Consider the following 57,671-nt stretch of genomic DNA (forward strand, 5'->3'; position numbering starts at 1 on the left):
CGGCCAACATCATGCTGATGCACCACGTAACGGCGGCGCTGCGCGCTCATGCGCTGTTTACCCGAGACGTCGACTACATCGTTAAAGATGGTGAAGTTATCATCGTTGACGAACACACCGGTCGTACCATGCAGGGACGTCGTTGGTCCGATGGCCTGCATCAGGCAGTGGAAGCGAAAGAAGGTGTACAGATCCAGAACGAAAACCAGACGCTGGCGTCGATCACCTTCCAGAACTACTTCCGTCTGTATGAAAAACTGGCGGGGATGACCGGTACTGCTGATACCGAAGCTTTCGAATTCAGCTCCATCTATAAGCTGGATACCGTCGTTGTTCCGACCAACCGTCCAATGATTCGTAAAGATCTGCCGGACCTGGTCTACATGACTGAAGCGGAAAAAATTCAGGCGATCATTGAAGATATCAAAGAACGTACTGCGAAAGGCCAGCCGGTGCTGGTGGGTACTATCTCCATCGAAAAATCTGAGCTGGTGTCAAACGAACTGACCAAAGCCGGTATCAAACACAACGTTCTGAACGCCAAATTCCACGCTAACGAAGCAGCGATTGTTGCACAAGCGGGTTATCCGGCGGCGGTGACTATCGCGACTAACATGGCGGGTCGTGGTACAGATATTGTGCTCGGTGGTAGCTGGCAGGCAGAAGTTGCCGCGCTGGAAAATCCGACCGCAGAGCAAATTGAAAAAATCAAAGCCGACTGGCAGGTGCGTCACGATGCGGTACTGGCTGCAGGTGGTCTGCATATCATCGGTACAGAACGTCACGAATCTCGTCGTATCGATAACCAGTTACGCGGTCGTTCTGGGCGCCAGGGGGATGCCGGTTCTTCCCGTTTCTACCTGTCGATGGAAGATGCGCTGATGCGTATTTTTGCTTCTGACCGTGTTTCCGGCATGATGCGTAAACTGGGTATGAAACCAGGCGAAGCCATCGAGCACCCGTGGGTGACAAAAGCGATTGCCAACGCTCAGCGTAAAGTTGAAAGCCGTAACTTCGATATTCGTAAGCAACTGCTGGAATATGATGACGTGGCTAACGATCAGCGTCGCGCTATTTATTCCCAGCGTAATGAACTGCTGGATGTCAGCGATGTGAGCGATACCATCAACAGCATTCGTGAAGATGTGTTCAAAGCGACCATCGATGCCTACATTCCGCCGCAGTCGCTGGAAGAAATGTGGGATATTCCGGGGCTGCAGGAACGTCTGAAGAACGATTTCGACCTCGATTTGCCGATTGCCGAGTGGCTGGACAAAGAGCCAGAACTGCATGAAGAGACGCTGCGTGAGCGTATTCTGGCGCAGTCCATCGAAGTGTATCAGCGTAAAGAAGAAGTGGTTGGCGCTGAGATGATGCGTCACTTCGAGAAAGGCGTCATGCTGCAAACGCTTGACTCCCTGTGGAAAGAGCACCTGGCGGCGATGGATTATCTGCGTCAAGGTATCCACCTGCGTGGCTATGCACAGAAAGATCCGAAGCAGGAATACAAACGTGAATCGTTCTCCATGTTTGCAGCGATGCTGGAGTCGCTGAAATATGAAGTCATCAGCACGCTGAGCAAAGTCCAGGTACGTATGCCTGAAGAGGTTGAGGAGCTGGAACAACAGCGTCGTATGGAAGCCGAGCGTTTAGCGCAAATGCAGCAGCTTAGCCATCAGGATGACGACTCTGCAGCCGCAGCTGCACTGGCGGCACAAACCGGTGAACGCAAAGTTGGACGTAATGATCCTTGTCCGTGCGGTTCTGGTAAAAAATACAAGCAGTGCCACGGTCGCCTGCAATAAAAGCTAACAGTTGAAGTAAAAGGCGCAGGATTCTGCGCCTTTTTTATAGGTTTAAGACAATGAAAAAGCTGCAAATTGCGGTAGGTATTATTCGCAACGAGAACAATGAAATCTTTATAACCCGTCGCGCCGCAGATGCGCACATGGCGAATAAACTGGAGTTTCCTGGCGGTAAAATTGAAATGGGCGAAACGCCGGAACAGGCGGTGGTGCGTGAACTTCAGGAAGAAGTCGGGATTACCCCACAACATTATTCGCTATTTGAAAAACTGGAATATGAATTCCCGGACAGGCATATAACACTGTGGTTCTGGCTGGTCGAAAGCTGGGAAGGGGAGCCGTGGGGTAAAGAAGGGCAACCCGGTGAGTGGATGTCGCTGGTCGGTCTGAATGCCGATGATTTTCCGCCAGCCAATGAACCGGTACTTGCGAAGCTTAAGCGTGTGTATGTCGGATAGGCGTTTATGCCGCATCCAACATTTGCACAAGATGCCCGATGCGACGCTGGCGCGTCTTATCAGCATCTACAATTTTAACACGTTGATATGTAAGGTCTTGTAGGTCGGATAAGGCGTTCCCGCCGCATCCGACATTTGCACACGATGCCTGATGCGACGCTGCCCGCGTCTTATCAGGCCAGCGTCGCATCAGATAAAATGTCACTGCTTTGGCTCTTCGCTCCAGTCATCGCTTTCGGAAAGATCGCCACTGCTGGGGATTCGCTTTTCTTCAGCAGCCCATTCTCCGAGGTCGATCAGCTGGCAACGTTTGGAACAAAATGGCCGAAACGGGCTGATTTCACCCCACACCACCGTTTTCCCGCAGGTTGGGCAATTCACCGTAATAGTTTCTGACATTTTTACTCCTTAGCAACAGGCCAGTTCGAAATCCAGACGTTCCGGTACCTGTCCGTTTTCACTATCCAGCGGCATAAAACGAATGGCAAAACGGCTCTTATGACCGGAAATTTGCGGATAAAGCTGTGAATCGAGCGACAGATTCAGGCGCAGCAAGTCGGCATCGCCACCGTTATCCTGATAAAAACCATTCAGGCTGGTTTGTTTACGGAAGGGGGCCGACTGGCGAATTAAATCCAGCACCATGGTAAGTGCCTGGGTGAGCGGGTTCAGGCTGGCAATCCAGGTTTCTACCTGGCTGTCGCGCTGCGCCTGGGGTAGATGCAGCCAAATGTGCAATGTAGGTAAATCAAAGCTACAACAGCCGCCTGGGATGCTCAGTCGCTGACGCACCAGAGCAATCAAACGATCTTCACGCAGAAATTGCCCGATACGCGGCGCGGAAATTAATACGCTCCCCGCCGCTTTTAACTGCTGAATTAATGCTTCAATGCGGCTCTGGTCAACGCCAGGCACGCCAATCCAGGTCTGGAGTTTGCGCTGCTGGCGGTCAAGTTCTTTCAACAGCTCAGTACGGACTTCGCCGCGCTCGAAAACATCCAGTAATTCACTGACATTGCGGAAGAAATGCAGAGCGCCAGCGTAGTCAACGACGGGTAGATTAACGGTGAGTTGCTGAATCAAAAACTCAATGCGCAGCCATGTACGCATTTTTTCATTTAGTGGATGTTCAAAAAGGACCTGGGTCTGCATTACGGTTTTTCCTGTGAGACAAACTGCGACGCAAGCTGCAAATAGTGTGCGTGCAGGCGGGCAACATCCGATGCGATAGCATCCGGTGCGCCGTTATTATCAATGACGTCATCTGCCACGGCAAGGCGAGCTTCGCGCGGTGCCTGAGCAGCAAGGATTTGTTCGACATGCTCGCGAGTGACATCATCGCGCTGCATGGTGCGCTTAAGTTGCGTTTCTGGGCTGACATCCACCACCAGCACTCGATTCGCTTTTTTATACAATGAGTTTTCTACCAGCAATGGCACAACCCACAGTACATAGGGGGAAGTTGCTTGCTGGATCTGGTGTTGCGTCTCTTGCTGAATCAGCGGATGCAGCAGGGCGTTAAGCCAGTTTTTCTCTTCCGGGTTGGCGAAAATCCGCTCGCGCAAGGCCCGGCGCTGCAATGTTCCATCAGCAGCAATCATGTTAGCGCCAAAGTGATCAGCAATGGCATGTAGCGCAGGTGCACCTGGTTCAACCACCTGACGCGCAATAATATCGGCATCAATGACGTTAATTCCGAGATCAGCAAACGCATTGGCAACGGTACTCTTGCCACTGCCAATGCCTCCCGTTAAGGCAACTATATACCTCATAATTTATATTCCCGGGAATTCATCATGATTATCAAAACGTTAAAAATGAGCGCACGAAAGCGAAATTGATGAAACGTTCGCTCACTATTTACCAGGTAAATTTATGGGATTGTAGCGTAAAAAAAGACAATTTCGCAGTCTTGCGCCGCATTGATTAGTGCGTATGATAGCGTCACTGGAGTTGCGCTCTTACCCTTATAGCCATTAACCCCAGGAATCCGCACATGCGTATTGAAGAAGATCTGAAGTTAGGTTTTAAAGACGTTCTCATCCGCCCTAAACGCTCCACTCTTAAAAGCCGTTCCGATGTTGAACTGGAACGTCAATTCACCTTTAAACATTCAGGTCAGAGCTGGTCCGGCGTGCCGATTATTGCCGCAAATATGGACACCGTAGGCACATTTTCTATGGCCTCTGCGCTGGCTTCTTTTGATATTCTGACTGCTGTGCATAAACACTATTCTGTCGAAGAGTGGCAAGCGTTTATCAACAATTCTTCCGCTGATGTGCTGAAACATGTGATGGTTTCTACCGGTACGTCTGATGCGGATTTCGAAAAAACTAAACAGATTCTCGACCTGAACCCGGCATTAAACTTCGTTTGTATTGATGTGGCGAATGGTTATTCTGAACACTTCGTGCAGTTCGTTGCGAAAGCGCGTGAAGCGTGGCCGACCAAAACCATTTGTGCTGGCAACGTCGTGACAGGTGAAATGTGTGAGGAGCTTATCCTCTCCGGTGCTGATATCGTTAAAGTTGGCATTGGCCCCGGTTCTGTTTGTACAACTCGCGTCAAAACAGGCGTCGGTTATCCGCAACTTTCTGCGGTGATCGAATGTGCCGATGCTGCGCATGGTCTGGGCGGAATGATCGTCAGCGACGGTGGCTGCACCACGCCGGGCGATGTCGCGAAAGCCTTTGGCGGCGGTGCCGATTTCGTCATGCTTGGCGGCATGCTGGCGGGCCACGAAGAGAGCGGCGGTCGCATCGTTGAGGAGAACGGCGAGAAATTTATGCTGTTCTACGGCATGAGCTCCGAGTCTGCGATGAAACGTCACGTTGGCGGCGTTGCGGAATATCGCGCAGCAGAAGGTAAAACCGTTAAGCTGCCGCTGCGAGGCCCGGTTGAAAATACCGCGCGTGATATTTTGGGCGGCCTGCGTTCAGCTTGTACATACGTTGGGGCTTCACGCCTGAAAGAGCTGACCAAGCGCACTACGTTTATCCGTGTACAGGAACAAGAAAACCGCATCTTCAACAATCTGTAATCTCCCAATGCTGGCGTGGAGTAACACGCCAGCGTTATCCCATCCCACTCATCGCATCGCCTAAATGGAAAATTGGCAAATACATTGCCACCACTAGCGTACCGATAATTCCTCCCGTTATGACCAGCAACACCGGTTCGAGCAAGGCTGCAAGGTTATCCGCCAGCGCCATGGTGTTATCCCGATGATGACGGGCGAGGTTGTCTAACATGAGATCCAGCGAACCGGATGCCTCTCCTGTTCTCACTAATTGCAAACAGAGCGGGCTAAACTCACCGGCATTTTTTAGCGCCAGCCAGATAGGATGACCGTTACTGATATCGTGCTGGATTTGTGTCAGAAGTTGCTCCCAGTACGGGCAGCGCATTGTTTCTCTGACGCTCTCTACGCCCTGTAAAAAAGTAATGCCTGCACTTTGAGTCAGCGCCAGAATCGTAAAGATCTGCGTGAGTTTTTGTCCCCGCATCAGTGAACCCATAATCGGGATGCGTAACAGCCATTTCTGCCGCGCGATAAGCCAGGTCGGGCGGCGCATCAGCAACTTATTGGCTATTGCCAGCAGTAAGCCGAACAACAGCAGCAGCCAGCCCCATTCGCCACTAAAGTCTGCCAGCGTCATGATCCCCTGCGTTAGCGCCGGTAATGGGGTGTTAAAGGTCTTGTAGATAGCAGCAAACTCCGGCAGTACAAAATGCAGCATTGCCACAACCACCATGATTGCCATCGCTAAAATGATGATGGGATAACGCAACGCTGATTTCACTTTATCGGCTAACTGACGTTGGGCTTTTTGCTGACGAGCAAGTTCAAAGCAACATTCATCTAACTTACCAGTCAATTCCCCCGTGCGGATCATTGCCTGATAGAGCGGCGGAAATACCTCTGACCAGGGTAATAAGGCATTGGAAAAAGCAATGCCCTGTTCGAGATCGTGCGCCAGCGATTGCAGCAACGCTTGCCATTGCTTACTGGGATGCTGTTCCGCCAGCAGTGCCAGCCCTTCAGAAAGCGTTAACCCGGCTTTGAGTAGCGTCGCCAGTTGATGAATGACTTCCGCGCTTTTATCTCCTCGCCACTGCGCAGAATTGATGGCGATTCGCTTCAGGCTAAGTGGGGTAACCATCTGTTGCTGTAGTGCTATGAGCAGCAAAGCACGGCTCTCTGCCCATAGCATCCCATCTTGCGCATTGCCGTCGCCGGTTATGCCACGCCAGCGCCAGAGTTGCTTACTCGCCATGCGGCATTCCCAATACGCGGATTAACTCTTCAAAGGTGGTTAAGCCTTGCTCCACGGCCAGGCAGCCGTTTTCAAAAAGCGTTCGCATACCCGCCTGTCGGGCGTGCGTTTCCAGCGATTCAACGTCGGTATTAGCGGAAATAAGCTGACGTATGAACGGTGTTATGGGCAGAACTTCAAATAAGGCCGTGCGACCATAAAAACCGTGGTAGCAATGTACACAACCGGGTGCTTGCCAGCGGGGCAGCGGCGACGGCCATACATTGTCTGGAATATGGATGGGCTCCCCTTGCTGCAGGCGACAATGTGGGCAAAGTTTACGTACCAGACGCTGGGCTATTACCAGCGTAAGCGCCGATGAGAGCATCCAGCGGGCGACTCCCATTTGCTGTAAACGTACCAGCGTTTCAGTGGTGGAATTGGTGTGTAGGGTAGACAACACCAGGTGACCGGTTTGCGCCGCTTTAATAGCGATCTCTGCTGTTTCGCCATCGCGGATCTCTCCGATCATGATGACGTCAGGGTCCTGGCGCAATAACGCACGCAAAACGCCCTGAAAGGTAAGACCGGCACGCGGATGGATTTGCGTCTGGTTTAGTCCGGCTATGGGGATCTCAACCGGATCTTCGACGCTACAAATATTAATGTCAGCGGTATTCAGCGTTTGCAGGGCACTATAAAGCGTGACCGTTTTGCCGCTGCCTGTAGGGCCAGTTACCAGCACCAGTCCCTGTGGTTGTTGCAAGGCATGAGCAAAGTCCGCCAGTTGTAACGGCTGCATCCCCAGCGTGTTGATATCCAGTGCCTGGCTCACCTGCTGTAACAACCTTAATACCACCTTTTCACCACCCTAGCATGGTAAGGTCGCAATACGAAATGAGACGGCGTTTCCTGCCAGTTCGACAGTGAATTGCCCGTCCTGCGGCAGGCGATGTTCCGCAATATCCAGGTTGCCCAGCACTTTTAATCTGGCGGTTAATGCGACTCCGGCATCCGGTAAAACATCCGGTAAAGGATGCAATACACCGTCGATACGCAAGCGGATGCGGTAGGCATTGTCCGCTGGTTCGATATGAATATCAGACGCGCGTTGTTCCAGCGCAGATTGTAACGTTCGAGTCAGCAACTCTGCTTTGGGCTGATGCTTCTCATGAATAGCTACGGGCAATGTCTGTTGGGTGCGACTGGCGTGACCTTCCATTTGTTGGCGCGTCCAGCAGGTGATCTCAATACGTTTGGTGGTAGCGAAATGCAATGCGTCCAGTAGCTCATGCGAAGGGGCATCGACCACCGCAACATGAACCACCTCTTCGCTGGCATCCAGCAAGACTCCCTGATAACGCAGACACAGGGCGGTGAGCTGTGGAATATTCATTGCCGCTCCTTAGTTGGCGTCATCAAAGCGAAAGACATCTTCGCAGGCTTGCTGCAATGCGCTGTCACTTTGAATATTGCAGTTGCGCGTCCAGCCGGTGACGCCGTTTGCGTTATCCCAACCCGGTGTCATGACGACGCTTAGCCCATTGAGACTTTCTTGCCCGGTCAGCGACACCACGCCCTTTGCCACACTCATGGCTGAAACATAGCGGGTGGTGGTAGGCGAGGGAATGCCATTGCTGCCACCGTCGCAGGTATCTAATCCACCATGTTCCAGCGCGCACAACTCTACGGCGGTACGGTAAGGCACAAAGGTTTGTAGCATGTCGGTGAGTGCGGCTTTGCGCAGGTAGTTTTGATAAGCGGGAATACCAATGGCGCTTAAAATGGCAATGATGCCAATAACCACCATCAGTTCGATAAGTGTAAAACCGCGTTGCTTGTCCATTTGTTTCGCTCCTTGATTTGGTTGGCGCTACTTTGGCAAACGCCATCAGCACAAGCGAGGGGCAAAAAACGAAACGGGAAAGCAGCTTCCGGAGTTTTTTATTACGTTGCAGCGAAAGACAAGAAATTTGCGAGGCGTTACGAAGAAAGTTGGGAAAGGGGAGATTATCCGCCCGCGATGGAGCGGATAAATCTGTCAGCAATCAGCGAAAACGCATTGAAAGGTCGAGTGCCTGTACGTGTTTAGTTAGCGCACCGACGGAGATAAAGTCCACGCCCGTTTCGGCAAATTCGCGCAGTGTTTTGTCAGTGACGTTGCCAGACACTTCCAGTAGCGCCTTGCCGTTGGTGCGTTTGACGGCTTCGCGCATCTGTTCTGTTTCGAAGTTATCCAGCATGATGATATCGGCACCTGCTTTCAGGGCTTCATCAAGTTCTTCCAGATTCTCTACTTCGACTTCTACTGGCGCATCTGGGTGCAGCCAGGACGCTTTTTCGACCGCCTGGCGCACTGAGCCGGAGGCAATAATATGGTTTTCTTTGATCAGGAAGGCATCAGAAAGCCCCAGGCGGTGATTCGCTCCGCCGCCGCAAAGTACCGCGTATTTCAGAGCTGAACGCAGGCCGGGTAAGGTTTTGCGCGTATCCAACAACTGCGTGTTGGTGCCCTCCAGTAATTCGACATAGTGGCGTACCTTACTGGCAACCCCTGAAAGGGTTTGCACAAAATTAAGTGCAGTGCGTTCGCCCGTTAACAGCACGCGGGATGGGCCTTCAAGTTCGAACAAGGGTTGTTTGGCGTTGATGACATCGCCGTCATCCACATGCCAGATTATGGTGACATCGTCGCCTGCCAGTTGAATAAACACCTCTTCAACCCAGCGTTTGCCGCAAAATACGCCATTCTCGCGTGTGATCACTGTGGCATGAGAGCGAGAGTTTTCCGGTAAAAGTTTTGCCGTAATGTCATTGTTGGCATCGACTGTTCCGCCTAAATCTTCCCGCAGCGCCTGGGCCACCGCGCCGGGGATATCGAGATTAATGCGTTCCAGCAGCTCGTCACGTCGGGTGTCAGGGTTATAGCGGCGAGGCGGCATGTTAAAACTCCAGATAGCTAACGAATCATAAGGTAGAAACATGCTACTCTGAACCGGGTATTAGCACCACATATAAGGAGATCCTGCATGTTGTTAGAACAGGGGTGGCTGGTTGGCGCGCGCCGCGTTCCCTCACCACATTACGATTGCCGCCCGGATGACGAAACACCCACCCTGCTGGTGGTGCACAATATTAGCCTGCCGCCAGGCGAGTTTGGCGGTCCGTGGATCGACGCATTATTCACTGGAACTATTGATCCGCAGGCACATCCTTTCTTTGCTGAGATCGCCCATTTGCGCGTCTCCGCTCACTGTTTGATTCGCCGCGATGGTGAAATAGTCCAGTATGTTCCTTTCGATAAACGTGCCTGGCATGCCGGAGTCTCTCAGTATCAGGGGCGCGAACGCTGCAATGATTTTTCTATTGGGATTGAGCTGGAAGGCACCGATACGCTGGCGTATACCGATGCGCAGTATCAACAGCTTGCGGCGGTTACGCGGGCACTGATTGATCGCTATCCAGATATCGCTAATAACATGACGGGCCATTGTGATATTGCGCCGGATCGGAAAACCGATCCCGGCCCCGCCTTTGATTGGGCACGGTTTCGCGCCCTGGTCAGCAAGGAGACAACATGACGCTGTTTACAACCCTATTGGTGTTAATTTTCGAGCGCCTGTTTAAGCTGGGCGAGCACTGGCAGCTTGATCATCGTCTTGAGGCGTTCTTCCGGCGGGTGAAACATTTTTCTCTCGGGCGCACATTAGGCATGACCATTATTGCGATGGGCGTGACTTTTTTACTGTTACGCGCATTGCAGGGAGTATTGTTCAACGTTCCCACGCTGCTGGTGTGGCTGCTGATTGGTTTGCTGTGTATTGGCGCAGGTAAAGTTCGTCTTCATTATCATGCTTATCTGACAGCTGCTTCACGTAATGATAGCCATGCCCGTGCCACGATGGCTGGCGAACTCACCATGATTCACGGCGTCCCGGCAGGCTGCGATGAACGTGAGTATTTGCGTGAGCTGCAAAATGCATTGCTGTGGATTAACTTTCGTTTTTATCTTGCTCCGTTGTTCTGGCTGATTGTGGGGGGAACCTGGGGACCCGTTACGCTGATGGGGTATGCGTTTTTGCGTGCATGGCAATACTGGCTGGCGCGTTACCAGACGCCGCATCATCGTTTACAGTCCGGCATTGATGCCGTGCTTCATGTACTGGATTGGGTGCCGGTTCGTCTTGCGGGTGTGGTATATGCCTTGATCGGTCATGGGGAGAAAGCGTTACCGGCCTGGTTTGCTTCGCTGGGTGATTTCCATACTTCGCAATATCAGGTATTAACACGTCTGGCACAGTTCTCTCTGGCGCGTGAACCGCATGTCGATAAGGTGGAGACGCCGAAGGCAGCGGTTTCCATGGCGAAGAAAACCTCGTTCGTGGTCGTGGTGGTAATTGCGCTACTGACGATTTACGGGGCGTTGGTGTAAAGATTGTCGCCCTCACCCAGCACGGGTGAGGGCGTAGAGAGATTAATGCGCTTTTACGGCTTTGGCGGTTTTCTCTTTAAACAGATAGCCGATACCTAACACGATCAGCCATACCGGGATCAGGTATACCGAAATCGCCATTCCTGGGGTCATCAGCATAATCACCAGTACCGCCGCCATAAACAGCAGGCAGATCCAGTTACCCAGCGGATAAAGCAGAGCAGGGAAGCGAGTTACCACACCTTGTTCCTGCTTGGCGCGACGGAATTTCATATGCGCCAGGCTGATCATCGCCCAGTTGATCACGAGTGCAGATACTACCAGTGCCATTAACAGTCCGAATGCGGATTCCGGTGCAAGGTAGTTAATCAGCACGCACAATGCTGTAACCAGCGCGGAAACCAGAATGGTGTTAACCGGTACGCCGCGTTTGTCGACAGACGCTAGCGCTTTTGGCGCGTTGCCCTGTTGTGCCAGCCCAAATAGCATACGGCTGTTGCAATATACGCAGCTGTTGTACACGGAGAGCGCAGCAGTCAGTACTACGATGTTTAGCGCATTCGCCACAAAGGTATCGCCCAATTCGTGGAAGATCAGTACAAACGGACTGGTATCAGCGGTAACGCGGGTCCATGGCATCAGCGAGAGCAGAACGGCTAACGAACCAATATAGAAAATCAGGATGCGGTAGATAACCTGGTTAGTCGCTTTTGGAATGCTTTGCTCCGGGTTATCAGCTTCTGCTGCGGTGATCCCCACCAGTTCCAGACCACCGAACGAGAACATGATAATCGCCATCATCATCACCAGCCCGGTGAAGCCGTGCGGCAGGAAACCGCCCTGATCCCACAGGTTGCTAACGCTCGCCTGCGGGCCGCCGTTGCCGCTGAATAGCAGCCAGCCGCCGAAGATGATCATCGCTACCACCGCGATAACTTTGATAATGGCAAACCAGAACTCCATCTCACCAAACACTTTTACGTTGGTCAGGTTGATGGCGTTGATCACCACAAAGAATACGGCGGCAGAAACCCAGGTGGGGATTTCTGGATACCAGAACTGAATGTATTTACCCACAGCAGTAAGCTCTGCCATGGCAACTAAAACGTACAGTACCCAGTAGTTCCAGCCAGAGGCGAAGCCAGCAAAGCTGCCCCAGTATTTATAAGCAAAGTGGCTAAAGGAGCCTGCGACAGGTTCTTCGACCACCATTTCACCCAGCTGACGCATGATCAGAAAGGCGATAAAACCAGCAATGGCGTAACCCAGGATAATCCCTGGCCCTGCGGACTGTATTACGGAGGCGCTACCCAGGAATAGCCCTGTCCCTATCGCGCCACCCAGCGCGATAAGCTGAATATGGCGGTTTTTAAGGCCGCGCTTTAGCTGCTCGCCGTGCTGTTGACCTTCCATCATGAAACCTCGTGCGGTGATTGTTTTTTTGATCTACGCAGTGATGCGTGTGTAAGTTTGCAATTCCGTTTGTTGTATTAATTTGTTTACATCAAAGGCGTTTGAATTGTTACAAAAGGACTTCCGTCAGATAAAGAATAATGGTATGCGGCAGCGAATGCACCCGCTTTATGCATGGTTGAAGATGAGTTGCTTAAAAAGGAACCGTTTGTAAAGGTCAGCCTCAAATCCCCTCAACATACAAAATGAATATAAATTCAATTTTATTGAATTAAAAACCGATAAATTGGTAAGTGAATCGGTTCAATTCGGATTTTTATAGTTTAATAATCGTTAAAAAATTCCTTTCCTACGTAAAGTCTACATTTGTGCATAGTTACAACTTTGAAACGTTATATATGTCAAGTTGTTAAAATGTGCACAGTTTCATGATTTCAATCAAAACCTGTATGGACATAAGGTGAATACTTTGTTACTTTAGCGTCACAGACATGAAATTGGTAAGACCAATTGACTTCGGCAAGTGGCTTAAGACAGGAACTCATGGCCTACAGCAAAATCCGCCAACCAAAACTCTCCGATGTGATTGAGCAGCAACTGGAGTTTTTGATCCTCGAAGGCACACTCCGCCCGGGCGAAAAACTCCCACCGGAACGCGAACTGGCGAAACAGTTCGACGTCTCCCGTCCCTCCTTGCGTGAGGCGATTCAACGTCTCGAAGCAAAGGGCTTGTTGCTTCGTCGCCAGGGTGGCGGCACTTTTGTTCAGAGCAGCCTCTGGCAAAGTTTCAGCGATCCGCTGGTGGAGCTGCTCTCCGACCATCCTGAATCACAGTATGACTTGCTCGAAACACGACACGCCCTGGAAGGTATCGCTGCCTATTACGCCGCGCTGCGTAGTACCGATGAAGACAAGGAACGCATCCGTGAACTCCACCACGCCATAGAGCTGGCGCAGCAGTCTGGCGATCTGGACGCGGAATCAAACGCCGTCCTCCAGTATCAGATTGCCGTCACCGAAGCAGCCCACAATGTAGTTCTGCTTCATCTGCTAAGGTGTATGGAGCCGATGTTGGCTCAGAATGTCCGTCAGAACTTCGAATTGCTCTATTCGCGTCGCGAGATGCTGCCGCTGGTGAGTAGTCACCGCACCCGCATATTCGAAGCGATTATGGCCGGTAAGCCGGAAGAAGCGCGCGAAGCATCGCATCGCCATCTGGCATTTATCGAAGAAATTTTGCTCGACAGAAGCCGTGAAGAGAGCCGCCGTGAGCGTTCTCTGCGTCGTCTGGAACAACGAAAGAATTAGTGATTTTTCTGGTAAAAATTATCCAGAAGATGTTGTAAATCAAGCGCATATAAAAGCGCGGCAACTAAACGTAGAACCTGTCTTATTGAGCTTTCCGGCGAGAGTTCAATGGGACAGGTTCCAGAAAACTCAACGTTATTAGATAGATAAGGAATAACCCATGTCAGAACGTTTCCCAAATGACGTGGATCCGATCGAAACTCGCGACTGGCTCCAGGCGATCGAATCGGTCATCCGTGAAGAAGGTGTTGAGCGTGCTCAGTATCTGATCGACCAACTGCTTGCTGAAGCCCGCAAAGGCGGTGTCAACGTAGCCGCAGGCACCGGTATCAGCAACTACATCAACACCATCCCCGTTGAAGAACAACCGGAGTATCCGGGTAATCTGGAACTGGAACGCCGTATTCGTTCAGCTATCCGCTGGAACGCCATCATGACGGTTCTGCGTGCGTCGAAAAAAGACCTCGAACTGGGCGGCCACATGGCGTCCTTCCAGTCGTCCGCAACCATTTATGATGTGTGCTTTAACCACTTCTTCCGTGCGCGCAACGAGCAGGATGGCGGCGACCTGGTTTACTTCCAGGGCCACATCTCCCCGGGCGTTTACGCACGTGCTTTCCTGGAAGGTCGTCTGACTCAAGAGCAGCTGGATAACTTCCGTCAGGAAGTTCACGGCAATGGCCTCTCTTCCTATCCGCACCCGAAACTGATGCCGGAATTCTGGCAGTTCCCGACCGTATCTATGGGTCTGGGTCCGATTGGTGCTATTTACCAGGCTAAATTCCTGAAATATCTGGAACACCGTGGCCTGAAAGATACCTCTAAACAGACCGTTTACGCGTTCCTCGGCGACGGTGAAATGGACGAACCGGAATCCAAAGGTGCGATCACCATCGCTACCCGTGAAAAACTGGATAACCTGGTCTTCGTTATCAACTGTAACCTGCAGCGTCTTGACGGCCCGGTCACCGGTAACGGCAAGATCATCAACGAACTGGAAGGCATCTTCGAAGGTGCTGGCTGGAACGTGATCAAAGTGATGTGGGGTAGCCGTTGGGATGAACTGCTGCGTAAAGATACCAGCGGTAAACTGATCCAGCTGATGAACGAAACCGTTGACGGCGACTACCAGACCTTCAAATCGAAAGATGGTGCGTACGTTCGTGAACACTTCTTCGGTAAATATCCGGAAACCGCAGCTCTGGTTGCAGACTGGACTGACGAGCAGATCTGGGCGCTGAACCGTGGTGGTCACGATCCGAAGAAAATCTACGCTGCATTCAAGAAAGCGCAGGAAACCAAAGGCAAAGCGACAGTAATCCTTGCTCATACCATTAAAGGTTACGGCATGGGCGACGCAGCTGAAGGTAAAAACATCGCGCACCAGGTTAAGAAAATGAACATGGACGGCGTGCGTCATATCCGCGACCGTTTCAATGTGCCGGTGTCTGATGCTGATATCGAAAAACTGCCGTACATCACCTTCCCGGAAGGTTCTGAAGAGCATACCTATCTGCACGCTCAGCGTCAGAAATTGCACGGTTATCTGCCAAGCCGCCAGCCGAACTTCACCGAGAAGCTGGAGCTGCCGAGCCTGCAAGACTTCGGCGCGCTGCTGGAAGAGCAGAGCAAAGAGATCTCTACCACTATCGCTTTCGTTCGTGCCCTGAACGTGATGCTGAAGAACAAGTCGATCAAAGATCGTCTGGTGCCGATCATCGCCGACGAAGCGCGTACTTTCGGTATGGAAGGTCTGTTCCGTCAGATTGGTATTTACAGCCCGAACGGTCAGCAGTACACCCCGCAGGACCGCGAGCAGGTTGCTTACTATAAAGAAGACGAGAAAGGTCAGATTCTGCAAGAAGGGATCAACGAGCTGGGCGCAGGTTGCTCCTGGCTGGCAGCGGCGACCTCTTACAGCACCAACAATCTGCCGATGATTCCGTTCTACATCTATTACTCGATGTTCGGCTTCCAGCGTATCGGCGATCTGTGCTGGGCTGCTGGCGACCAGCAGGCACGTGGCTTCCTGATCGGCGGTACTTCCGGTCGTACCACCCTGAACGGCGAAGGTCTGCAGCACGAAGATGGTCACAGCCACATTCAGTCGCTGACTATCCCGAACTGTATTTCTTACGACCCGGCTTACGCTTACGAAGTTGCTGTCATCATGCATGATGGTCTGGAGCGTATGTACGGTGAGAAACAAGAGAACGTTTACTACTACATCACTACGCTGAACGAAAACTACCACATGCCGGCAATGCCGGAAGGTGCTGAGGAAGGTATCCGTAAAGGTATCTACAAACTCGAAACCATTGAAGGTAGCAAAGGTAAAGTTCAGCTGCTGGGCTCCGGTTCTATCCTGCGTCACGTCCGTGAAGCGGCAGAGATCCTGGCGAAAGAGTACGGCGTAGGTTCTGACGTATATAGCGTGACCTCCTTCACCGAACTGGCGCGTGATGGTCAGGATTGTGAACGCTGGAATATGCTGCACCCGCTGGAAACTCCACGCGTTCCGTATATCGCTCAGGTGATGAACGACGCTCCGGCAGTGGCATCTACCGACTATATGAAACTGTTCGCTGAGCAGGTCCGTACTTACGTACCGGCTGACGACTACCGCGTACTGGGTACTGATGGCTTCGGTCGTTCCGACAGCCGTGAGAACCTGCGTCACCACTTCGAAGTTGATGCTTCTTATGTCGTGGTTGCGGCGCTGGGCGAACTGGCTAAACGTGGCGAAATCGATAAGAAAGTGGTTGCTGACGCAATCGCCAAATTCAACATCGATGCAGATAAAGTTAACCCGCGTCTGGCGTAAGAGGTAAAAGAATAATGGCTATCGAAATCAAAGTACCGGACATCGGGGCTGATGAAGTTGAAATCACCGAGATCCTGGTCAAAGTGGGCGACAAAGTTGAAGCCGAACAGTCGCTGATCACTGTAGAAGGCGACAAAGCCTCTATGGAAGTTCCGTCTCCGCAGGCGGGTATCGTTAAAGAGATCAAAGTCTCTGTTGGCGATAAAACCCAGACCGGCGCACTGATTATGATTTTCGATTCCGCCGACGGTGCAGCAGACGCTGCACCTGCTCAGGCAGAAGAGAAGAAAGAAGCAGCTCCGGCAGCAGCACCCGCTGCTGCGGCGGCAAAAGACGTAAATGTTCCGGATATCGGCAGCGACGAAGTCGAAGTGACCGAAATCCTGGTGAAAGTGGGCGACAAAGTTGAAGCTGAACAGTCGCTGATCACCGTAGAAGGCGACAAGGCTTCTATGGAAGTTCCGGCTCCGTTTGCAGGCACCGTGAAAGAGATCAAAGTGAACGTGGGTGACAAAGTGTCTACCGGCTCGCTGATTATGGTCTTCGAAGTCGCGGGTGAAGCAGGCGCGGCAGCTCCGGCGGCTAAACAGGAAGCGGCTCCGGCAGCGGCCCCTGCACCAGCAGCTGGCGTGAAAGAGGTTAACGTTCCGGATATCGGTGGTGACGAAGTTGAAGTGACCGAAGTGATGGTGAAAGTGGGCGACAAAGTTGCCGCTGAACAGTCACTGATCACCGTAGAAGGCGATAAAGCGTCTATGGAAGTTCCGGCTCCGTTTGCAGGCGTCGTGAAGGAACTGAAAGTCAACGTTGGCGATAAAGTGAAAACTGGCTCGCTGATTATGATCTTCGAAGTTGAAGGCGCAGCGCCTGCGGCAGCTCCTGCGAAACAGGAAGCGGCAGCGCCGGCTCCGGCAGCAAAAGCTGAAGCTCCGGCAGCAGCACCGGCTGCAAAAGCAGAAGGCAAATCTGAATTTGCTGAAAACGACGCTTACGTTCACGCGACTCCGCTGATCCGCCGTCTGGCACGCGAATTTGGCGTTAACCTGGCGAAAGTGAAGGGCACTGGCCGTAAAGGTCGTATCCTGCGCGAAGACGTTCAGGCTTACGTGAAAGAAGCGATCAAACGTGCAGAAGCGGCTCCGGCGGCAACTGGCGGCGGTATCCCTGGCATGCTGCCGTGGCCGAAGGTGGACTTCAGCAAGTTTGGTGAAATCGAAGAAGTGGAACTGGGCCGCATCCAGAAAATCTCTGGTGCGAACCTGAGCCGTAACTGGGTGATGATCCCGCATGTTACTCACTTCGACAAAACCGATATCACTGAGCTGGAAGCGTTCCGTAAACAGCAGAACGAAGAAGCAGCGAAACGTAAGCTGGATGTGAAGATAACCCCAGTTGTCTTCATCATGAAAGCCGTTGCTGCGGCACTTGAGCAGATGCCTCGCTTCAACAGTTCTCTGTCGGAAGACGGTCAGCGTCTGACCCTGAAGAAATACATCAACATCGGTGTGGCGGTGGATACCCCGAACGGTCTGGTTGTTCCGGTATTCAAAGACGTCAACAAGAAAGGCATCATCGAGCTGTCTCGCGAACTGATGACCATTTCTAAGAAAGCGCGTGACGGTAAGCTGACTGCGGGCGAAATGCAGGGCGGTTGCTTCACCATTTCCAGCATCGGCGGCCTGGGTACTACCCACTTCGCGCCGATTGTGAACGCGCCGGAAGTGGCTATCCTCGGTGTTTCCAAGTCCGCGATGGAACCGGTGTGGAATGGTAAAGAGTTCGTGCCGCGTCTGATGCTGCCGATTTCTCTCTCCTTCGACCACCGCGTGATCGACGGTGCTGATGGTGCCCGTTTCATTACCATCATTAACAACACGCTGTCTGACATTCGCCGTCTGGTGATGTAAGTAAAAGAGCCGGCCCAACGGCCGGCTTTTTTCTGGTAATCTCATGAATGTATTGAGGTTATTAGCGAATAGACAAATCGGTTGCCGTTTGTTGTTTAAAAATTGTTAACAATTTTGTAAAATACCGACGGATAGAACGACCCGGTGGTGGTTAGGGTATTACTTCACATACCCTATGGATTTCTGGGTGCAGCAAGGTAGCAAGCGCCAGAATCCTCAGGAGCTTACATAAGTAAGTGACTGGGGTGAGGGCGTGAAGCTAACGCCGCTGCGGCCTGAAAGACGACGGGTATGACCGCCGGAGATAAATATATAGAGGTCATGATGAGTACTGAAATCAAAACTCAGGTCGTGGTACTTGGGGCAGGCCCCGCAGGTTACTCCGCTGCCTTCCGTTGCGCTGATTTAGGTCTGGAAACCGTAATCGTAGAACGTTACAACACCCTTGGCGGTGTTTGCCTGAACGTCGGCTGTATCCCTTCTAAAGCACTGCTGCACGTAGCAAAAGTTATCGAAGAAGCCAAAGCGCTGGCTGAACACGGTATCGTCTTCGGCGAACCGAAAACCGATATCGACAAGATTCGTACCTGGAAAGAGAAAGTGATCAATCAGCTGACCGGTGGTCTGGCTGGTATGGCGAAAGGCCGCAAAGTCAAAGTGGTCAACGGTCTGGGTAAATTCACCGGGGCGAACACCCTGGAAGTTGAAGGTGAGAACGGCAAAACCGTGATCAACTTCGACAACGCGATCATTGCAGCGGGTTCTCGCCCGATTCAACTGCCGTTTATTCCGCATGAAGATCCGCGTATCTGGGACTCCACTGACGCGCTGGAACTGAAAGAAGTACCAGAACGCCTGCTGGTAATGGGTGGCGGTATCATCGGTCTGGAAATGGGGACCGTATACCACGCGCTGGGTTCACAGATTGATGTGGTTGAAATGTTCGACCAGGTTATCCCGGCAGCTGACAAAGACATCGTTAAAGTCTTCACCAAGCGTATCAGCAAGAAATTCAACCTGATGCTGGAAACCAAAGTTACCGCCGTTGAAGCGAAAGAAGACGGTATCTATGTGACGATGGAAGGCAAAAAAGCACCAGCTGAACCGCAGCGTTACGACGCCGTGCTGGTAGCGATTGGTCGTGTGCCGAACGGTAAAAACCTCGACGCAGGCAAAGCGGGCGTGGAAGTTGACGACCGTGGTTTCATCCGCGTTGACAAACAGCTGCGTACCAACGTACCGCACATCTTTGCTATCGGCGATATCGTCGGTCAGCCGATGCTGGCACACAAAGGTGTTCACGAAGGTCACGTTGCCGCTGAAGTTATTGCCGGTAAGAAACACTACTTCGATCCGAAAGTTATCCCGTCTATCGCCTATACCGAACCAGAAGTTGCATGGGTGGGTCTGACTGAGAAAGAAGCGAAAGAGAAAGGCATCAGCTATGAAACCGCCACCTTCCCGTGGGCTGCTTCTGGTCGTGCTATCGCTTCTGACTGCGCAGACGGTATGACCAAGCTGATTTTCGACAAAGAATCTCACCGTGTGATCGGTGGTGCGATTGTCGGTACTAACGGCGGCGAGCTGCTGGGTGAAATCGGTCTGGCAATCGAAATGGGTTGTGATGCTGAAGACATCGCACTGACCATCCACGCGCACCCGACTCTGCACGAGTCTGTGGGCCTGGCGGCAGAAGTGTTCGAAGGTAGCATCACCGACCTGCCGAACCCGAAAGCGAAGAAGAAGTAATTCTTCGTGTGCCGGGACATCCGGTAATTTAAAAAAGCGGCTAACTATGCCGCTTTTTTTACGTCTGTAATTTACCTTTCCAGTCGCCTTGCTCCGCGCTCAGAGAGACGTTCCCGTACTGCTGAGCGTTGCTCACTACTAAGTCTGGAGACGCGGCTGGTGTCATTCAAGCGATTCTCGCGAAAGACTTGACGTTGTTCAGGTGTTGCTGACTGAATTCGCTGGCGAGCGCTATCCCTTTGCTGTTGGCTCAGCGGTCGTTGCTGATTCTGAACTTTCTCCCGAAAAGCCTGACGCTGCTCAGGCGAGGCCGATTGAATACGCTGGCGGGCGCTATCCCTTTGCTGCTGACTCAACGGTCGTTGCTGGTTCTGAACTTTCTCACGAAACGCCTGGCGCTGCTCAGGTGTCGCAGAATCATAACGCTTACGGGCTTTCTCCCGCTGTTGTTGAGTTAACTGGCGTTGCGGTGGGCGAACATTCCCGTCTTCACGGTTGTGGTATTCGCCATCAAAACGTGAAGTGTTGCTGTTACGGCGGGGCAGAGCATAATCACGAAAATCATCCTGTTGCTCCCGCTGATGAAATTGCTGTGAAGCAGCCTGACGTTGTGTATCACGCATGGTCACTGGTGCAGAGTGCGTCCGCTGTTGAAATTGACTCGCTGCCTCCTGGCGCTGGATATCGCGAGACTGTGCTGGCAGCTGTGTGGTGCTCATACCACCATTGACGTTTGTTTGATGAAAACGTTTTGCCATATCCTGATCATGGTAAGGCACGCCGTCACGGTAATTTGGATTATGCTGCCACCTCATATTCTTGTCAGTAAGGTGCTCGCCCGTGATACGGTTGAAATTATTGACGTTGATATTGATATTATCGCCGTTATGCTGCCAGGCTTTCCCGTCCCGATAGTCGTCGTTGTGGTTATGGTGATCGTCGTCATCATGATGATGATGATCGTGATGATCATCATCCCAGTCGATATTGCTGAATAAGGCATACGTTGTGGCAACACCCATGCTGTAACCGAAGCCGCGCACGAAGCTATCAACAAACGGTTCGCCTGCTGGTGGTGGCAAATAAACGGGTGGATAAGCCGTATTTTCCCAGCTTCCGTAAACTACGGAGGGGTTATAGTTTGGAATATAAATTACGTCCGGTTTCGTTGGCTCAATGGTGATAATAGTCGGTTCGGGATCTGGCTGGGTAATAATGGTTGTTGTACTGGCGACAGACGTCGTGTCCTGGTTTTCCGATTCATGAGATTTTACCGGCGCAGCTTTCCGGGTTGTGGTCACAACTTTCTGTTCCACGGTTGATTTTAACGATCCGGTCTGCTGTGCCAGGCGACGTAATTTCTGTACTGAGTCCATGACGTCCTGCGGTTGTGCCAGGAATGCATCACCAAGATTTTTCACCCACTCCGGATTTTCGCCCATTAATGCCATCAGTTGCGGAAAAGCCACCAGCGATTTTACGCTGGCATCCCAGGGTTGGTCAGAAACGGCCTGAATAGCATTATCACCCTGTTTTGTCGGATTATCTCGTGACCACTGAACTGCCTGTGCCACATTGGTTGGATAAGTGGCTGCCATCAATACTTGTGATAGCAAAGCATCAGGATAAAGCGCAATTGGCGCGACCCACTGGTCAATTTGCGCAGTGGTAAAAGTCGATTTCACTTCAGCGGTACTGGCAGGCGTAAGTGGTAGGGTTGCCGTTACTTCTGGTGCAGGCGTTGCTGGAGGAACTGGTGTCGGTTGCTCCCCGATTTGTGGGGCTGTTGCCACGGTGGCAACAACGGGCACTGGTTGGACGGGGGTATCTGGCGTGCGGCTTTTTATATATAGCCCTGCTGAGGCGGCACAAAGCCCGGCACTGCAAATAAGCACCAGCACATTGGGTTTAAACGGCGAAGTTATTATCATGATCCTGATCTCAAGGAAATCGTAATGGTCGGCGAACTGCCACCCGCAGGTGCTGAATGGGAAAGTATAAAGAGGCTGTAGTTTAAATTTTGACGAATATTGGGATTTGTTGAGATGGGTGATTATAATCGTGCGAATTAACAGGTGGTTTCAGACTGGTAACATTCTCTAGACTATCCTTAACGATTCAGCCACTTTTTTGTGTTGCTTTTTTGTAAACGAATTAACACATCGCTAAAATCCTGCTATTCTGCCCGTTGCGGTACTGGGCATTTACCCTACAAACTGCTGTCTCACAGGAGCGTGAAGAGAATCGCCTGCCGCACTATGACAATGAGAGCGAGGAGAACCGTCGTGCTAGAAGAATACCGTAAGCACGTAGCTGAGCGTGCCGCTGAGGGGATTGCGCCCAAACCCCTGGATGCAAACCAAATGGCCGCACTTGTAGAGCTGCTGAAAAACCCGCCCGCGGGCGAAGAAGAATTCCTGTTAGATCTGTTAACCAACCGTGTTCCCCCTGGCGTCGATGAAGCCGCCTATGTCAAAGCAGGCTTCCTGGCTGCTGTCGCCAAAGGCGAAGCTAAATCCCCGCTGCTGACTCCGGAAAAAGCTATCGAACTGCTGGGCACTATGCAGGGTGGTTACAACATTCATCCGCTGATCGACGCGCTGGACGATGCCAAACTGGCACCGATTGCTGCCAAAGCACTGTCCCACACGCTGTTGATGTTCGATAACTTCTATGACGTAGAAGAGAAAGCCAAAGCAGGCAACGAATATGCGAAGCAGGTAATGCAGTCCTGGGCAGATGCCGAATGGTTCCTGAATCGCCCGGCGCTGGCTGAAAAACTGACCGTTACCGTCTTCAAAGTAACTGGCGAAACCAACACCGATGACCTTTCTCCGGCACCGGATGCGTGGTCACGCCCGGATATCCCACTGCACGCGTTGGCGATGCTGAAAAACGCGCGTGAAGGCATCGAGCCAGACCAGCCGGGTGTTGTTGGTCCGATCAAGCAAATCGAAGCTCTGCAACAGAAAGGTTTCCCGCTGGCCTATGTGGGTGACGTTGTGGGTACCGGTTCCTCGCGTAAATCTGCGACTAACTCCGTGCTGTGGTTTATGGGTGAAGATATTCCTCATGTACCGAACAAACGCGGCGGTGGTTTGTGTCTCGGCGGTAAAATTGCGCCAATCTTCTTTAACACAATGGAAGACGCCGGCGCACTGCCAATCGAAGTCGACGTCTCTAACCTGAACATGGGCGACGTGATTGACGTTTACCCGTACAAAGGTGAAGTGCGTAACCACGAAACCGGCGAACTGCTGGCGACCTTCGAACTGAAAACCGACGTGCTGATTGATGAAGTGCGTGCTGGCGGCCGTATTCCGCTGATTATCGGGCGTGGCCTGACCACCAAAGCGCGTGAAGCACTCGGCCTGCCGCACAGCGATGTGTTCCGTCAGGCGAAAGATGTCGCTGAGAGCGATCGCGGCTTCTCGCTGGCGCAGAAAATGGTCGGTCGTGCCTGCGGCGTGAAAGGCATTCGTCCGGGCGCGTACTGCGAACCGAAAATGACCTCAGTCGGTTCTCAGGACACCACCGGTCCAATGACCCGTGATGAACTGAAAGACCTGGCGTGCCTGGGCTTCTCGGCTGACCTGGTGATGCAGTCTTTCTGTCACACAGCGGCTTATCCGAAACCAGTTGACGTTAACACTCACCACACGCTGCCGGACTTCATCATGAACCGTGGCGGTGTGTCGCTGCGTCCGGGTGACGGCGTAATTCACTCCTGGCTGAACCGTATGCTGCTGCCGGATACCGTCGGTACTGGCGGTGACTCCCATACCCGTTTCCCGATCGGTATCTCTTTCCCGGCGGGCTCTGGTCTGGTGGCATTTGCAGCTGCAACAGGCGTAATGCCGCTGGATATGCCAGAATCCGTTCTGGTTCGCTTCAAAGGCAAAATGCAGCCGGGCATCACCCTGCGCGATCTGGTACACGCCATTCCGCTGTATGCGATCAAACAAGGTCTGCTGACCGTTGAGAAGAAAGGCAAGAAAAACATCTTCTCTGGTCGCATTCTGGAAATTGAAGGTCTGCCGGATCTGAAAGTTGAGCAGGCCTTTGAGCTGACCGATGCGTCCGCCGAGCGTTCTGCTGCCGGTTGTACCATCAAGCTGAACAAAGAACCGATCATCGAATACCTGAACTCTAACATCGTCCTGCTGAAGTGGATGATCGCGGAAGGTTATGGCGATCGTCGTACCCTGGAACGTCGTATTCAGGGTATGGAAAAATGGTTGGCGAATCCTGAGCTGCTGGAAGCCGATGCTGATGCAGAATACGCAGCAGTAATCGACATCGATCTGGCGGATATCAAAGAGCCAATCCTCTGTGCACCGAACGACCCGGACGACGCACGTCCGCTGTCTGCGGTACAGGGCGAGAAAATCGACGAAGTGTTTATCGGTTCTTGCATGACCAACATCGGTCACTTCCGTGCCGCCGGTAAACTGCTGGATGCGCATAAAGGTCAGCTACCGACCCGCCTGTGGGTGGCACCGCCAACCCGTATGGACGCCGCGCAGTTGACCGAAGAAGGCTACTACAGCGTCTTCGGTAAGAGCGGTGCGCGTATCGAGATACCTGGCTGTTCCCTGTGTATGGGTAACCAGGCGCGTGTAGCAGACGGTGCGACGGTGGTTTCCACCTCTACCCGTAACTTCCCGAACCGTCTGGGTACTGGCGCGAATGTCTTCCTGGCTTCTGCTGAACTGGCTGCTGTTGCGGCGCTGATTGGCAAACTGCCGACACCGGAAGAGTACCAGACCTACGTGGCGCAGGTAGATAAAACAGCCGTTGATACTTACCGTTATCTGAACTTCAACCAGCTTTCTCAGTACACCGAAAAAGCGGATGGGGTGATTTTCCAGACTGCGGTGTAACAGCCTGAAAATAGCTCAGGTGTTATCCTGAATACCTGACAAGCAACACTTCTTTAAACCCCCTTTTTGCTCAAGGAAAGGGGGTTTATTTTTATTCCTTATCCTTTTCCACCTTTTATTCTTGCATAGTACTGCGATAATTAAACCTAAGGTGCAATGCAGTATTGGCGCATTGCCAGGAGCAGAGGAACATACTATGGATTACGAATTTCTGCGTGATGTAACCGGAGTGGTAAAGGTGCGCATGTCCATGGGGCATGAAGTCATCGGGCACTGGTTTAATGAAGAGGTGAAAGAAAACCTGGCCTTGCTTGACGAAGTGGAAGACGCAGCGCGCACGCTCAAAGGCAGCGAACGTTCCTGGCAACGGGCAGGGCATGAATACACCCTGTGGATGGACGGCGAAGAGGTGATGGTTCGCGCCAATCAACTGGAATTCGCTGGCGATGAAATGGAAGAGGGGATGAACTACTACGACGAGGAAAGCCTGTCGCTGTGCGGCGTTGAGGACTTCTTGCAGGTAGTAGCGGCTTATCGCGATTTTGTGCAGCAGAAGTAGATTAATCAGGCGGAGCCTCTGTGCTCCGCCTGAGTCGTTAAACAGCTGGCATATTGCGCCCGTAATAAATCTCGCGCATTTCTTTCCACAGCGCAGCGGTAATTTCCTGGCGCTCGCTGTCGGTTAAATCTTCCGGTTTAGTGTGGAACATGTAGTGCTTAAGGTCGAACTCTTTAAGCAACATTTTTGTATGGAAGATATTTTCCTGATAGACGTTCACATCCACCATGTCATACAGCGCCTTCATATCCTCGGACATAAAGTTCTGAATCGAATTAATCTCATGGTCGATAAAGTGCTTCATACCGTTAATGTCGCGGGTAAAACCGCGCACGCGATAATCAATGGTCACGATATCGGATTCAAGCTGGTGGATCAGGTAATTCAGCGCCTTCAACGGAGAAATCACGCCGCAGGTTGAGACTTCAATATCAGCGCGGAAGGTACATAAACCGCCTTCAGGATGGCTTTCCGGATAGGTATGTACGCAAATATGACTTTTATCGAGATGGGCAACGACCGTTTCTGGCAATGGGCCGGGGTGTTCTGTTTTGTCGATAAGTTTCGGGTCGACCGGTTCTTCACTCACCAGAATAGTGACGCTGGCACCCTGTGGTTCGTAATCCTGGCGGGCGATGTTAAGAATATTGGCTCCGATAATGGAACAGGTTTCTGACAGAATTTCGGTCAGGCGGTTGGCATTATAGAGTTCATCGATATAAGCGATATAACCGTCGCGCTCTTCGGCAGTTTTGGCATAGCAGATATCGTAAATACAAAAACTCAGACTTTTGGTCAGATTATTAAAGCCATGCAGTTTCAGTTTTTTCAATTTCTTATCTTCTCCTTAGGACGGCTGTGAGGCCAGTGCGTCTTGCAGATACTGAGGTAAGGCAAAAGCTGCCGTATGGACTGCCGGATTGTAATAACGGCATTTCAGGCCAGAAGCGAGAAAACGCGCCTGAATAATTTCGCTTGAGAGATGGCGTAAGGCGTCGTTATCTGTCGCCCATGCAAAGGTCATGATGCCGCCGTAATAGGTCGGGATTGCCGCCTGATAAAAGCCGACATCGCTAAAATAATTGCTGAGTTTGCGGTGGCTGTCGATGGCTTCTTCCTGCTGTAAAAAGCAGACGCCGTTCTGTGCGACGAAGACACCGCCAGGATTCAGGCAGCGTTTACAACCTGCGTAAAATGCTGATGTGAAGAGACTTTCGCCGGGACCGATAGGATCGGTGCAGTCGGAGATAATGACATCAAAGGTCTGGCTGGTTTGATTAACGAAATTGATGCCATCGTCGATCACCAGTTTAAAGCGCGGATCGTCGTAGCTGCCTGCGTTATGGTTGGGCAGATACTGACGGCAGAACGACACGACACCCGCATCGATTTCCACCATCGTGATTGACTCAACGTTTTTATGTCGGGTCACTTCACGCAGCATGGCACCGTCGCCGCCGCCGATAATCAGCACATGTTTCGCGTGACCGTGGGCTAATAGCGGAACGTGGGTCATCATCTCATGATAGATAAACTCGTCGCGCTCGGTGGTTTGTACTACGCCATCCAGCGCCATTACGCGACCAAATGCAGTGTTCTCAAAAATGATCAGATCCTGGTGATCGGTCTTTTCATGATACAGAACGTTATCTACAGCAAAGTACTGCCCAAACTGGTCGTGTAGCGTTTCATGCCACTGTTTTTTTTCGGCCATGGGTTGATACCTCCTTTGTTAACACCCGTAAAAAAAGGGCGCAACATAATAGCTAACATTGACCGCGGATGCACGGTCAATATTTCTACAAAAAGGTATCAGGGATTATTTGACGTAGGCAAGCAGGCTTAAGGAATCGCGAGCCAGGGCTTTGCATTTTTTAGCGACGGGAATGCCGATGCCGCTGAGATCGCGGTAGCTGTCTTCACCGAGGGCTTTCATGTCGAAGGTATCGTAGTTGCTGAGATCCCACTGGTTTTGCTGGGCGAAAAAGACCAGTGCGCGACGAATCTGCCCGTTTGGTAAGTTCTGGTAACCACAATCGTTCTTCAGAAAGACAAAAACTGCCGTTAAATCGGCCATATCTTCGGCTTCAGACTCGCTGAGCGCGTAACTGTTTGCGCAGACGGCCATCAAGCTGCCGAATAACACTGTTCTGAAAAACGTCTTCATTGCTTCTACCAGGGGCTTAAAGAAGATAAACGTTAGCACACTGCGAGCGAGGCGACGACCATTATTGTTGATTAAATTGTGTCTGCGGCTTGACCTTCCCGTAAGGGGAAGGACTATGCTCAACGTTTGATTTTGTTTCGCCTGCTTAAGAATAAGGAAATAACTATGCAACGTCGTGATTTCTTGAAATATTCCATTGCGCTGGGCGTAGCTTCAGCCTTGCCGCTGTGGAGCCGCGCAGTATTTGCGGCGGAGCGTCCAACGTTACCGATCCCTGATTTGCTCACGACTGATGCCCGCAATCGTATTCAGTTAACTGTTGGCACAGGTCAGTCCACCTTTGGCGGGAAAACGGCAACTACCTGGGGCTATAACGGCAATCTGCTGGGGCCGGCGGTGAAATTACAGCGCGGCAAAGCGGTAACGGTTGATATCTATAACCAACTGACGGAAGAAACGACGTTGCACTGGCACGGGCTGGAAGTACCGGGTGAGGTCGACGGCGGCCCGCAGGGAATTATTCCGCCAGGTGGCAAGCGTACGGTGACGTTGAACGTTGATCAACCTGCCGCTACCTGCTGGTTCCATCCGCATCAACATGGCAAAACCGGGCGACAGGTGGCGATGGGGCTGGCGGGGCTGGTAGTGATTGAAGATGACGAGATTCTAAAATTAATGCTGCCAAAACAGTGGGGTATTGATGATGTCCCGGTGATTGTTCAGGATAAGAAATTTAACGCTGACGGCCAGATTGATTATCAACTGGATGTGATGACCGCTGCCGTGGGTTGGTTTGGCGATACGCTGCTGACCAATGGTGCTATCTACCCGCAACACGCCGCCCCGCGCGGCTGGCTGCGCCTGCGTTTGCTCAATGGCTGTAACGCCCGCTCGCTCAATTTCGCTACCAGTGACAATCGCCCGCTGTATGTGATTGCCAGCGACGGTGGTCTGCTACCTGAACCGGTGAAGGTGAGCGAGCTACCGGTGCTGATGGGTGAGCGTTTTGAAGTGCTGGTGGAGGTTAACGACAACAAACCCTTTGATCTGGTGACGCTACCGGTCAGCCAGATGGGAATGGCAATTGCACCGTTTGACAAGCCGCATCCGGTAATGCGGATCCAGCCGATTTCCATTAGTGCTTCAGGTGCCTTACCTGACGCGTTAAGTAGCCTGCCAGCATTACCTTCGCTGGAAGGGCTGACGGTACGCAAGCTGCAACTCTCTATGGACCCGATGCTCGATATGATGGGTATGCAGATGCTGATGGAGAAATATGGCGATCAGGCGATGGCCGGGATGGATCACAGCCAGATGATGGGCCATATGGGGCACGGCAATATGAATCATATGAACCACGGCGGGAAGTTCGATTTCCACCATGCCAATAAAATCAACGGTCAGGCGTTTGATATGAACAAGCCGATGTTTGCGGCGGCGAAAGGGCAGTACGAACGTTGGGTTATCTCTGGCGTGGGCGACATGATGCTGCATCCGTTCCATATCCACGGTACGCAGTTCCGTATCTTGTCAGAAAATGGCAAACCGCCAGCGACGCATCGCGCAGGCTGGAAAGATACTGTTAAGGTAGAAGGTAATGTCAGCGAAGTCCTGGTGAAGTTTAATCACGACGCACCGAAAGAACATGCATATATGGCGCACTGCCATCTGCTGGAGCATGAAGATACGGGGATGATGTTAGGGTTTACGGTATAAAAAGACCGTATTCGGAAATATGCCCGGATCTCTCCGGGCATTATTCTGCTGACAAACGCAAAACTGCCTGATGCGCTACGCTTATCAGGCCTACGCTGGCTGTGCAATACATTGATTTTGCACAATTTTGTAGGCTGGATAAGGCGTTCACGCCGCATCCGGCATGAACAACGCGCACGTTGTCAGCAATCTGAGCAAGTCTTAATTCACATCATCCGGCAACGCATAAGCCACAATATAGTCGCCCATCTTCGTACCAAATGAACCGTGACCGCCTGCGGAGATCACCACATACTGCTTGCCATTCACTTCATAGGTCATCGGTGTTGCCTGACCACCCGCCGGTAAACGGCCCTGCCACAGTTTTTCACCGTTGCTCATGTTGTAAGCGCGCAGGTAGTTATCTGCCGTAGCGGCAATAAACAGCACGTTACCCGCTGTGGAGATTGGCCCGCCAAGCATCGGCATACCCATATTGAACGGCACCGGAATGGGCATCGGGAATGGCATACTGTCCTGTGGCGTACCAATACGTTTCTTCCACACCACTTCATTGGTTTTCAGATCCAATGCCGAGATATAGCCCCATGCTGGTTGTTTACATGGCAGACCAAACGGTGAGAGGAACGGGTTGAGCGTGACACCATACGGTACACCGTACTGCGGCTGGATGCCGGATTCCGTACCCGTGCCTTTGGCATCTTTCGGCTGTTCCATCGGGTTACCAGGACCGCGTGGGATCAGTTTCGAAACAAACGGCAGTGCCATTGGGTTGGCAATTGCCACTTCACGATTCGGATCAACGGAAATCCCGCCCCATTCGAACATCCCCAGGTTACCCGGGAAGACCAGCGTACCCTGTTCAGATGGCGGGGTGAAAATACCTTCATAACGCATCTGGTGGAACATTACGCGGCACACCAGTTGGTCAAACATGGTGGCGCCCCACATATCCGCACCGCTTAAATCTTTCGTCGGACGGAAGCTCAGTTCAGAAAACGGTTGAGTAGGGGTAACGTAATCACCTTTCGCTGCGCCTTGCGGCACCGGTTTTTCCGGGGCCGGAACCACCAGTTCACCATTGCGGCGATCAAGCACAAAAATGTTGCCGGTTTTCGCTGGAGCGTAAATAACCGGAACTTTTTGACCATTAACGGTGATATCTGCCAGCGTTGGCTGTGCCGGAAGATCCATATCCCACAGGTCGTGGTGAACGGTCTGATAGCTCCACGCCAGTTTCCCGGTAGTGGCATTCAGCGCCAGAATTGAGCTGGCATAACGTTCCTGTTCTGGGGTGCGGTTACCGCCCCAGATATCTGGCGTGGTAACGCCCATCGGCAGATACACCAGATCCAGCTTCGCGTCATAGGCCGCAGGTGCCCACGAGTTTGGCGAGTTAAAGGTAAAGGTGTGTTCGTCAGACGGGATCGCGCTCGGATCTTTCGCGCCTGGATCAAAGGCCCACAACAGCTCCCCGGTATTGACATCAAAACCACGGATCACGCCAGACGTTTCGCGGGTTGAGAAGTTATCAGTGACGGAACCCGCCATCACGATGGTTTTATCAGTGATAATCGGTGGTGAAGTCGGCTCATACAGACCCGGTTTGGTGTCCGGCATATTGCTTTGCAGATTGAGTACGCCTTTATTGGCAAAGGTTTCGCACAGCTTGCCGTTTTCAGCGTTAATCGCAATCAGGCGGCCATCATTGACCGGGAGAATGATACGACGCGGGCAATCCGCCATCACTTCCGGCGAAGCAGTTTCTGCTTTGGCTTCATGATAAGAGACACCACGGCAGGTTACATGCTGGAAAGACTCGTTGGTTTTCAGCTCAGGATCGTAATGCCATTTCTCTTTGCCGCTGGCGGCATCGAGCGCAAACAAACGCTGGTGAGCGGTACACAGGTAAAGCGTGTCGCCTACTTTAATCGGCGTCACTTCATTGGTGATTTCGCCCGGATCGTTCGGCTGTTTCACATCGCCTGTACGGAACACCCAGGCTTCTTTCAGCTTGTGGACGTTATCAGCGTTAATTTGTTTCAGTGGTGAAAAGCGTTGACCTTCCTGATTGCGACCATAGGCAGGCCAGTCTTGATCGGCAACGGGGGAGATAGCTTCGGCAGGTGTAGCATCAGCGCTTAAGGTGCCGTTGATTTCCTGTGGATCGTTAAATCCGGCCCAGGTGAGGATACCACCGCTAATCAACAGCGCGACCACCAACGCGGCAACTGCGCCGCTGGCAGGAATGACCAGGCGACGCCAGACAAACGGCAGGATCAGCCAGATACCAAAGAAGACCAGAATGTCGCTACGCGGCGTCAGCGCCCAGAAATCGAAACCCACTTCCCAGACGCCCCAAATCATGGTGCCAAGCAGCAATGCCGCGTAAAGCCAAAGTGCGGCGCGTTTGCTGCGCCACAGCATCCAGGCGACGCCGAGCATCACAAGGCCAGCGATAGGGTAGTACCAGGAGCCGCCGATCGCGACCAACCAGCCTCCGCCAATGAGAAGATACAGCCCGCAAAGCGCTGCAAATAGGGCTGTTAGCGTGACGAGTAATCGTCGCGAGCCGATATTGTTAATTGCCATAAAGAGACACCATTTCAATTAATTAATATTTTAGTAGCAATTAATTATAGGTTTTAACATGTGTGATCGTCATCACAATTCGAGCTTTATTAACAGATTCCGCCAATGAATAGTTTTACTGGTATACTGCGTGTCTTGCGCTTTGTTGCGGTGCTGAAATCCACCCGTGCGAAGTGATTTGTTTTTAAATCATATGGTTAGAGATATGAAACATACTGTAGAAGTAATGATCCCCGAAGCGGAGATTAAAGCGCGTATCGCCGAACTGGGTCGTCAGATTACTGAGCGTTACAAAGACAGCGGCAGCGATATGGTGCTGGTAGGCCTGCTGCGTGGCTCATTTATGTTTATGGCGGACCTGTGCCGTGAAGTTCAGGTATCTCATGAAGTCGATTTTATGACCGCCTCCAGCTACGGTAGCGGCATGTCCACCACCCGCGATGTGAAAATCCTCAAAGATCTGGATGAAGATATCCGTGGCAAGGACGTGCTGATTGTTGAAGATATCATCGACTCGGGTAATACACTGTCGAAAGTGCGTGAAATCTTAAGCCTGCGCGAACCGAAGTCGCTGGCGATTTGTACGCTGCTGGATAAACCGTCCCGTCGTGAAGTGAACGTCCCGGTAGAATTTATCGGTTTCTCGATCCCGGATGAGTTTGTGGTGGGTTACGGCATTGATTACGCTCAGCGTTACCGCCATCTGCCGTACATCGGCAAAGTAGTGCTGCTGGACGAGTAAGTGCGGATGTGCCGGATGTGTTGCATCCGGCATGGTGTTTTTATTTGTGGTTGGCGTGTTTCAGCTTGAGATTGGAAATCCCGTGACGGTAACGTTGTTCAAGGGTTTCGCGGTTGGTGGCGGTAACATCCAGATCACGCAGCAAACCGTCGTGAATGCCGTAGGCCCAGCCGTGAATGGTGACTTTCTGCCCGCGTTTCCACGCTGATTGCATAATGGTGGAGTGGCCCAGGTTATATACCTGCTCCATGACGTTCAGTTCGCACAAGGTATCCAGACGGCGCTCTTGCGGCATTTCGCCAAGCAATGAGCTATGTTTGAACCAGATATCGCGAATGTGCAGCAGCCAGTTGTTGATAAGCCCCAGTTCCGGGTTTTCAACTGCGGCCTGTACGCCGCCGCAACCGTAGTGGCCACAGATAATAATGTGTTCAACTTCGAGAACATCCACTGCATACTGAACCACGGAAAGGCAGTTCAGGTCGGTGTGAATGACCAGGTTAGCAACATTACGGTGAACAAAGAGTTCGCCCGGCTCAAGACCGGTTAAACGTTCTGCAGGAACGCGACTGTCGGAACATCCAATCCATAGAAAGCGCGGTTTTTGCGCTTGCGCCAGTTTCTCAAAAAACCCGGGATCCTCTTCCACCAGCATTTTTGACCATAGTGCATTGTTGCTGATGAGTGTATCTATGTCTTTCATGGAGGTTAACGACCTGTAACCAAATAATTACGTTTGGCTAATATAGGGCAACTCCGGGACGATTTAAACCACAGATAAAGTGTAAGAACGTAAGGTAAGTAAAAATTTATGACCATTGCACTGGAACTTCAACAGCTTAAAAAAACCTATCCAGGCGGCGTTCAGGCGCTTCGTGGAATCGATTTGCAGGTCGAAGCGGGTGATTTTTATGCGCTTCTCGGGCCGAACGGGGCCGGGAAATCAACCACTATCGGTATTATCAGCTCTCTGGTAAATAAAACCTCCGGGCGGGTCAGCGTATTTGGTTACGATCTCGAGAAAGATGTCGTGAACGCTAAACGTCAGTTGGGACTGGTGCCGCAGGAATTTAACTTCAACCCGTTTGAAACCGTGCAACAAATTGTGGTGAACCAGGCGGGGTACTACGGTGTAGAGCGCAAAGAAGCGTACATCCGCAGCGAAAAGTATCTTAAACAGCTCGATTTATGGGGAAAGCGTAACGAACGTGCGCGTATGTTATCGGGCGGGATGAAGCGCCGTTTAATGATTGCTCGTGCGTTAATGCATGAACCTAAACTGCTGATTCTTGACGAACCGACCGCAGGCGTGGATATCGAACTTCGCCGCTCAATGTGGGGATTTTTGAAGGATTTAAACGACAAAGGCACCACCATCATTCTTACCACGCACTACCTGGAAGAAGCAGAAATGCTGTGCCGCAATATCGGCATTATTCAACACGGTGAGCTGGTGGAAAATACCTCGATGAAGGCGCTGCTGGCGAAGCTGAAATCGGAAACTTTTATTCTCGATCTCGCGCCGAAAAGCCCATTACCGAAGCTCGATGGCTATCAGTATCGACTGGTCGATACCGCTACGCTGGAAGTTGAAGTGCTGCGTGAGCAGGGGATTAACAGCGTGTTCACGCAGTTAAGTGAGCAGGGTATTCAGGTATTAAGTATGCGTAACAAAGCTAACCGTCTGGAAGAGCTGTTTGTTTCACTGGTTAATGAAAAACAAGGAGATCGCGCATGATGCATCTTTACTGGGTGGCACTAAAAAGCATCTGGGCGAAAGAGATCCATCGCTTTATGCGTATCTGGGTGCAGACGCTGGTGCCACCGGTCATCACCATGACCCTTTATTTTATTATCTTCGGTAACCTGATTGGTTCGCGCATCGGCGATATGCATGGCTTCAGCTATATGCAGTTCATCGTGCCGGGGCTGATCATGATGTCGGTAATCACCAATGCCTACGCCAACGTCGCTTCATCATTTTTTGGTGCCAAGTTCCAGCGTAATATTGAAGAGCTGCTGGTTGCACCAGTACCGACTCACGTGATTATTGCCGGATATGTTGGCGGTGGCGTGGCGCGCGGACTGTTTGTTGGCATTCTGGTGACGGCAATTTCACTGTTTTTTGTGCCTTTTCAGGTACATTCGTGGGTATTTGTCGCTTTAACGCTGGTGCTCACGGCGGTGTTATTCTCCCTTGCTGGATTGCTGAACGGCGTGTTTGCCAAAACGTTCGATGACATCAGCCTGGTGCCAACCTTTGTGTTAACGCCACTCACGTATTTGGGCGGGGTCTTTTACTCCCTGACTTTGCTGCCGCCGTTCTGGCAGGGACTGTCGCACCTGAACCCGATCGTTTATATGATCAGTGGTTTCCGCTACGGCTTCCTCGGAATCAATGATGTGCCGCTGGTCACTACCTTTGGCGTACTGGTGGTCTTTATTGTGGCGTTTTATTTGATTTGCTGGTCGCTGATCCAACGTGGGCGTGGTCTGCGTAGCTAAGGCTATTTCCTCTCCTCTGGATTCGGGGGAGAGGAGTTTTGACGACTATCACCCTTTATCAACCATGGTCAGGGTAGACTGATTTTCGGCTAAGGAGGAAGGCGATGCTAGGTTGGGTTATTACCTGTCACGATGATCGGGCGCAAGAGATACTGGATGCGCTGGAGAAAAAACACGGGGCGCTTCTTCAGTGCCGGGCCGTGAATTTCTGGCGCGGATTAAGTTCTAATATGCTCAGCCGTATGATGTGCGATGCTCTGCATGAAGCAGACTCTGGCGATGGGGTGATCTTTTTAACTGATATTGCCGGAGCGCCGCCGTACCGCGTGGCTTCGCTATTAAGCCACAAACACTCCCGCTGTGAAGTGATTTCTGGGGTAACGTTACCGTTAGTTGAACAGATGCTGGCCTACCGTGAAACATTATCCAGCGCTGAGTTTCGCGAGCGAATTGTCGAACTGGGTGCGCCGGAGGTCAGTAGTCTTTGGCACCAACAACAAAAAAATCCGCCTTTCGTCCTCAAACATAATTTGTATGAGTATTAACCCGCGATCCTGATGACGCTTTTGCTACAATAAAAGCGTTGTTTCATCCCTGGTTATTTTTTCATGTATAAACAAGCTGTTATTCTCCTGCTGATGCTGTTTACCACAAGCGTCAGTGCCGCATTACCTGCCCGTTATATGCAAACCATCGAAAATGCTGCGGTCTGGGCGCAAATTGGCGACAAAATGGTGACGGTGGGGAATATTCGGGCCGGACAAATCATTGCCGTGGAGCCCACTGCCGCAAGTTATTACGCATTTAATTTTGGCTTTGGCAAAGGGTTTATCGATAAAGGTCATCTCGAGCCGGTTCAGGGGCGACAAAAAGTTGAAGACGGTTTGGGTGACCTCAACAAGCCGCTGAGTAATCAGAACTTAATTACCTGGAAAGATACGCCGGTTTATAACGCGCCGAGTGTGGGCAGTGCGCCATTTGGGGTACTGGCGGACAATTTGCGTTATCCGATTTTGCATAAACTGAAAGACAGGTTAAACCAAACCTGGTATCAGGTCCGTATTGGCGATCGACTGGCCTATATCAGCGCGCTGGATGCCCAACCCGACAATGGCCTGCCGGTGCTAACCTATCATCATATTCTGCGCGACGAAGAAAACACCCGTTTTCGCCATACTTCGACGACCACCTCGGTACGTGCCTTCAATAACCAGATGGCCTGGCTGCGCGACAGGGGGTACGCGACACTGAGCATGACACAGTTGGAAGGTTACGTGCAGAATAAAATTAATCTCCCGGCACGTGCCGTGGTGATTACCTTTGATGATGGTCTCAAGTCGGTTAGCCGCTATGCGTATCCTGTGTTGAAACACTATGGTATGAAGGCGACGGCATTTATTGTTACCTCGCGCATCAAACGTCACCCGCAGAAATGGGATCCAAAATCGCTGCAATTTATGAGCATTTCTGAGCTTAACGAAATTCGTGATGTATTTGATTTCCAGTCACATACTCATTTTTTGCATCGGGTAGATGGCTATCGCCGCCCCATATTACTGAGCCGTAGTGAGCACAATATTCTGTTTGATTTTGCGCGATCGCGTCGGGCGCTGGCGCAGTTTAATCCACATGTCTTGTATCTTTCTTATCCGTTTGGCGGTTTTAATGACAAAGCGGTGAAGGCGGCACGTGAAGCCGGATTTCATCTGGCAGTGACCACCATGAAAGGCAAAGTTAAACCTGGGGATAATCCGTTATTGTTAAAACGACTTTATATCTTGAGAACGGATTCGCTGGAGACGATGTCGCGGCTGGTGAGTAACCAGCCGCAGGGGTGATTATCAGGCCACCTGAACTGGAATCGCTTTCGCGGTACGTTTCATTTCGTTGTCGCCTTCAAAGTAGGCAACGTTGGGCCGCCAGGTGCGAGCTTCTTCATCCGGCATGGTGACGAAGCTGGCGATGATGACAATATCGCCGACGCTGGCGCAGTGGGCTGCCGCACCGTTAACAGAAATAATTCTCGAACCGCGTTCTGCTGCGATGGCATAGGTGGAGAAACGCTTGCCGTTGGTGACATTCCAGATATCAATGGCTTCGTTTTCGAGAATACCGGCTGCGTCAAGAAAATCCTGGTCAATGGCGCAAGAACCTTCATAGTGCAGGTCCGCATGAGTCACTTTCACGCGGTGGAGTTTGCCCTGCAGCATCGTGCGAATCATAACTTCTACCTTTCTACCCTGTCGTTAACGAAGCAGGCGGTGCCTGCTTTGAGGAAATTCTCACGCAGTATTGCCCGATTTTTGTTTAGTGTCTACTCATCTGACGGCATTTGCATCAGCAGTTTGCGTACCATGCCGAAGCGAGCCATGTAACACCTGTAACCAATTGAAATTTCTCTGAACGCTGCTCGGTAAACACTAAAGAGGCGGCTGACGACGGCGCGCCTTGACTGGATACTGCCTTCACGCAAGACAACACGGAAGGCAGGGAAGATGGATGCACCGAGTACCACACCGCATGATGCGGTGTTTAAACAATTTTTAATGCACGCGGAAACGGCTCGCGACTTTCTGGATATCCATTTGCCAGCGGAGCTACGCGAACTGTGTGATCTCGACACGCTGCATCTTGAGTCGGGGAGTTTTATTGAAGAAAGCCTGAAAGGGCACAGCACTGACGTGCTCTATTCCGTGCAAATGCAGGGTAATACGGGCTATCTACATGTTGTGATTGAACACCAAAGCAAGCCGGATAAAAAAATGGCGTTTCGCATGATGCGTTATTCTATTGCTGCCATGCACCGGCATCTGGAGGCAGATCACGATAAGCTGCCGCTGGTGGTGCCGATTCTGTTTTATCAGGGCGAGGCCACACCTTATCCGCTCTCAATGTGCTGGTTTGATATGTTTTACTCGCCGGAGCTGGCGCGACGCGTCTATAACAGTCCTTTCCCGCTGGTGGATATCACTATCACACCGGATGACGAAATCATGCAACATCGGCGGATTGCGATTCTCGAACTGCTGCAAAAACATATTCGCCAGCGCGACTTAATGTTATTGCTGGAGCAACTGGTCACGCTGATTGACGAAGGGTACACTAGCGGAAGTCAGTTAGTTGCCATGCAAAACTATATGCTGCAACGCGGTCATACTGAACAAGCGGATTTGTTTTATGGTGTGCTGAGAGACAGGGAAACGGGAGGGGAGTCTATGATGACGTTGGCGCAGTGGTTTGAAGAGAAGGGAATTGAAAAAGGGATTGAGAAGGGGATTCAGCTGGGAAGACAGGAGGCAAGACAAGAGGAAAGGCAGGAATTCGCCCAGCGTCTTTTGAGTAAAGGGATGTCTCGAGAAGACGTTGCAGAGATGGCAAATTTACCTCTTGCTGAGCTTGATAAGCTAATTAACTAAGTTGTCTGCGGTATGAATAATTGCTTACAGACGTCATCGCCATGATGTGGGGCAAATTAATAATTGGCGCCATCAGCCGTAGCGCCAGTTATACTCGTCATACTTCAAGTTGCATGTGCTGCGTCTGCGTTCGCTCACCCCAGTCACTTACTTATGTAAGCTCCTGGGGATTCACTCGCTTGCCGCCTTCCTGCAACTTGAATTATTTAGAGTATAAGTATTACGCCAGTTCGACCATTTTGTTGTCGATCAGGCGAGCATCGCCAAGCCAGGCGGCTACCAGAATCACAGCTCGTTTGCTGTTTTCAGCGATTTCCAGCAAGGTGTCGGCATCGCGAATCTGAATATCATCGGAACGGAAACCTTTTTCATTCAGTTCTTGCCCGGCAATAGCAATAATTTCATCGAGATCCCGTTCGCCAGCCTGCAATTTGTCGGCAATTGAACTTAAGACCTTGTACAGACCCGGCGCAATTTTACGTTGTTCCGCCGTCAGATAGCCGTTACGGGAACTGAGCGCCAGACCGTCTTTAGCGCGCATAATCGGCACTCCGACAATCTCAATATCAAAGCCCATGTCGGCAACCATTTTGCGGATCAGCGCCAGTTGCTGAAAATCCTTTTCACCGAAGCAGGCGATGTCCGGCTGGACCAGGTTGAACAGTTTGCTGACGATGGTCGATACGCCGCGAAAATGTCCTGGACGGCTGGCACCTTCCAGCATGGTGGAAAGGCCTGGAACATCGACATAGGTGTGGGTTTCTGTACCGTTCGGATAGATCTCTTTTACCGAGGGAGCGAAAACCAGATCCACTTTACGTTTGTTTAGCTTCTCGCAGTCTTCCTGCAAGGTGCGTGGGTAGCGAGCCAGATCTTCCGGGCGGTCAAACTGCATCGGGTTAACGAAAATACTGACGACGACCACATCGGCGCGGGCTTTGGCTTCGTCGACCAGCTTCATATGACCATCGTGCAGGTTACCCATAGTAGGCACCAGCGCCACGCGTTTGCCTTCCATTCGCAGGCGGCGAATTTGCTGACGCAGCAACGGCAGGGTTTCGATAATTAACACAACGTGACTCCTTAATGGAAACTGTGTTCTTCGCCCGGATAAACACCGGACTCCACTTCAGCTATATACTGACGCACTGCTGCGCGGATGTCGCCAGTTTCGGCAAGGAAATTTTTTGCAAATTTAGGGATATGGCCGCCGGTAATACCGAACGCGTCGTGCATCACGAGGATTTGCCCGTCGGTGACGTTGCCCGCGCCAATACCGATTACCGGAATCGCCAGCGCTTCGGTAATGCGTTTCGCCAGTTCAACCGGCACGCATTCCAGCACCAGCAACTGTGCACCAGCGGCTTCTAAGGCTAACGCATCGCTGAGCAGTTGATCGCCCGCTTCATCGCCACGCCCTTGTACTTTGTAGCCGCCAAAAATATTCACTGACTGTGGGGTTAAACCTAAATGACCACACACCGGAACTGCACGTTCAGTCAGCATTCGTACCGTCTCAACCAACCATGCGCCGCCTTCAATTTTGACCATATTGGCTCCGGCACGCATTACTGTGGCGGCATTTTCAAAGGCCTGTTCCGGGGTGGAATACGCCATAAACGGCAGGTCAGCCAGCAGCAGGCAATTCGGTGCGCCACGACGTACGGCAGCAGTGTGGTAGGCGATATCTTGAACGGTTACCGGGAGTGTGGAGTCGTGCCCCTGAACAGTCATGCCCAGCGAATCGCCAACCAACATCACGTTAAGTCCTTCTTCAGCAAACAATTTGGCGAAGCTGTAGTCGTAAGCGGTAATAGTGGCGAAGCGTTTTTTTTCTTGTTTGTATTTGTTCAGCAAGGAGATGGTGGTCGGTTTCATCATAACCCCTGTTAGTCATAAGTGTTATCTATAGGATTGGCGCATTGTAGGGGATGTCAGTGATGAGTGTTAGCCCTTTGTGGTTAAAACCGGCAGGGGAACCTGCCGGCGCGGGGCTCAGGGGTAAGTGATAGAGAAAACGGCGGTCGCTTTGAAATCACCGCCTCTGATTTGTTGATTGTTGTCTTGTTTGAGAGTGGCGACAAAATTTAGCGTTTGATTTGCTGCGGTTCCCGATGTGCCTGAACCAATAATGCCATTCGACGTGTCAGCTGTATCGACATAGGCTTTATAAACAGAATGGGTATCATTAGGGTGAAGAACAACCTCGGCATAATGCGAGTTCGATTTTCCTTTAATCTCGACGCCTACACCGTTGGCGGCATTGGCTTCGGCGGTTAACGAGTTACCCAATAAAGCAGCCGACATTGCAGGGGCGCCGGTAGTCATTTTGACCTCGATATTGGTGACCCGGTAACAGTTCTTTAGTGCTATACCAAAAGGGATGCCGTCAACGCCATCAATGATGTCTTTGGGGTTATATTCACCGAGGCTGACGGTATCTCCCTGAACTGTATTCCCCGAAACGACCGCTGAGGTACAGGTTGGCGAGCTGAGCGTCACGTTCCCCATGTTGAACGTCTGATAAATAGAGTGCGAGGTCAATGCACCACCAGGCGCTGCATTTGTCACTGAATAGTGATATCCCTTGTTGCTCAGTAAAGCGATGCTACCTGTCGTATTGGGATTGAAGGTTCCATCGTTATAAAACTCAATATCAATTTTACTGACCAGCCCGCCTATTGCTGTGTATTTTCCCTGATTGGCGACGCATACGGAACTATCGGGAATTAAGGTCAGTGTTTGTTGGGGGGTATCACCGATATAGATATCGCTGCTGGAGGTTGTTTTGAATGAGCTCACACGGTACATGTGCATCCTGAAGTAGAGACCCTGCACATTGGTTTTAAAGAGCTTGTGACCATCAGCACTCACCTGGGCATCCACGAAATGGCTCTCCAGGGTTAATGGTGTTCCCATTCCGCCAGCTCCACAGTAAATCAGGCCATTTCCAGATGAGGCTGAATCCATCGAACCCAACTGGAGCCTGAGGTTGCTACTTTGTAGCCCCGCTGAGGTTGGGATCACTATCTGATTCGCCCCTGTGCTGAACGTTGCCGTTGCGTTGCCATCCCCCTGTGGCCCGGCATTGTTATTCGTCGAGCCTGAATAGCTTTTGTCGCCGACGATTATTGTGTCGGCAGAGTGCAGGCAGCCTGAATAGAAGGGCAACAGAACCAGCAGTGTTAGACACCACCGCTTAAACCGGGAAAAAAGTTGCGTGTTCATCTCTTCATCCTTGAGAGTGATGTAGATTATTCATAATAGACCCCAACAAATACGCTCGCTTTTACCACGCCGCTGGTTACCGCTTGTGTAGGGTCAATTTTTTGCATCCGAGCGTAAAAGTGGTATGTCGCGTTAGCGATCGTTTCGGGCGTCACGGGGTAGATACTTTGCGGTTGACCACGCGTGTCGAGCACATTGAAAATATGCTGAGCGTCCTCGGTCGATAAAATAACCACGCCGACATTTTTTGCACCGTTGACCTGCTGGTTGGCGAATACCTGGAGGTTGGTTGCCGCAAGAGTACCTGCCAGAGGCGTAAAGCTGACGGTCAGGTGGGCCGGATTTTTACCCGCTACCTGCGCGCAGTCGCTGACGGTAATATAAAAGGGGTGCCCGCCAGAATAGACGCGATCGACAGAGGTATTATTATTCAGATAGCTATAATCCACTGTGCCTAAATCGATATTGCCGTTATTGTCGAGCGTGACCCGGCAACTGGTGCTGATGATATTGGCAGTCATATTAATATTGGTGCTGGCTGCAATGGCGTTGTATGAAAACCACAGTGCAAACATGTAGATAAATGTTTTCATCATCATCTACTCATAGGTTACAGAAAAGATAGCATTGGTGGAGAATTGACCTGCACGGACATCCGCGATGGTATTATCCGATGCGACAACAATTCGGGCACTGAGCGGCCAGTGGACAATATTCGATCCTGTTGCCGTGGCTAAATCGACAATACTGGTCGGTTTGGTTTTACAATTAAGCTGAATGCTGCCCTGACCTTCTGGCTGGTTGGTCGTCCACACTTCAACCGCAACACCGGTTGCCGCATCATCGTCCGCCGTCGTCAGTGCATTACGGTATCCGCCACCGGTACTGGAAGCACCATCGCAGCCCGTCTGTGCAGAAAGCACAACTTTTGCCTGATCCTTTGCTAACCCTTCGCAGTTTGAAAACACCAGGCTGAAGTTCTGGTATTTCGATTTAGCGGAAAGCTCGTTGAGATAGACATCGCCAATTGCGATGGTGGTGGCTTGCTGATCCTGCGCATTGCGTAATTCAGCCGTGCAGGTACTGGCAGTAACCTTAGCGCGTACCGTAACGTCCATAGAGCTACTGGCGGCGTGGCCGATGGCGATATATCCAAAGCACAGCAGCAAGACAAAGGTTATATTGTGATAGTTCATAAACAAACCTGCTATTGGTAGGTAAAGACAAAAGTCACTTTGGCCTGGAATTGGCCTGTGGTGATCGTATTCCCGGTGGTGGTCTGACGAAGCATGGCTGTGAGATCTAATCCATTACTTATTTCATCATTCGTCCAGGTGACTCGCTGGCTACCGTTGAGTTTAAAGCGGAGATTTTCATCAGCGTTCATACGTTTAATACCAAGACCAACATAGTTGGTATGTCCGGAAACTGTCTGGTCATTACCGATTAACGAATCTGTATAGCTGCTGACTGCACCATTGAGGGTCATCGACAGGCTGGAAATATAGTTATTACAATTACTGGCAAGGATTTTAAAATTAGCCTCCGACAGTGACGATTTATTCACAATGTCTGAAACACCCATATCAGGCAGATCCAGATAATAGTTATTCGTTGCAGTATCACCGCTGATATTGGCCCCATTCAATGCGTTGAGCGTCATGGCACAGGTCGTCTCTTTGATGGTCGCGGTAAAGTTCACCGAAAGATCGGTTGCCAGTGCAGGGCGCAGACAAAGCGACGTCAGCAGCAGGGGCGGTAGTAAAAAAGCTCTCATTTCCTCTCCTGGAACATTATTGCTGGGTGCATGGCACGGCGTTGAGTACGATGGTTTTACCGGTCATGGTGGGTGATGACGGTATCTGATAATGAATACGGCACTGCTGGCGGCTATTTTTCTCATACCAGGTGACCGTCAGTTCTCCGCTGTCGGCGATACCGCGTACAAATGCCTGACTGCCCTGGCCGACAGTCCCGATAGAGGTCCCTTTATCGTCGGTAATATCGGAAGCAAACGGCACGGGCTGATTGTTGCTGCGCAGTAGATTGAGAATGGCAGAACGCCCGGTGTCGGTGTCAAAGTGGCTGAAAATGACGGAACCCTGGCGCGGAATGGCGACGCTACTGGTGTTTTTGAGTTCCACGTCGTTATCCAGATCGTTAACATCGAGCGCGACGGTATTTTCCCGGTACGGTGACAGTGAACTGGTCACGCCGTAGCCAAAACGGTCGATGGTGCTGTTACCAAAGTTAATGCGCGCGCCTTTTGCACCCGGGGCGTTGATCAGCGCCAACGTGTCAGAGTCGGTAAAACTGTCGTTACTGAAGGTCAGACCGTGGCGGTGGAGTACAAAACCGCCATCGGTGCTGAGCCCATACTGACGTGAGCGATCGCTGCTGGTGGAGGCTGAGCCTGAAAATGTTCCCCACGGCGACTCGTAGCTGGTAAAACCGCTGATACTTTTCAGGCTGTCGCTGTTTTTCTGCACGTTATAGGCAGTATTCACGCTGTAACTCCAGCGATTATCCTGGCTGTAGCCCGAGGCATTGGCGTTATATTGCGAGCTACCTTTCATGTCGCTGTTAACGCTGGTATTCAGGGTTTTGAATCCGCCCTGATGGCTATCGCGGCCAAGCAGTTTATCAAGCGGAATGGTCACGCTCAGATAAACCGAGTCATCCTTCTTATTGTCTTCGTCGTATGTGCGTTGCAGGCTGACGCTGTAGCTCGCCCAGTTAAAGGCATTGCTGTAGCCAAAGGCAAAACTGCTCTGTGATTCGTTGGTTACCCAGTAATCTGTCCATGTGCCATTCACATAGAAAGAGCCATAGTCACGTTCATCACTTTTTAACGTTTGATTAATGCTAACGCTGAACTGATTTTTCATGCGTGCATAACTGACAATCCCCGAATAGCCTTCTTCATCAGGATGGTTGGCAGAATTAATCAGCGTTAACGCGTCGTTCAACCCCAGATAGTTTTCAGTGGAGTAGCGATAGGCGGCAATGTTGAGTGAGGTTTCGGTCGGGGCGAAATATTTGTTCCATGAAACACGGTAACTCTGTCCACTATAGGTTTTATCGTCAGGAATTTCGGCATGCGACTGAGTAACATCGAATGAGAAAGCGCCCAGCGATGTATTCACCCCCAACCCTAATAAACCGGCCCAGTAGCCGTTATCGGTCATTTGCAGGCCGGTGTAGCCGGTGAAGGTGTTACTCAACCCGTAATAGTAGGTACCTTGCAGCAGGTTCGGTTTATCCTGGAGTTCCTCTTTATTGACCTCACCGGCGCTGATATCCCATTTGCCCACGCCGGGACGCATCATCTGGATCACCGATGAATAAGCCTGACTAAACGTACGCTTTGAACCGTCCGATTCGGTGATGGTCACCTCGAGATCGGCGCCGAACCCTGCCGGCGTGAGATCGTCAATCGCGAATGGACCAGGCGGCACGGTCGTTTCATAAATTTTATAGCCGTTTTGGGTGATCGTGACTTTCGCGTTAGAGTTTGCCACGCCACGGATAACGGGCGCATATGATGCCAGCGTTGGGGGCAACATGCGGCTTTCGCTATAGAGTCGCAGCCCACGAACAGGCACAGAATCGAAGGTTTCTCCTGTGGTATTGGTTTCACCCATTACCAGCTGAGAGCGGAGCGCGGCGATATCGCGTTGCAGGTATTTGTCCTGGAATTCAAAACTGCCGCCGTCTTCTTTGTCCCACGAATAGTTACCATGTGAGCGAAAATGCCATCCCCATAAATTGATACCGCCCATCAGTCCGGCGTAGCTGGTTTCTGTGGTTTGATTGGGGGATTCACTGCGCCAGCCGTTAAGGGTGTAAGAGAGCATTGCGGCATTGATGCCTTCATCCCACAGCGACGGATCGACATAGTTGGCATAGGTTCTCTGCAGCCAGATTTGCGGCATGCTGATATCAAGCCGCTGATCGTTGCTATTGTAAGCGACGCTCGATTGCGGAATAGCAACCTCTACGTTCAGGCAATCCTGCGCAGCGTTTTCGCGTTTTTGCAAAATTGCGTTATCCGCTAACTTTTCTGGCTGGCGAATATGCAGTTGTAATAATGTGTTGGTGGAGATACAGGGCTGAGCAGCGTGTTCAGGGTCTAATTCAATAAATTCGATTTTCAGATTGGCGCTGGCCTGGTTATTAATAAACACGCTGACGTCATAGCGCCCCGGTAATGTTGCGTTACCTTTGCTATAACGATTGACATCAATATCCCTGGCGCCTGCACCCATCAGGAACGTGTTATCAAACTCAACGGTCTCGTTTGCCCCCCACACATTTTGTGTGCAGGGCAGCAGGCTACACGCAATCAGGCAAGCGAGTGGCGAGCGTTGAATTCTTTTGCCATCGTCGGGGATTTTCATTGTACGATCTCAGCCGATATGGTCTGTGGGCATCAAAGTTTGACTTTGCCGTCAATTCCACCGCCAAAATCATTTATGGCTGAGTAATCAACCGTTGCGCCAGACACAGAATGGGGAGCGCCTTTTACCACCATTTCCGCACTGCTTTTTGGCTCGACCATACTGGTTTCCACGGTATAGTTGTTACCGCCTGAGGCAAGGGTAATACTGCTGAATGAGACGTGATAAGGCGTTGGGTTTGTCGCCTGCAGCACCACTTTTCCGGCTGAAGTCTGAAGACGCCAGGTTAACTGTTTTGGTGCATCAGCCGGGTTACCCGCCAGACCGGTTGGGCGATAGAACAGCTTGATACGGGTACGGAAAGCCAGTTGCAGAATGTTTTTTCCTTTGGCATCGGCATCGCTCATCTTGGGGGGGACTTCCAGCGCATTGAACCAATAAACGCTTTCGCGATCGGCTGGAAGGGTCTGGCTGGCGTTCCATGCAATTTTTACCGTTTGGCCTTTTTTACCATCAACGCGGGAAACCGGCGGCGTCACGGTAAAAGGCACTTTCAGTGTGCTGGGGTCGGCATTTTCGCTGCCGGTATCAATCCAGGTCTGAACTAATAGTGGACGGGCACCTTTGTTTTCCATGCGCAATGTGACGTCTTTCTGGTCGGCATTGTAAATAATGCGCGTACCGGAAAGCACAATATCTGCTTGCGCGGTGAGGCTGAAAACGGCTGTCGATGCGACGAAAACAGTGGAAACAACAAACTGACACATCCTGGTCATAACACTATCCTTATTGAGTGACCCAACAGCCCGTGGGCTGTCGGGTGATGCAGATATTTACTGGTAAGTCACTGTATAAGCGGCGTTGGTTTTGACATAACCTGCCGTTGCGTTAACTGTTGCTGCCTGTTTTACATATGACGCTTTAAAGTTGTAAACCGCTTTGCCGTTGGTAAACAGCAGGTTTTTAACATCAGTGCTGTCGTTCACTCTCATCTGTTCGTAGGTAGTGGCATCGGTAAGGTAGTGAATGGCAATCGCGACCCCGGTAGCCGCCTGGCTAATGGAGAGATCGTTGTTCAGAGTGCCCTGACTGTTGCTGAAGAACACGGAACCCATGCTCAGATTGGCAGAGGCGCCCTGTGGATCGTCCGAGCAATCGATCGTAATAGAGAAGGCTTCCGGTTTTGCGCCAGGGCTGGCAAGTTGGACAACACCGGCCTGATTAACTTCAGTGGTTGTGGCGGTTTGCAGGGTAATCTGACCGTCCTGGGCGCCACCGTTGACGTGCAAGACGCAAGTGTTGTCACTCACCAAACCCGCGAAATCTAATTGACCGCCATCCAGCGCGAAAGCAGAAGTGGTGAACATCACTAATGCCGCAGCAATAGCACTTTTTTTTAACATGGGAATATCCTTATAAAAATTAATGGGGGTGATTTTTCTCACCAATACTTATTATAAATGTCACGCTCTTTAAAGAGAAATATCTTCGGTGAATGTATTTTATGATTTATTATCATTATGCATTTTATGAATGTATTTGGTGAGGTTGGGCAGATTTAAATAATATGATGATACGCTGTAGAAATTAATAATCACGCGTTAAGGACTGGTCGTTGTATGCTCTTGTTGCCCCGTCCCAGCCTGACAGAATCCAGTTAAGCGCTATCCAGTGCTAATACCGGGAGTGAGGCATAGTACCCAGAATAAACTGGTTCATTATCATTAAAAACCTCTTATAAAGAGAAAAGTTAATATAGGTAATGAAAATATATTTGCCGTAATTATATGTTTAATGCTGTTTTTTTGTGATTTTTATGATGGGGGAGAGAGAATTAATTCATTGAAACTATAAAATAATATTATACAACATTGCATTACCCAATACGCTTTTCCAGAAATGTGGTTTACCAGTGCTGTGGGCAGGGAGGGAAAGTAGTGAGTCTTGCTTGCAGCGTTTCACCATCAGGAAACACCAGTTCCGGCGCGATCTCAAACAGCGGCCACAACATAAATCCACGATTCTTCATATCATAGTGCGGAACGGTCAGGCGCTCAGTGTTTATGACCTGATTACCAAACAACATGATATCAAGATCGAGCGTGCGCGGTCCCCAGCGTTCAGCTTTGCGGACGCGACCTTGCTGCAACTCAATACGCTGTGTGTGGTTGAGGAGTTCTTCAGCTGTAAGAGAGGTTTCCAGCGCCACGGCTGCGTTTAAGTAATCGGGTTGATCTTGCGGCCCCAGTGGTGGGGTGCGGTAAAACGAAGAAACGGCAAGAATGCGGCTTTCAGGAATGTCATCTATTGCCTTCAGGGCAGCATTGACCTGCTCCAGCGGAGAGGCCAGATTGCTGCCGATAGCAATATACGCCACTGTCATGCGGTGCCCTCACGGCGCGGCGCACGTCTGCGCGGGCGACGAGTACGACGACGCGGTGACGGTTCTTCATCCAGTTCGTTAAGCATCCCTTTTTGGTCCGGCGGCGCGGAAACCTGGAACTCACCCCACCATTTCGCCAGACGTTGTAGCTCGGCGTTGCGTTCTACTTCAGCACGCAGTGCCAGCAGGTCATAAGCGGCACGGAACTTCGGATGTTCGAGTAATTTCCATGCGCGTTTACCCTGACGGCGGGACATGCGCAACTGTAACTGCCAGATATCACGCGTTAAAGTGGTTAGCCGTTTCGGGATCGCCAGTGAACGGCAGGCTTCGTCTAACACATCGTTCATTGCCAGCGCGAAAGCGTCGTGATAAGTCAGGCCGCTCTCTTGCGCGATTTTCTGTGCTGTTTCCAGCAGGGGATACCAGAACATGGCGGCAAACAGGAACGCCGGGTTGACGCGCATATCGTTATGAATACGCGTGTCAGTATTCTTCAGCACCTGCTCAATGATCCGCTCCATTGGACTGTCACCATTTTCCGTAAAGTAGCGGGTAATGGTCGGGAACAGCGGCTGGAACAGATGGTATTCACACAACAGTTTATAGGTTTCGTAACCGTAGCCCGCTTGTAGCAGTTTAAGCGATTCTTCAAACAGGCGTGCCGGAGGAATATCGTTTAGCAGGGTTGCCAGGCGTGGGATCGGTTCTGCGGTTTCCGGGCTGATGCGCATGCCCAATTTGGCGGCAAAACGAACCGCGCGCAGCATACGTACCGGATCTTCACGGTAGCGCGTTTCCGGGTTACCAATCAGACGGATAACGCCGTCTTTCAGATCCTTCATGCCACCAACGTAATCGCGGACCGTAAAATCCGCCACGCTGTAATACAGGCTATTGATGGTGAAATCGCGGCGCTGGGCGTCTTCTTCGATGGAACCGAAAATGTTGTCGCGCAGCAACATGCCGTTTTGCCCGCGTTGGGAGGTCGTGCGGTCGCTGACGTTACCTTCGTGATGTCCCCGGAAGGTCGCAACTTCGATAATCTCCGGGCCAAACATCACATGAGCCAGACGGAAACGGCGACCCACCAGGCGGCAGTTACGGAACAGTTTGCGCACCTGCTCAGGCGTGGCGTTAGTGGTTACGTCAAAATCTTTCGGCTTTTTGCCAAGTAACAGGTCGCGCACGCCGCCGCCAACCAACCAGGCTTCGTATCCCGCTTTATTGAGCCTGTACATTACCTTCAGGGCATTTTCACTGATATCTTTGCGGGAAATAGCATGCTGCTCACGCGGGATCACCGTCACCTGTGGACGGGCGACTGCCTGTTCAGCCTCGCTTTCCTCGCGGCTTAGCACCTTGCGGCAAAAATTAGCGACTCGGGTAAAAATAGTACACCTCGGTAGTGTCAAACATCATTCAGGACAAAAAAATAGCGGCTAATCATAGCTCAGCATGACGCATTTGAGAATGTTGAATTTACAATTGCCGACTCAGGAATGGTAGTCAGCGTCCAGTTTGTGACGGCTGACTGGAGAATTTGCTCAACGCTGAAATCCTGCCAGTGTGTTTCTGCCTGCTGGCCCAGAAATTGAAGTGCCGCGATTAACACCGGCCGAGGATCGCCTTTTGGCAACGCAGGCGCATGATTCTGCTTGGAAAGTTTAGCGCCTTGTGGATTAAGTGCCAGTGGCAAATGAATGTAATCTGGCACCTGCCAGCCAAAAAGCTGGTACAGCGAGATTTGCCGCACTGTCGGTTCGATCAAATCTGCCCCGCGGACAATTTCGCTCACGCCCTGGAAGTGATCATCCACCACCACCGCCAGGTTATAGGCAAATAAACCATCACGACGATGAATAATAAAATCTTCCCGCGCCAGTTTTTGGTCGGCATGAATAATGCCGCGCAGCTGGTCAGTAAACTGGGTGACCGGATGCTGCTGGCGAATACGTACAGCAGCGTTTTCTGGCCCATGATGCAACTCCCGGCAATGACCGTCGTAAATACCGCCAATGCTTTGAATACGTGCGCGCGTGCAGGTGCAGTAATAACTTAACCCTTGCTCATGTAACCATGCGAGTGCTTCGCGATAGGCGTCGTGACGTTGCGATTGCCAGAGAACATCGCCGTCCCAGTGTAGACCGTAATGTTCCAGCTGGCGCAGGATGGTCTCTGCGGCACCGGGAACTTCACGAGGCGGATCGATATCTTCAATGCGAACAAGCCAGCGACCTTGCCGGGCGCGAGCCTGTAGAAAGCTTCCAAGCGCGGCAATCAGAGAGCCAAAATGAAGCTCGCCAGAAGGAGAGGGGGCGAAGCGACCAATATAGTGTGTGTCTGTCATCTCGTTGAACAAAAAATAAGGCGGGAGCATTTCCCGCCTGTGGTAAACGTGATGGAACGGCTGTAATTAGCCAGCCATCTGTTTTTCGCGAATTTCAGCCAGCGTTTTGCAGTCGATGCACAGATCGGCTGTCGGGCGCGCTTCCAGACGACGAATACCAATTTCAACACCGCAAGATTCGCAGTAGCCGAAATCTTCGTCTTCCACTTTTTTCAGCGTTTTCTCGATCTTTTTGATCAGCTTACGCTCGCGATCGCGGTTACGCAGTTCGAGGCTGAACTCTTCTTCCTGGGCTGCACGGTCTACCGGGTCCGGGAAGTTGGCTGCTTCATCCTGCATATGTGTAACGGTGCGATCGACTTCATCCCTGAGTTGATTACGCCATGCTTCCAGAATACGACGGAAGTGCGCCAGCTGGGCTTCGTTCATATACTCTTCGCCCGGCTTCTCCTGATATGGCTCCACCCCAGCGATGGCGAGAATACTCAGGGACGATGTTTTACGGTTTTGCCCTTCTTGCATGTTGCTTCTCCTTAACACGCACTATCGATCCCCATGTTCGGGGGAAAAATGAGGCCGCTATAAATAGCAGAAGCTTTTCCGGATAGCAATTATCTAAACGTAACACTTGACAACTGTGTGAGGAAAAGCGTATTTGCGCACGCGACCAGAATGTAAATTAACCAGTTACTTACTCTACTACAATGTAACCGGCAGTGATTTTTTAAGAGCCATGCCTTCAGCAGAAAGTTCTGCTTTGTAAGCCAGAATTTCTACCCCCCTCTGTTGAGCTTCTGACAATAGTTGCGCGTATTTCTCATCGATGTGGCGCGCGGGTGAAAACCGTGTAATGGCTGAATGCAGCACGGCGAAAAAGATAACCGCACGCTGGCCTTCAGCCGCTACGCTCATCAACTCCCGAAGGTGTTTCTGACCTCGTTCAGTGACCGCATCGGGAAAATATCCCTGTTCGTTCTCCGCTAACGTAACCGATTTCACTTCAATATAGCAGTCTGGATGCGAATCCGCCTGCAACATGAAGTCAATACGGCTGCGTTCGGCGCCGTATTTTACTTCGCTTTTCAGAGAGCTATATCCTGACAGTTCTGAAATGGATTCATTAAGGATAGCCTCTTTCGTCAACCTGTTAGCCCAAAGTGTATTGACGCAAATAAATGCGCCGCTTTGGCTTTGGGTTAACTCCCAGGTGTGTGGGTATTTCCGTTTTGTGTTGTCTGAAGTTGAATACCAGACGGTATCGCCAGGCGTTGCACATCCGGTCATCGCACCCGTATTCGGGCAGTGTAGCGTTAATTCGCAACCATCGGGTGTGATCACATCGGCTAAAAAGCGTTTGTAACGTTGAATTAGCGTCGCGCGCTGTAGAGGGGGAGAAAATTCCATTGCGACAATCCTTGTTATTGCGTTAGCGCCCAGCGTTTTAGCGGCGTGTAGCGTGTGCGCCCACGGGCAAACGAGGAGGCGTAAAGGGTGAACTCCGTCACCGTATACGACCAGTTAAAGCCTGGCGGCGGGATTGTCACCGCCTCGCTGGCGTCGCGCAATAAGGTGATATGTGGATGAAACGGTCGATTGCTTTGAAAACAACCGCTGCGTGCAGCTTGTGAACGAAGCATATTCGCCAACTGGATTAAGCCGCGTGGCGGCTGACGCATCCCTAACCATACCACACGCGAACGCAGCCACTGACCGGCGTCATCAAGCGTGAGTGTGAAACCGGGCTGACGAATCCGTCCGGCTAAAAGAGAAAGCGCCTTCTCTTTCTCTGCGCTGACTTCGCCTAAAAATGCCAGTGTCAGATGTAAATTATCGGCGGCGACCGGACGTCCCGCGTCTGGTGGGAACTGTGCGGCGCGCCAGTGGATAATCTGTTCGCGGATTTCTGCAGGTAAGTCGATAGCAAAGAACAGCCGTTGCGGTTCAGACATGTGAGGTACTCGGTTATGCATTACCGCGATGCTACAATGTGGCGCGAAGAATGTTAACCCTCTGGAGCGTTTTGTGTCGTCGTTGCCCGTTGCTGCCGTCTTACCTGAGTTACTTGCTGCCCTCGATGGTGCACCGCAGGTGTTATTAAGTGCGCCGACCGGGGCCGGGAAATCAACCTGGCTGCCGCTGCAACTGCTGGCGCATCCCGGCATTAACGGAAAAATTATCCTGCTGGAGCCGCGTCGTCTGGCGGCGCGTAACGTTGCGCAACGACTGGCGGAACTGCTTAACGAAAAAACAGGTGATACGGTAGGCTACCGGATGCGCGCGCAAAACTGTGTCGGGCCAAATACTCGCCTGGAAGTAGTTACCGAAGGCGTGTTGACGCGCATGATCCAGCGTGACCCTGAACTGAGCGGCGTTGGATTGGTGATCCTCGATGAGTTTCATGAGCGCAGCTTGCAGGCGGATCTGGCGTTGGCGCTGTTACTCGATGTGCAACAGGGGCTGCGTGATGACCTTAAACTACTGATTATGTCGGCTACGCTGGACAATGACCGCTTGCAGCAGATGCTGCCAGAAGCGCCCGTCGTCATCTCAGAAGGGCGCTCGTTTCCGGTTGAACGCCGATATTTACCGCTGCCCGCTCATCAGCGTTTTGATGAAGCCGTGGCGGTTGCCACCGCCGAATTGCTGCATCAGGAAAGCGGCTCATTACTGTTATTTTTACCGGGTGTCGGAGAAATTCAGCGTGTGCAGGAACAACTGGCTTCGCGCATCGGTAGTGATGTGTTGCTCTGCCCGCTGTATGGCGCGTTGTCGCTGAACGATCAGCGAAAAGCGATCCTTCCGGCACCACAAGGGATGCGCAAAGTGGTGCTGGCGACCAATATTGCTGAAACCAGTTTAACCATCGAAGGTATTCGTCTGGTGGTGGATTGTGCTCAGGAACGTGTGGCGCGCTTTGATCCGCGCACGGGGCTAACGCGGCTGATTACCCAACGCATTAGCCAGGCATCAATGACGCAACGCGCCGGGCGTGCCGGACGTCTGGAGCCGGGGATCTGTTTACATTTAATCGCCAAAGAACAAGCAGAACGCGCCTCCGCGCAAAGTGAACCAGAAATATTACAAAGCGATCTCTCCGGTTTGCTGATGGAATTACTGCAATGGGGATGCAGCGATCCGACGCAGATGAGCTGGCTGGATCAACCGCCAGCCGTGAATTTACAGGCCGCGAAACGCCTGTTGCGGATGCTGGGGGCGATGGACGGTGAACGGCTAAGCACGAAAGGGCAGAAAATGGCGACGCTGGGTAACGATCCGCGTTTAGCGGCAATGCTGGTGAGCGCAAAGAGCGACGACGAAGCTGCTACCGCTGCAAAAATTGCCGCTATTCTCGAAGAGCCACCACGGATGGGCAATATCGATCTGGGCGTGGCGTTTTCGCGCAATCAACCTGCCTGGCAGCAACGTAGCCAGCAACTGTTAAAGCGCTTAAACGTACGCGGCGGTGAGGCAGACAGTTCGCTTATCGCACCGTTACTTGCCGGAGCGTTTGCCGATCGCATCGCTCGCCGCCGTGGGCAAGAGGGGCGCTATCAACTGGCAAACGGCATGGGGGCAATGCTCGATGCCGATGATGCGCTCAGCCGCCACGAATGGTTGATCGCACCGTTATTATTGCAGGGTAGCGCCTCGCCGGATGCGCGGATTTTACTGGCGCTACCGGTCGATATCGATGAATTAGTGCAACGCTGTCCGCAGCTGGTGCAGCAATCGGACACCGTGGAGTGGGATGATGCGCAAGGTACGCTGAAAGCCTGGCGTCGGTTGCAAATTGGTCAACTGACGGTAAAAGTGCAGCCGCTGGCGAAGCCTTCAGAAGACGAGCTGCATCAGGCGATGCTTAACGGCGTTCGTGATAAAGGCTTAAGCGTGCTTAACTGGACGGCGGAAGCGGAACAGCTACGCTTGCGTTTGTTATGCGCCGCAAAGTGGTTGCCGGAATATGACTGGCCAGCGGTTGATGATGAAAGTTTGTTGGCGACGCTGGAAACGTGGCTGCTGCCGCATATGACAGGGGTACATTCGCTACGCGGCCTGAAATCACTCGATATTTTTCAGGCGCTACGCGGATTACTTGATTGGGGAATGCAGCAACGTCTGGATAGTGAATTGCCTGCGCATTACACTGTGCCGACGGGAAGCCGGATCGCCATTCGTTACCATGAAGATAACCCGCCCGCGCTGGCGGTGAGAATGCAGGAGATGTTTGGCGAGGCCACCAATCCGACGATCGCCCAGGGGCGTGTGCCGCTGGTGCTGGAGTTGCTTTCTCCTGCCCAAAGGCCGCTGCAAATCACACGAGATTTGAGCGCCTTCTGGAAAGGAGCGTATCGCGATGTGCAAAAAGAGATGAAAGGGCGTTATCCCAAACACGTCTGGCCGGATGATCCGGCAAATACCGCACCGACGTGACGGACGAAAAAGTATTCATGAAGACCAAAGTAAATTTGAGAGATATCTTCTTCTGTCTTGTTACAGAAGAACAGAAAATCGGGCTTTTGCGCCTGAATATTGCGGAGAAAAAGCATGGCCGGGAATGACCGCGAGCCAATTGGACGCAAAGGGAAACCGACGCGTCCGGTCAAACAAAAGGTAAGCCGTCGTCGTTACGAAGATGACGATGATTACGACGATTATGATGACTATGAGGATGAAGAACCGATGCCGCGCAAAGGTAAGGGCAAAGGCAAAGGGCGTAAGCCTCGTGGCAAACGCGGCTGGCTATGGCTGCTGCTAAAACTGGCTATCGTTTTTGCCGTGCTGATCGCCATTTACGGTGTTTATCTCGATCAAAAAATTCGTAGCCGTATTGATGGCAAAGTCTGGCAATTGCCTGCGGCTGTTTATGGCCGAATGGTCAACCTTGAGCCAGACATGACCATCAGCAAGAACGAGATGGTGAAGCTGCTGGAGGCGACCCAGTATCGTCAGGTGTCAAAAATGACCCGTCCTGGCGAATTTACCGTGCAGGCCAACAGCATTGAGATGATCCGCCGTCCGTTTGATTTCCCGGACAGTAAAGAAGGGCAGGTGCGTGCGCGTCTGACCTTTGATGGCGATCACCTGTCGACGATCGTCAATATGGAGAACAACCGTCAGTTTGGTTTCTTCCGTCTTGATCCGCGTCTGATCACCATGATCTCTTCGCCAAACGGTGAGCAGCGTTTGTTTGTGCCGCGCAGTGGTTTCCCGGATTTGCTGGTGGATACTTTGCTGGCGACAGAAGACCGTCATTTCTACGAGCATGATGGGATCAGTCTCTACTCCATCGGACGTGCGGTGCTGGCAAACCTGACCGCCGGACGCACGGTACAGGGGGCGAGTACGCTGACGCAACAGTTGGTGAAAAACCTGTTCCTCTCCAGCGAACGTTCTTACTGGCGTAAAGCGAACGAAGCCTACATGGCGCTGATCATGGATGCGCGTTACAGCAAAGACCGCATTCTTGAGCTGTATATGAACGAGGTGTATCTCGGTCAGAGCGGCGACAACGAAATCCGCGGTTTCCCGCTGGCGAGCCTGTACTACTTTGGTCGCCCGGTAGAAGAGCTGAGTCTCGACCAGCAGGCGCTGTTGGTTGGTATGGTGAAAGGAGCGTCCATCTACAACCCGTGGCGTAACCCGAAACTGGCGCTGGAGCGACGTAACCTGGTGCTGCGTCTGCTGCAACAACAGCAGATTATTGATCAAGAGCTCTATGACATGTTGAGTGCACGTCCGCTGGGGGTTCAGCCGCGTGGTGGGGTAATCTCTCCACAGCCAGCCTTTATGCAACTGGTGCGTCAGGAGCTGCAGGCGAAATTAGGCGATAAGGTAAAAGATCTCTCCGGCGTGAAGATCTTCACTACCTTTGACTCGGTGGCTCAGGACGCGGCGGAAAAAGCCGCCGTGGAAGGCATTCCGGCACTGAAGAAACAGCGTAAGTTAAGCGATCTGGAAACGGCAATTGTGGTCGTCGACCGCTTTAGTGGTGAAGTTCGTGCGATGGTTGGTGGTTCTGAGCCGCAGTTTGCAGGTTACAACCGTGCAATGCAGGCGCGTCGTTCGATTGGTTCCCTTGCAAAACCAGCGACTTATCTGACGGCCTTAAGCCAGCCGAAAATCTATCGCCTGAACACGTGGATTGCCGATGCGCCAATCGCGCTGCGTCAGCCGAATGGCCAGGTCTGGTCACCGCAGAACGATGATCGTCGTTATAGCGAAAGTGGCAGAGTGATGCTGGTGGATGCGTTGACTCGTTCGATGAACGTGCCGACGGTAAATCTGGGGATGGCGCTGGGGCTGCCTGCGGTTACGGATACCTGGATTAAACTGGGCGTACCGAAAGATCAGCTGCATCCGGTTCCGGCAATGCTGCTGGGGGCGTTGAACTTAACGCCAATTGAAGTGGCGCAGGCGTTCCAGACCATCGCCAGCGGTGGTAACCGAGCACCGCTTTCTGCGCTGCGTTCGGTAATCGCGGAAGATGGCAAGGTGTTGTATCAGAGCTTCCCGCAGGCGGAACGCGCGGTTCCGGCGCAGGCGGCGTATCTGACACTATGGACCATGCAGCAGGTGGT

Annotated in this window: 50 protein-coding genes and 1 pseudogene (2 of these 51 running past the window's edge); 21 read left to right on the plus strand and 30 right to left on the minus strand. The window is 51.7% G+C overall.

The features are described from left to right. Nucleotides 1-1,805, plus strand: the 3' portion of a protein-coding gene (gene secA, locus QUE34_RS00515) for a preprotein translocase subunit SecA (RefSeq protein ID WP_000905777.1). The gene continues 901 nt to the left of window position 1, outside the view; 1,805 of the gene's 2,706 nt are visible here — the last part of the coding sequence; its start codon lies beyond the left edge, outside the window; it ends in the stop codon at nucleotides 1,803-1,805. A gap of 59 nt (nucleotides 1,806-1,864) precedes the next feature. Beyond that, a complete protein-coding gene (gene mutT, locus QUE34_RS00520) occupies nucleotides 1,865-2,263 on the plus strand; it encodes an 8-oxo-dGTP diphosphatase MutT (protein ID WP_000736034.1) in 399 nt (132 codons plus the stop codon). A gap of 201 nt (nucleotides 2,264-2,464) precedes the next feature. Here mutT and yacG read toward each other — a convergent pair whose 3' ends face one another. From yacG to coaE, 3 genes are read right to left on the minus strand one after another with little or no spacing between them, the layout of a single operon-like run. After that, nucleotides 2,465-2,662, minus strand: coding sequence for a DNA gyrase inhibitor YacG (gene yacG / locus QUE34_RS00525; RefSeq protein ID WP_000005042.1), 198 nt, complete (start codon nucleotides 2,660-2,662; stop codon nucleotides 2,465-2,467). 9 nt (nucleotides 2,663-2,671) lie between these two features. Beyond that, nucleotides 2,672-3,415, minus strand: coding sequence for a cell division protein ZapD (gene zapD, locus QUE34_RS00530; protein ID WP_001194743.1), 744 nt, complete (start codon nucleotides 3,413-3,415; stop codon nucleotides 2,672-2,674). Continuing rightward, complete coding sequence (gene coaE / locus QUE34_RS00535; protein ID WP_001269517.1) at nucleotides 3,415-4,035, minus strand: dephospho-CoA kinase; 621 nt, start codon at nucleotides 4,033-4,035, stop codon at nucleotides 3,415-3,417. The genes zapD and coaE overlap by 1 nt, the downstream gene beginning before the upstream one ends. A gap of 24 nt (nucleotides 4,036-4,059) precedes the next feature. Between coaE and QUE34_RS00540 the strand changes: the two genes are divergently transcribed. Both QUE34_RS00540 and guaC read left to right on the plus strand, forming a co-directional pair. Continuing rightward, a complete protein-coding gene (locus QUE34_RS00540) occupies nucleotides 4,060-4,104 on the plus strand; it encodes a protein YacM (RefSeq protein ID WP_120795372.1) in 45 nt (14 codons plus the stop codon). 155 nt (nucleotides 4,105-4,259) lie between these two features. Beyond that, on the plus strand, nucleotides 4,260-5,303 hold the full coding sequence (gene guaC / locus QUE34_RS00545) for a GMP reductase (RefSeq protein ID WP_001217338.1): 1,044 nt from the start codon (nucleotides 4,260-4,262) through the stop codon (nucleotides 5,301-5,303). A gap of 34 nt (nucleotides 5,304-5,337) precedes the next feature. On the opposite strand, the gene hofC is transcribed toward guaC, so the two are convergent. The 4 genes and pseudogenes from hofC to nadC all read right to left on the minus strand — a co-directional run bounded on the left by hofC (nucleotide 5,338) and on the right by nadC (nucleotide 9,461). Then, a complete protein-coding gene (gene hofC / locus QUE34_RS00550) occupies nucleotides 5,338-6,540 on the minus strand; it encodes a protein transport protein HofC (protein WP_032302387.1) in 1,203 nt (400 codons plus the stop codon). Further along, nucleotides 6,530-7,915, minus strand: a pseudogene (gene gspE, locus QUE34_RS00555) (type II secretion system protein GspE). Before gspE ends, hofC begins: the two are co-directional and overlap by 11 nt. Nucleotides 7,916-7,924: 9 nt before the next feature. Beyond that, nucleotides 7,925-8,365 (minus strand): prepilin peptidase-dependent pilin, encoded by a 441-nt coding sequence (gene ppdD / locus QUE34_RS00560; RefSeq protein WP_000360904.1) that lies wholly within the window; start codon nucleotides 8,363-8,365, stop codon nucleotides 7,925-7,927. A gap of 202 nt (nucleotides 8,366-8,567) precedes the next feature. Beyond that, nucleotides 8,568-9,461, minus strand: coding sequence for a carboxylating nicotinate-nucleotide diphosphorylase (gene nadC / locus QUE34_RS00565; protein ID WP_032183211.1), 894 nt, complete (start codon nucleotides 9,459-9,461; stop codon nucleotides 8,568-8,570). 87 nt (nucleotides 9,462-9,548) lie between these two features. On the opposite strand from nadC, the gene ampD reads away from it, so the two are divergent. Together ampD and ampE are read left to right on the plus strand one after the other, a co-directional pair. After that, a complete protein-coding gene (gene ampD / locus QUE34_RS00570; protein ID WP_000923726.1) occupies nucleotides 9,549-10,100 on the plus strand; it encodes a 1,6-anhydro-N-acetylmuramyl-L-alanine amidase AmpD in 552 nt (183 codons plus the stop codon). Next, nucleotides 10,097-10,951 (plus strand): beta-lactamase regulator AmpE, encoded by an 855-nt coding sequence (gene ampE, locus QUE34_RS00575; protein ID WP_000172005.1) that lies wholly within the window; start codon nucleotides 10,097-10,099, stop codon nucleotides 10,949-10,951. The genes ampD and ampE overlap by 4 nt, the downstream gene beginning before the upstream one ends. A 42-nt stretch (nucleotides 10,952-10,993) precedes the next feature. Here ampE and aroP read toward each other — a convergent pair whose 3' ends face one another. Further along, nucleotides 10,994-12,367, minus strand: coding sequence for an aromatic amino acid transporter AroP (gene aroP, locus QUE34_RS00580; protein WP_000969912.1), 1,374 nt, complete (start codon nucleotides 12,365-12,367; stop codon nucleotides 10,994-10,996). Between the two features lie 540 nt (nucleotides 12,368-12,907). Here aroP and pdhR point away from each other — a divergent pair. From pdhR to lpdA, 4 genes are all read left to right on the plus strand, one after another. Beyond that, nucleotides 12,908-13,672: a pyruvate dehydrogenase complex transcriptional repressor PdhR gene (gene pdhR / locus QUE34_RS00585; RefSeq protein WP_000331776.1), complete on the plus strand. Its 765-nt coding sequence runs from the start codon at nucleotides 12,908-12,910 to the stop codon at nucleotides 13,670-13,672. A gap of 160 nt (nucleotides 13,673-13,832) precedes the next feature. Next, a complete protein-coding gene (gene aceE, locus QUE34_RS00590; RefSeq protein WP_000003822.1) occupies nucleotides 13,833-16,496 on the plus strand; it encodes a pyruvate dehydrogenase (acetyl-transferring), homodimeric type in 2,664 nt (887 codons plus the stop codon). A 14-nt stretch (nucleotides 16,497-16,510) separates the two neighbouring features. Next, on the plus strand, nucleotides 16,511-18,403 hold the full coding sequence (gene aceF, locus QUE34_RS00595; RefSeq protein ID WP_000963518.1) for a pyruvate dehydrogenase complex dihydrolipoyllysine-residue acetyltransferase: 1,893 nt from the start codon (nucleotides 16,511-16,513) through the stop codon (nucleotides 18,401-18,403). A 324-nt stretch (nucleotides 18,404-18,727) separates the two neighbouring features. Next, nucleotides 18,728-20,152: a dihydrolipoyl dehydrogenase gene (gene lpdA, locus QUE34_RS00600; protein ID WP_000102485.1), complete on the plus strand. Its 1,425-nt coding sequence runs from the start codon at nucleotides 18,728-18,730 to the stop codon at nucleotides 20,150-20,152. Nucleotides 20,153-20,223: 71 nt separating this feature from the next. Here lpdA and QUE34_RS00605 read toward each other — a convergent pair whose 3' ends face one another. Continuing rightward, nucleotides 20,224-22,083, minus strand: coding sequence for a DUF3300 domain-containing protein (locus QUE34_RS00605; protein ID WP_032302390.1), 1,860 nt, complete (start codon nucleotides 22,081-22,083; stop codon nucleotides 20,224-20,226). Between the two features lie 354 nt (nucleotides 22,084-22,437). Here QUE34_RS00605 and acnB point away from each other — a divergent pair, with 354 nt between their 5' ends. Both acnB and yacL read left to right on the plus strand, forming a co-directional pair. After that, a complete protein-coding gene (gene acnB, locus QUE34_RS00610; protein WP_001355211.1) occupies nucleotides 22,438-25,035 on the plus strand; it encodes a bifunctional aconitate hydratase 2/2-methylisocitrate dehydratase in 2,598 nt (865 codons plus the stop codon). 196 nt (nucleotides 25,036-25,231) lie between these two features. After that, nucleotides 25,232-25,594 carry a protein YacL gene (yacL, locus tag QUE34_RS00615; RefSeq protein WP_000384317.1) on the plus strand — a complete coding sequence of 121 codons (363 nt, stop codon included), beginning with the start codon at nucleotides 25,232-25,234 and terminating at the stop codon, nucleotides 25,592-25,594. 37 nt (nucleotides 25,595-25,631) lie between these two features. Here the strand turns inward: yacL and speD are convergent, their stop codons facing one another. From speD to QUE34_RS00630, 3 genes are all read right to left on the minus strand, one after another. Beyond that, complete coding sequence (gene speD, locus QUE34_RS00620; protein WP_000734290.1) at nucleotides 25,632-26,426, minus strand: adenosylmethionine decarboxylase; 795 nt, start codon at nucleotides 26,424-26,426, stop codon at nucleotides 25,632-25,634. A 15-nt stretch (nucleotides 26,427-26,441) separates the two neighbouring features. Beyond that, nucleotides 26,442-27,308 carry a polyamine aminopropyltransferase gene (gene speE, locus QUE34_RS00625; protein ID WP_032302392.1) on the minus strand — a complete coding sequence of 289 codons (867 nt, stop codon included), beginning with the start codon at nucleotides 27,306-27,308 and terminating at the stop codon, nucleotides 26,442-26,444. Between the two features lie 105 nt (nucleotides 27,309-27,413). Beyond that, nucleotides 27,414-27,761 carry a YacC family pilotin-like protein gene (locus QUE34_RS00630; protein ID WP_001295568.1) on the minus strand — a complete coding sequence of 116 codons (348 nt, stop codon included), beginning with the start codon at nucleotides 27,759-27,761 and terminating at the stop codon, nucleotides 27,414-27,416. 165 nt (nucleotides 27,762-27,926) lie between these two features. Here QUE34_RS00630 and cueO point away from each other — a divergent pair, with 165 nt between their 5' ends. Beyond that, nucleotides 27,927-29,477 carry a multicopper oxidase CueO gene (cueO, locus tag QUE34_RS00635; protein WP_032302393.1) on the plus strand — a complete coding sequence of 517 codons (1,551 nt, stop codon included), beginning with the start codon at nucleotides 27,927-27,929 and terminating at the stop codon, nucleotides 29,475-29,477. A 201-nt stretch (nucleotides 29,478-29,678) separates the two neighbouring features. Here the strand turns inward: cueO and gcd are convergent, their stop codons facing one another. Further along, complete coding sequence (gcd, locus tag QUE34_RS00645; protein ID WP_103253557.1) at nucleotides 29,679-32,069, minus strand: quinoprotein glucose dehydrogenase; 2,391 nt, start codon at nucleotides 32,067-32,069, stop codon at nucleotides 29,679-29,681. A gap of 205 nt (nucleotides 32,070-32,274) precedes the next feature. Here gcd and hpt point away from each other — a divergent pair, with 205 nt between their 5' ends. Next, nucleotides 32,275-32,811 carry a hypoxanthine phosphoribosyltransferase gene (gene hpt / locus QUE34_RS00650; protein ID WP_000683336.1) on the plus strand — a complete coding sequence of 179 codons (537 nt, stop codon included), beginning with the start codon at nucleotides 32,275-32,277 and terminating at the stop codon, nucleotides 32,809-32,811. 40 nt (nucleotides 32,812-32,851) lie between these two features. On the opposite strand, the gene can is transcribed toward hpt, so the two are convergent. Continuing rightward, a complete protein-coding gene (gene can, locus QUE34_RS00655) occupies nucleotides 32,852-33,514 on the minus strand; it encodes a carbonate dehydratase (protein ID WP_000651599.1) in 663 nt (220 codons plus the stop codon). Between the two features lie 108 nt (nucleotides 33,515-33,622). On the opposite strand from can, the gene QUE34_RS00660 reads away from it, so the two are divergent. The 4 genes from QUE34_RS00660 (at nucleotide 33,623) to QUE34_RS00675 (ending at nucleotide 37,154) form a co-directional block, all read left to right on the plus strand. Continuing rightward, entirely contained in the window at nucleotides 33,623-34,549 is a 927-nt protein-coding gene (locus tag QUE34_RS00660) for an ABC transporter ATP-binding protein (protein WP_000150637.1), read from the plus strand. Continuing rightward, nucleotides 34,546-35,316: an ABC transporter permease gene (locus QUE34_RS00665; RefSeq protein ID WP_000972203.1), complete on the plus strand. Its 771-nt coding sequence runs from the start codon at nucleotides 34,546-34,548 to the stop codon at nucleotides 35,314-35,316. Before QUE34_RS00660 ends, QUE34_RS00665 begins: the two co-directional genes overlap by 4 nt. 104 nt (nucleotides 35,317-35,420) lie before the next feature. Next, nucleotides 35,421-35,861 carry a PTS sugar transporter subunit IIA gene (locus QUE34_RS00670; RefSeq protein WP_000901977.1) on the plus strand — a complete coding sequence of 147 codons (441 nt, stop codon included), beginning with the start codon at nucleotides 35,421-35,423 and terminating at the stop codon, nucleotides 35,859-35,861. 63 nt (nucleotides 35,862-35,924) lie between these two features. Next, nucleotides 35,925-37,154 (plus strand): polysaccharide deacetylase family protein, encoded by a 1,230-nt coding sequence (locus tag QUE34_RS00675; RefSeq protein ID WP_032302436.1) that lies wholly within the window; start codon nucleotides 35,925-35,927, stop codon nucleotides 37,152-37,154. A gap of 3 nt (nucleotides 37,155-37,157) precedes the next feature. Here the strand turns inward: QUE34_RS00675 and panD are convergent, their stop codons facing one another. After that, nucleotides 37,158-37,538, minus strand: a complete 381-nt coding sequence (gene panD / locus QUE34_RS00680) for an aspartate 1-decarboxylase (protein ID WP_000621515.1) — start codon at nucleotides 37,536-37,538, stop codon at nucleotides 37,158-37,160. 273 nt (nucleotides 37,539-37,811) lie between these two features. Between panD and rpnC the strand changes: the two genes are divergently transcribed. Next, entirely contained in the window at nucleotides 37,812-38,732 is a 921-nt protein-coding gene (gene rpnC, locus QUE34_RS00685) for a recombination-promoting nuclease RpnC (protein WP_032302396.1), read from the plus strand. A gap of 220 nt (nucleotides 38,733-38,952) precedes the next feature. On the opposite strand, the gene panC is transcribed toward rpnC, so the two are convergent. The 15 genes from panC to thpR form a co-directional block, all read right to left on the minus strand. Next, nucleotides 38,953-39,804, minus strand: a complete 852-nt coding sequence (gene panC / locus QUE34_RS00690; RefSeq protein WP_032302397.1) for a pantoate--beta-alanine ligase — start codon at nucleotides 39,802-39,804, stop codon at nucleotides 38,953-38,955. 11 nt (nucleotides 39,805-39,815) lie between these two features. Then, complete coding sequence (panB, locus tag QUE34_RS00695; RefSeq protein ID WP_032302399.1) at nucleotides 39,816-40,610, minus strand: 3-methyl-2-oxobutanoate hydroxymethyltransferase; 795 nt, start codon at nucleotides 40,608-40,610, stop codon at nucleotides 39,816-39,818. 117 nt (nucleotides 40,611-40,727) lie between these two features. After that, complete coding sequence (locus QUE34_RS00700; RefSeq protein WP_050486582.1) at nucleotides 40,728-41,960, minus strand: fimbrial protein; 1,233 nt, start codon at nucleotides 41,958-41,960, stop codon at nucleotides 40,728-40,730. A 26-nt stretch (nucleotides 41,961-41,986) separates the two neighbouring features. Next, complete coding sequence (locus tag QUE34_RS00705; protein ID WP_032302401.1) at nucleotides 41,987-42,559, minus strand: fimbrial-like protein; 573 nt, start codon at nucleotides 42,557-42,559, stop codon at nucleotides 41,987-41,989. Further along, nucleotides 42,560-43,156 (minus strand): fimbrial protein, encoded by a 597-nt coding sequence (locus QUE34_RS00710; RefSeq protein ID WP_032302402.1) that lies wholly within the window; start codon nucleotides 43,154-43,156, stop codon nucleotides 42,560-42,562. It lies immediately after the preceding gene. Between the two features lie 11 nt (nucleotides 43,157-43,167). Continuing rightward, nucleotides 43,168-43,737, minus strand: a complete 570-nt coding sequence (locus QUE34_RS00715; RefSeq protein WP_032302404.1) for a fimbrial protein — start codon at nucleotides 43,735-43,737, stop codon at nucleotides 43,168-43,170. Nucleotides 43,738-43,753: 16 nt separating this feature from the next. Further along, nucleotides 43,754-46,360 (minus strand): outer membrane usher protein, encoded by a 2,607-nt coding sequence (locus QUE34_RS00720; RefSeq protein WP_050486583.1) that lies wholly within the window; start codon nucleotides 46,358-46,360, stop codon nucleotides 43,754-43,756. A gap of 32 nt (nucleotides 46,361-46,392) precedes the next feature. Next, nucleotides 46,393-47,127 (minus strand): fimbrial chaperone, encoded by a 735-nt coding sequence (locus QUE34_RS00725; protein WP_032302438.1) that lies wholly within the window; start codon nucleotides 47,125-47,127, stop codon nucleotides 46,393-46,395. Between the two features lie 66 nt (nucleotides 47,128-47,193). Continuing rightward, entirely contained in the window at nucleotides 47,194-47,763 is a 570-nt protein-coding gene (locus QUE34_RS00730; RefSeq protein WP_032302405.1) for a fimbrial protein, read from the minus strand. A 503-nt stretch (nucleotides 47,764-48,266) separates the two neighbouring features. Further along, nucleotides 48,267-48,743: a 2-amino-4-hydroxy-6-hydroxymethyldihydropteridine diphosphokinase gene (gene folK, locus QUE34_RS00735; protein ID WP_032302406.1), complete on the minus strand. Its 477-nt coding sequence runs from the start codon at nucleotides 48,741-48,743 to the stop codon at nucleotides 48,267-48,269. Further along, nucleotides 48,740-50,137 carry a polynucleotide adenylyltransferase PcnB gene (gene pcnB / locus QUE34_RS00740; protein ID WP_203369798.1) on the minus strand — a complete coding sequence of 466 codons (1,398 nt, stop codon included), beginning with the start codon at nucleotides 50,135-50,137 and terminating at the stop codon, nucleotides 48,740-48,742. The genes folK and pcnB overlap by 4 nt, the downstream gene beginning before the upstream one ends. Before the next feature lie 59 nt (nucleotides 50,138-50,196). Further along, nucleotides 50,197-51,093, minus strand: coding sequence for a tRNA glutamyl-Q(34) synthetase GluQRS (gene gluQRS / locus QUE34_RS00745; protein ID WP_032302439.1), 897 nt, complete (start codon nucleotides 51,091-51,093; stop codon nucleotides 50,197-50,199). 66 nt (nucleotides 51,094-51,159) lie between these two features. Beyond that, a complete protein-coding gene (gene dksA, locus QUE34_RS00750; RefSeq protein ID WP_001155227.1) occupies nucleotides 51,160-51,615 on the minus strand; it encodes an RNA polymerase-binding protein DksA in 456 nt (151 codons plus the stop codon). 177 nt (nucleotides 51,616-51,792) lie between these two features. Next, nucleotides 51,793-52,497: a DNA/RNA nuclease SfsA gene (gene sfsA, locus QUE34_RS00755; protein WP_105268444.1), complete on the minus strand. Its 705-nt coding sequence runs from the start codon at nucleotides 52,495-52,497 to the stop codon at nucleotides 51,793-51,795. Between the two features lie 14 nt (nucleotides 52,498-52,511). Then, nucleotides 52,512-53,042 (minus strand): RNA 2',3'-cyclic phosphodiesterase, encoded by a 531-nt coding sequence (gene thpR / locus QUE34_RS00760; RefSeq protein ID WP_001294670.1) that lies wholly within the window; start codon nucleotides 53,040-53,042, stop codon nucleotides 52,512-52,514. A gap of 73 nt (nucleotides 53,043-53,115) precedes the next feature. On the opposite strand from thpR, the gene hrpB reads away from it, so the two are divergent. Further along, nucleotides 53,116-55,524 carry an ATP-dependent helicase HrpB gene (hrpB, locus tag QUE34_RS00765; RefSeq protein ID WP_286338907.1) on the plus strand — a complete coding sequence of 803 codons (2,409 nt, stop codon included), beginning with the start codon at nucleotides 53,116-53,118 and terminating at the stop codon, nucleotides 55,522-55,524. 114 nt (nucleotides 55,525-55,638) lie between these two features. After that, nucleotides 55,639-57,671: the 5' portion of a bifunctional glycosyl transferase/transpeptidase gene (gene mrcB, locus QUE34_RS00770; RefSeq protein ID WP_032302409.1), read on the plus strand. It continues 502 nt past the right edge of the window; 2,033 of the gene's 2,535 nt are visible here — the first part of the coding sequence; its start codon is at nucleotides 55,639-55,641; the stop codon falls past the right edge of the window.

Origin of the sequence: Escherichia sp. KS167_9B (assembly GCF_030295215.1) — a bacterium.
Lineage (GTDB): Bacteria > Pseudomonadota > Gammaproteobacteria > Enterobacterales > Enterobacteriaceae > Escherichia > Escherichia coli_F.

What these genes read in the sequence shown, in the direction of transcription:
- panD (WP_000621515.1), bottom strand. Translation starts at nt 37,538, where the DNA reads ATGATTCGCACGATGCTGCAGGGCAAACTCCACCGCGTGAAAGTGACT.
- aroP (WP_000969912.1), bottom strand. Translation starts at nt 12,367, where the DNA reads ATGATGGAAGGTCAACAGCACGGCGAGCAGCTAAAGCGCGGCCTTAAA.
- coaE (WP_001269517.1), bottom strand. Translation starts at nt 4,035, where the DNA reads ATGAGGTATATAGTTGCCTTAACGGGAGGCATTGGCAGTGGCAAGAGT.
- aceE (WP_000003822.1), top strand. Translation starts at nt 13,833, where the DNA reads ATGTCAGAACGTTTCCCAAATGACGTGGATCCGATCGAAACTCGCGAC.
- QUE34_RS00665 (WP_000972203.1), top strand. Translation starts at nt 34,546, where the DNA reads ATGATGCATCTTTACTGGGTGGCACTAAAAAGCATCTGGGCGAAAGAG.
- can (WP_000651599.1), bottom strand. Translation starts at nt 33,514, where the DNA reads ATGAAAGACATAGATACACTCATCAGCAACAATGCACTATGGTCAAAA.
- QUE34_RS00730 (WP_032302405.1), bottom strand. Translation starts at nt 47,763, where the DNA reads ATGTTAAAAAAAAGTGCTATTGCTGCGGCATTAGTGATGTTCACCACT.
- QUE34_RS00605 (WP_032302390.1), bottom strand. Translation starts at nt 22,083, where the DNA reads ATGATAATAACTTCGCCGTTTAAACCCAATGTGCTGGTGCTTATTTGC.
- QUE34_RS00700 (WP_050486582.1), bottom strand. Translation starts at nt 41,960, where the DNA reads ATGAACACGCAACTTTTTTCCCGGTTTAAGCGGTGGTGTCTAACACTG.
- folK (WP_032302406.1), bottom strand. Translation starts at nt 48,743, where the DNA reads ATGACAGTGGCGTATATTGCTATCGGCAGCAATCTGGCCTCTCCGCTG.
- QUE34_RS00705 (WP_032302401.1), bottom strand. Translation starts at nt 42,559, where the DNA reads ATGATGATGAAAACATTTATCTACATGTTTGCACTGTGGTTTTCATAC.
- rpnC (WP_032302396.1), top strand. Translation starts at nt 37,812, where the DNA reads ATGGATGCACCGAGTACCACACCGCATGATGCGGTGTTTAAACAATTT.
- zapD (WP_001194743.1), bottom strand. Translation starts at nt 3,415, where the DNA reads ATGCAGACCCAGGTCCTTTTTGAACATCCACTAAATGAAAAAATGCGT.
- QUE34_RS00710 (WP_032302402.1), bottom strand. Translation starts at nt 43,156, where the DNA reads ATGAACTATCACAATATAACCTTTGTCTTGCTGCTGTGCTTTGGATAT.
- QUE34_RS00670 (WP_000901977.1), top strand. Translation starts at nt 35,421, where the DNA reads ATGCTAGGTTGGGTTATTACCTGTCACGATGATCGGGCGCAAGAGATA.
- sfsA (WP_105268444.1), bottom strand. Translation starts at nt 52,497, where the DNA reads ATGGAATTTTCTCCCCCTCTACAGCGCGCGACGCTAATTCAACGTTAC.
- lpdA (WP_000102485.1), top strand. Translation starts at nt 18,728, where the DNA reads ATGAGTACTGAAATCAAAACTCAGGTCGTGGTACTTGGGGCAGGCCCC.
- guaC (WP_001217338.1), top strand. Translation starts at nt 4,260, where the DNA reads ATGCGTATTGAAGAAGATCTGAAGTTAGGTTTTAAAGACGTTCTCATC.
- hpt (WP_000683336.1), top strand. Translation starts at nt 32,275, where the DNA reads ATGAAACATACTGTAGAAGTAATGATCCCCGAAGCGGAGATTAAAGCG.
- QUE34_RS00660 (WP_000150637.1), top strand. Translation starts at nt 33,623, where the DNA reads ATGACCATTGCACTGGAACTTCAACAGCTTAAAAAAACCTATCCAGGC.
- thpR (WP_001294670.1), bottom strand. Translation starts at nt 53,042, where the DNA reads ATGTCTGAACCGCAACGGCTGTTCTTTGCTATCGACTTACCTGCAGAA.
- QUE34_RS00630 (WP_001295568.1), bottom strand. Translation starts at nt 27,761, where the DNA reads ATGAAGACGTTTTTCAGAACAGTGTTATTCGGCAGCTTGATGGCCGTC.
- nadC (WP_032183211.1), bottom strand. Translation starts at nt 9,461, where the DNA reads ATGCCGCCTCGCCGCTATAACCCTGACACCCGACGTGACGAGCTGCTG.
- yacL (WP_000384317.1), top strand. Translation starts at nt 25,232, where the DNA reads ATGGATTACGAATTTCTGCGTGATGTAACCGGAGTGGTAAAGGTGCGC.
- ppdD (WP_000360904.1), bottom strand. Translation starts at nt 8,365, where the DNA reads ATGGACAAGCAACGCGGTTTTACACTTATCGAACTGATGGTGGTTATT.
- yacG (WP_000005042.1), bottom strand. Translation starts at nt 2,662, where the DNA reads ATGTCAGAAACTATTACGGTGAATTGCCCAACCTGCGGGAAAACGGTG.
- ampD (WP_000923726.1), top strand. Translation starts at nt 9,549, where the DNA reads ATGTTGTTAGAACAGGGGTGGCTGGTTGGCGCGCGCCGCGTTCCCTCA.
- QUE34_RS00720 (WP_050486583.1), bottom strand. Translation starts at nt 46,360, where the DNA reads ATGAAAATCCCCGACGATGGCAAAAGAATTCAACGCTCGCCACTCGCT.
- cueO (WP_032302393.1), top strand. Translation starts at nt 27,927, where the DNA reads ATGCAACGTCGTGATTTCTTGAAATATTCCATTGCGCTGGGCGTAGCT.
- ampE (WP_000172005.1), top strand. Translation starts at nt 10,097, where the DNA reads ATGACGCTGTTTACAACCCTATTGGTGTTAATTTTCGAGCGCCTGTTT.
- gcd (WP_103253557.1), bottom strand. Translation starts at nt 32,069, where the DNA reads ATGGCAATTAACAATATCGGCTCGCGACGATTACTCGTCACGCTAACA.
- QUE34_RS00675 (WP_032302436.1), top strand. Translation starts at nt 35,925, where the DNA reads ATGTATAAACAAGCTGTTATTCTCCTGCTGATGCTGTTTACCACAAGC.
- dksA (WP_001155227.1), bottom strand. Translation starts at nt 51,615, where the DNA reads ATGCAAGAAGGGCAAAACCGTAAAACATCGTCCCTGAGTATTCTCGCC.
- gluQRS (WP_032302439.1), bottom strand. Translation starts at nt 51,093, where the DNA reads ATGACAGACACACACTATATTGGTCGCTTCGCCCCCTCTCCTTCTGGC.
- pdhR (WP_000331776.1), top strand. Translation starts at nt 12,908, where the DNA reads ATGGCCTACAGCAAAATCCGCCAACCAAAACTCTCCGATGTGATTGAG.
- aceF (WP_000963518.1), top strand. Translation starts at nt 16,511, where the DNA reads ATGGCTATCGAAATCAAAGTACCGGACATCGGGGCTGATGAAGTTGAA.
- QUE34_RS00725 (WP_032302438.1), bottom strand. Translation starts at nt 47,127, where the DNA reads ATGTGTCAGTTTGTTGTTTCCACTGTTTTCGTCGCATCGACAGCCGTT.
- hofC (WP_032302387.1), bottom strand. Translation starts at nt 6,540, where the DNA reads ATGGCGAGTAAGCAACTCTGGCGCTGGCGTGGCATAACCGGCGACGGC.
- mutT (WP_000736034.1), top strand. Translation starts at nt 1,865, where the DNA reads ATGAAAAAGCTGCAAATTGCGGTAGGTATTATTCGCAACGAGAACAAT.
- speE (WP_032302392.1), bottom strand. Translation starts at nt 27,308, where the DNA reads ATGGCCGAAAAAAAACAGTGGCATGAAACGCTACACGACCAGTTTGGG.
- QUE34_RS00715 (WP_032302404.1), bottom strand. Translation starts at nt 43,737, where the DNA reads ATGAGAGCTTTTTTACTACCGCCCCTGCTGCTGACGTCGCTTTGTCTG.
- panB (WP_032302399.1), bottom strand. Translation starts at nt 40,610, where the DNA reads ATGAAACCGACCACCATCTCCTTGCTGAACAAATACAAACAAGAAAAA.